The following is a 57,671-nucleotide window of genomic DNA, read 5'->3' on the forward strand; positions in this document are numbered from 1 at the left end:
GCGAACTCACCGAAGCGGCGCAGCACACGGAAAAGCGTCAACGCCTCCTTGCCCTCTTCGTCTACCTCGACCATGCGCTCTCCCGAGCGCAGGTTGCTTTTCTGCAGGGGCGCATTGACCTGTTTCTTCGAGGTTGGCCAGTGCCCGCGCACCAAAGCCATGTAGCGCTTGTCGACGCCATCGCCGCGCAGGGCTGCGTGCAGGTGACGCAGCATGCTGCGCTTCTTGGCGATCATCAGCAGCCCCGAAGTGTCGCGGTCCAGTCGGTGCACCAGTTCGAGCTCCTTGGCATCCGGACGCAACTGACGCAGCGCCTCGATCACCCCGAAACTCAGGCCACTGCCGCCGTGCACGGCGATACCGGCAGGCTTGTTCATCACGATCAGCGCCTTGTCTTCGTAGACGATCGCCGCTTCCAGCCGCTGCAACAACCCCTGCGCCACGGGAGCAGGCTCGTCGCGCTCGGGCAATCGGACAGGCGGCACGCGCACGATGTCACCAGCCTGCAGCTTGTATTCGGGCTTGATGCGCCCCTTGTTCACCCGCACCTCTCCCTTGCGCAGGATGCGATAGACCAGGGTCTTGGGCACGCCCTTGAGGGCCGTGATGAGGAAGTTGTCGATGCGTTGGCCGGCAAGTTCCGGCGCGACTTCGATCAGCTGAACGCCGGAAGTCGGGGGATTATTGGTCGTCATTGCTGGATCATAACAATTTTTTATGGAATTGAAGCACTTAATGATTACTGCTATAGTCGCGAACGCCGCCAAAAGCGGTAGGTCAGTACCGCACGGTTTCGAACCGGCCCTGACCAACGCAATTCTCGAGGACGCGAGGCCGTCCGACGGGGTTTTCGCCAGTTTACCGAAATGCCTGGAATCGCCACCAGCGCCGAGCAGAGAAGAACGAAAAAAAACGACAAGTGCGGTGTTTCACCTCCCTCCTGTTCTTTTTCGCATGCCCCTGCCCCGCCTCGTCGCTTCCGTGCAGCGCCTGGCGAATGCTTCGGAAATACCTGCCTTGGACATGAATGGCGCCAGCCCAGAATCTGCGCTGGCGAAAAATGCAACCCGTTGCGGATTCAGCGCGCGGCAGCACCCGAATTATCAGGGATACGTGCAGGGTGGAGATGTACAGCCCGGACCGTACAGCACGGCCGGCCACCGGCCCACTGTAATGGCCCGGCGAGCGGAACCGGTGTTTGCAGATGCCCCAGAGGCGTCCACGGCCCTCGGCTGATTCCTCCTCCTGACTGAGTGCGATAGGCACCGCAGCAAACAGGACGCGTCGTCGCGACAACGGCAGGCTGGGCAACCGGCTGGTGCCGAACGTCGTTTGACACGGGGGTGGCACGCCACCCTTTGCGCACCTTGGCACCGACCATGAGAAGTCGTGTGTGCCGAACGCCGTTTCCGGCAGCCCGGAAACCGACGGTACAACATGAAAAGAATGCTGATTAACGCGACTCAACCCGAAGAGTTGCGTGTAGCCCTGGTGGATGGCCAACGCCTCTACGACCTGGATATCGAATCCGGCGCGCGTGAGCAGAAAAAGGCCAACATCTACAAAGGCAAGATCACCCGCATCGAACCCAGCCTCGAAGCCGCCTTCGTCGACTTCGGTTCCGAACGTCACGGCTTCCTGCCGCTGAAGGAAATCTCCCGCGAGTATTTCAAGAAGTCGCCTGAAGGTCGGGTGAACATCAAGGAAGTGCTGAGCGAAGGCCAGGAAGTCATCGTCCAGGTCGAGAAAGAAGAACGTGGCAACAAGGGCGCGGCCCTGACCACCTTCATCAGCCTCGCCGGCCGCTACCTGGTCCTGATGCCGAACAACCCACGCGCTGGCGGCATTTCCCGCCGCATCGAAGGCGAAGAGCGCAACGAGCTGCGCGAAGCCCTCAACGGCCTGACCGTTCCCGGCGACATGGGCCTGATCGTGCGCACTGCAGGCCTGGGCCGCAGCAGCGAAGAGATGCAGTGGGACCTCGACTACCTGCTGCAGCTCTGGACCGCCATCAAGGAAGCCTCCCAGGACCGCGTCGCGCCTTTCCTGATCTACCAGGAAAGCAATGTCATCATCCGCGCCATTCGCGACTACCTGCGCCAGGACATCGGCGAAGTACTGATCGACAGCATCGACGCCCAGGAAGAAGCCCTGACCTTCATCCGCCAGGTGATGCCGCAGTACGCCAGCAAGGTCAAGCTGTACGAAGACAGCGTCCCGCTGTTCAACCGCTTCCAGATCGAAAGCCAGATCGAGACCGCCTTCCAGCGTGTGGTCGACCTGCCGTCCGGCGGTTCGATCGTCATCGATCCGACCGAAGCCCTGGTCTCCATCGACATCAACTCGGCGCGCGCCACCAAAGGCAGCGACATCGAGGAAACCGCCCTGCAGACCAACCTGGAAGCGGCTGAGGAAATCGCCCGCCAGCTGCGCCTGCGTGACATCGGCGGCCTGATCGTCATCGACTTCATCGACATGACCCCGGCCAAGAACCAGCGCGCCGTCGAGGAACGCGTACGCGAATGCCTCGAAGCCGACCGCGCCCGCGTCCAGGTCGGTCGCATATCGCGCTTCGGCCTGCTGGAGATGTCCCGCCAGCGCCTGCGTCCGTCGCTGGGCGAAAGCAGCGGCATCGTCTGCCCACGCTGCTCGGGCACCGGCATCATCCGTGACGTCGAATCCCTCTCGCTGGCGATCCTGCGCCTGATCGAGGAAGAAGCGCTGAAGGACCGTACCGCCGAGGTACGCGCACAAGTGCCGATCCCGGTAGCTGCCTTCCTGCTCAACGAGAAGCGCAACTCGATCACCAAGATCGAACTGCGCACCCGTGCGCGCATCATCATCCTGCCGAACGATCACCTGGAAACCCCGCACTTCGAAGTCCAGCGCCTGCGCGACGACAATCCGGACGTGCTGAACAACCAGTCGAGCTATGAGATCGCCACCAGCGAAGCCGAGGAAGCGCCGCAACCAACCGCTACCCGCACCCTGGTTCGCCAGGAAGCTGCAGTGAAGACCGCTCCGGCTCGTACCAACGCCCCTGAGCCGAGCGCGAGCGAAGCACAACCTGCTGCAACCGCTCCAGCGCCTGTCGCTGCGCCAGAGCCAAGCCTGTTCAAGGGTCTGGTCAAGTCGCTGGTCAGCCTGTTCGCCGGCAAGGAAGAACCTGTCGTCGCTCCGGCCGCTACTCCCGAGAAGCCAACCACCGAGCGCACCCAGCGCAACGAGGAGCGCCGCAACGGCCGTCAGCAGAGCCGCAACCGCAATGGCCGCCGCGATGAAGACCGCAAACCGCGTGAAGAGCGCGGTGAGCGCGCCCCACGCGAAGAGCGCCAGCCACGTGAAGAGCGTGCGCCACGCGAAGAGCGCGCACCTCGTGAAGAACGTGCTCCACGCGAAGAACGTGCTCCACGTCAACCGCGCGAAGACCGTCGCGGTAATCGTGAAGAACGCGTCCGCGAATTGCGCGAGCCACTGGATACCGCCCCGGCGGCCCGTGAGGAGCGTGCTCCACGCGAAGAGCGTGCACCTCGCGAGGAACGCGTAGCCCGCGAAGAGCGCACACCACGCGAAGAGCGTGCGCCACGCGAAGAGCGCGCACCTCGTGAAGAGCGTCCAGCCCGTGAGGAACGCGCATCACGCGAGGAGCGTGAAGAGCGCGCACCACGTGAAGAACGCCAACCACGCCAGCCGCGCGAAGAGCGCCAGCCACGCGCCGCCGAACAGGCTGCCGAGGCAAGCGAGGAGCAACTGCCGAACGAAGAACTGCTGCAGGACGAGCAGGAAGGTGCCGATGGCGAGCGCCCTCGTCGCCGCTCCCGTGGCCAGCGTCGTCGCAGCAACCGTCGTGAGCGCCAGCGCAATGCCAATGGCGAGCTGATCGACGGCGACGAAGAAGCCGGCGAAGAGCAACAGCCACAGCAGCACAAAGCCACTGAGCTGGGTGCCGAACTGGCCGCAGGCCTGGCGGTCACCGCCGCCGTTGCCAGCAGCAATATCAGCGCCGACGCCGAGGCCCAGGCCAACCAGCAGGCCGAGCGCGCTACCGCTACCGTCGTCGAGACCGACGACCGTGAAGTAGTTCAGAGCACCGAGCCGGCAGAGGTTGTCGCCAAGGCCGAGGAAGTCGCGATCGCGCCTGTTGTCGAGCAGCCGGTCAATGAACCTGTGGCCGTGGTCGAACCCGGTATCGAGCCTGTCGTCGAAGCACCTGCACAACCACAGGCCGAAGTGGCCACAAGCGAGCCTGCGCCTGCAGTCGAAGCACCAGCCATCGAAGCACCGGCCGTGGAAGCGGGCGAAGCAGAGAAAGCACCGGTTGCTGAAACTGTCGTAGAGCAAGCACCTGCTGCCGAAGCCGAAGTGATCGAGCCTGTCGTGGTCGAGCCAGTGGCTGTCGAGGCAGCACCGGTCGTCGCCGAAGCAGCCCCTGCCGAGGCGCCTGCGCCTGCTGCAGCCGAAGCGGCTCCTGTCGAAGAGCCGGCTGTCGCCGAAGCGACCACCATCATACTGCCGAACGGCCGTGCGCCGAACGACCCGCGTGAAGTGCGTCGCCGCAAGCGTGAGGCTGAAGCCGCCGCTGCTGCCGCAGCCCAGGCTGCCGCCGAAGCGGCCCCGGCGCTGGAAACCACCGAGGATGAGCACAAACCTCACCACGGCTGATTCCGACAGCTGAATGAAAAACCCCCGCCAGTTCGCACTGGCGGGGGTTTTTCTTTATCGCTCAAAACCCAGGGAAGCAGGGCCAGCCTGACAGGTGGCAATCAGTACAGATTCGGCTCCATCTCCAACTCGACGCCGAACCGCTCCAGAATATCTGCCTGGATTCGCTGCGCCAGGGCATGCAACTGTGCGCCACTCGCCTGGCCGTAGTTGACCAGCACCAGCGACTGCAAACGATGCACTCCAGCATCACCCTCACGGTAGCCCTTCCAGCCCGCCTGCTCGATCAGCCAGCCTGCCGCCAGCTTGACCTGCCCCTCAGCCTGGGGATAAGCCACCAGGTTCGGATAACGCGCGCGAATACCCTCGGCCAACTGCGCCGAGACCACCGGGTTCTTGAAGAAGCTGCCAGCATTGCCCAGCTCCGCCGGATCCGGAAGCTTTTCGCGACGAATACTGCAGATGGCATCGCTGATGGCCTGTGCAGTCACCTCCTGCACACCCTGCTCTTGCAGGCGCTGTCGAACCGGCCCGTAGTCCAGGTGCGCACGCAATGTACGACTCAGCACGAAACGCACCCGCAGGATCAACCAACGACCTGGGTTGCGCTTGAACACGCTGTCGCGATAGGCGAACGCACATTCGTCCAGCGTGAAGTCACGCAACTCGCCAGTCTCACGATCCAGAGCGGTCAAGCCTGCGAACACATCCTTGATCTCGACCCCGTACGCGCCGACGTTCTGCATCGGTGCCGCGCCGACCGTACCGGGAATCAGGCTTAGGTTCTCCAGCCCGCACAGGCCCTGCGCCAGGCTCCATTGCACGAAAGGATGCCAGGGTTCGCCTGACTCGGCCTCGATCACGACACACTCGCCATCATCACTGAGGATGCGTCGGCCACAACTGGCCATGTGCAGCACCAAGGCATCGACGTCGCGTGTCAGCAACAGGTTGCTGCCGCCACCGACAATCAGCACCGGCAGCTGCCGTTGCTCGGCCAGCTTCAGGGCCTGGCGAACTTCTTCGTCGTCATGGGCCTGGGTGAGGTAGCGCGCTGCGACGTCGATACCGAAGGTGTTGAACGGCTTGAGCGATACACGCTCCTGCCACTGCGCTGTCATAACCGCCCCTTGATTTCCACGACCAGCTCATGGCAGGCCGCTTCGATCAGGTCCAGAACCTGCTCGAATCCCTCGGCACCGCCATAGTAAGGGTCCGGCACCTCGTCCAGCGCCGCGCCATACCTGCGCAGAAACAGGTCGAGTTCGCCGCGAGCATCGTGTGGGCGCAGCGCCTGCAGATTACCCAGATTGCTCTTGTCCATGGCCAGGATCAGATCGTACTCACCGAAGTGAGCGGCCTTGACCTGCTGCGCGCGCTGGCGCGACAAGTCATACCCCCGCGCCAGGGCAGCCTTGCAGGTGCGACTATCGGGCGCCTTGCCCACGTGCCAGCCTCCGGTCCCTGCAGACGCCACCTGTACGCGCTCAGCGAGTCCGGCAACCTGTAACTGGTGGCGCAGCACACCCTCGGCGGTGGGTGAACGGCAGATATTGCCCAGGCAAACGAACAGTACGCGCATCAGGCCTCCAGCAAGCGCCGGACGCGCTCCAGGTCTTCAGGGGTGTCGACACCCACCGCGGGCGCTTCGATGGCGTCCTCGACGTGGATCCGCACGCCATGCCAAAGCGCCCGCAACTGCTCCAGGGCCTCGGTCTGCTCGAGCCAGCACGGGCCCCAGCCGACGAAATCCTGCAGGAAGCCGACACGGTAGGCATACATGCCGATATGACGGCGATACGGCACACCTTCCGGCAGCACGTCGCGCTGTTTGGCGAAGGCATCGCGCGCCCAGGGCAGCGGCGCACGGCTGAAGGTCAGGGCAAGGCCGTTCTTGTCGCTGACCACCTTGACCGCGTTGGGGTTGAACACGCTTTGCGGCTCGTGGATCGGCTCGGCCAGGGTTGCGATACCCGCCTCGGGGTGAGCAGCCAGGTTGGCGGCCACCTGATCGATGATCACCGGCGGGATCAACGGTTCGTCGCCCTGCACGTTGACCACGATGGCGTCTGGCGGCAAGCCCAGGTGCGCGACGACCTCGGCCAGGCGATCGGTGCCCGACTCATGGTCGGCACGGGTCATCAGCGCTTCGGCGCCAAAGGCCTGGCATGCCTCGAGGATGCTGGCATCGTCGGTAGCAATGACTACCCGTGCAGCACCGCTCTTGCGCGCCTGCTCCCAGACATGCTGGATCATCGGCTTGCCAGCGATCGGCAGCAACGGCTTGCCCGGCAGGCGCGTCGAGCGCAGCCGGGCAGGAATTACCACAGTGAAGTCCAGGCTCATTTGTCCAGACGCTCGTCGTCGCTCAGGGTGCGCGCCTCGCTCTCCAGCATGACCGGGATGCCGTCGCGGATCGGATAGGCCAGGCCGGCGCCCTTGCTGATCAGCTCAGTCTTGTCGGCGCTGAGCTTGAGCGGGCTTTTGGTGATCGGGCAGGCCAGGATATCGAGCAGTTTGGTGTCCATGGAGGTGTCCTTGAGGCCGAAGGCCGGAAAGTGGAAGTGATTCAAGGCAGCAGACGAGCGAGCTGCGCATCGAACCAGGCGACGAAGGATGGAGACGGTTCGGCATCTACGGCCAGGTACCACCAGTCGTCACCTGCAAAGTCACGGCATTTCACCGCGTCCTTTTCGGTCATGACCAATGGCAGTGGTGGTTCGAATGCCAGGCTCTGGGCATTGAACTGCGCATGGTCGGCGAAAGGATGCGGCACAGGCTGCCAGTCTAGCCCTTGCAAGGTATTGAAGAAACGTTGCGGGTTGCCAATGCCAGCTACGGCATGAAGGGCCTGACCCGCAGGAAAATGTGCGAGTGGACGGCGCTCGCCGGTGCGCAGATTGACCAATGCACTCGGGCGCAGACCGAACGCGAATCCACCCGACGGATCGACGGTGGCACCGTTGTGCAGCACTGCACCGACGCCCTCCAGGCGCTCGACCGGCTCACGCAAAGGGCCGGCAGGCAGGCATCGGCCGTTGCCAAGGCCGCGGGCCGCGTCGATCAGCACCAGCTCCAGGTCGCGCGCCAGCCGGTAATGCTGCATGCCGTCATCACAGAGAATCAGGTCCAAGGACTCGCTGGCCAACAGCGCTTGCACGGCACGGGATCGGTCAGGGTCGATCATCAGCGGCACGTCGGTACGCTGCACGATCAGCAACGGTTCATCTCCAGCCTGCACAGCGCTCTGGCTGGCCTGGACCCGCCAAGGGAAATGCGGCGGCTTGGCGCCATATCCACGGCTGACCACACCAACCTTCAGCCCCTGGCTTCGACAATGTTCAATCAGCCAGAGGATCATCGGCGTCTTGCCGGTTCCTCCGACAGTGATATTACCCACCACGACGACCGGCACCGGAGCCCGATAGCTGGGGCTTTCGCCACTGAGGAAACGCGCACGCTTACGCGTCACCACACGCCGGTAAAGGGCTTCGAGCGGACGCAACAGCGCCAGGGCGGGATGGCCTTGGTACCAGGCGGCGAGCAGACGATCGGCGAAAGCCATCAGGGCGTCCCCGGGGCCGCCTCGACGGTGGTCATGCGCAGGTGGCTGAAGCCGAGCTTGCCAGCAGCATCCATCGCAGTGATCACCGCCTGGTGCGGGGTCTTGCCATCGGCACTGATCGCCAGGGGCAAGGTGTTGTCTCCCCCGGATTCGCGCTCAAGTGCCTCGGTCAGGGTGGCCAGGTCACTCTTGGGTAGCAGGTGGTTGTTCACCGAATACACGCCATCGGCGCTGATCGTCACCTCCACCAGCTTGCCATCCAGCGGCGCCGCCGGTGCGCCGCTGGCAGCCTCGGGCAACTCGACGCGCAGCTGGGTCTCACGGGTGAAGGTGGTCGTGACCACGAAAAACAGCAAGAGCACGAACACCACGTCGATCAGCGATGCCAGGTTGATGTCGACGTTCTCGCGCTGTCGATTGCGCCGGAACTTCACGCCTTGCCTCCGGCCACCTCGACCTCGCGGTCGCCCTGCAGCACCTCGACCAGCTTGATCGCCTCCTGCTCCATGCCGACCACCAGCTCATCGATGCGGCGCAGCAGGAAACGGTGGAAGAATACCGCGGGGATACCCACCATCAGGCCCGCTGCGGTGGTGACCAGCGCCTTGGAGATACCACCAGCGAGGACCGCGGCGTTGGCCGTCATCTGCGAGCCCATGAACGCACTGAAAATGTCGATCATGCCGAGCACGGTGCCAAGCAGGCCGAGCAGCGGCGCCATTGCAGCGATGGTGCCCAGGGTGCTGATGTAGCGCTCGAGCTCGTGGATGACTCGGGAGGCGGCCTCCTCGATGCATTCTTTCATGATCTCGCGGCCATGGCGGGAGTTTGCCAGGCCCGCGGCGAGAATCTCGCCCAGGGGGGAGTCGGCACGCAGGGCCTTGAGCTTGTCACTGGTCAGTTGCTTGTCCTTGATCCACATCCATACCTGGCCCAACAGGTGCGGTGGCGTGACGCGACGGGCACGCAGGGTCCACAGGCGTTCGACGACAATCGCCATGGCTGCGACGGAGCTCAGAATGATCGGCAGCATCATCCAGCCGCCGGACTTGACCAATTCCCACACAGTAAGCATCCCCCTGAAAAAGGCCGCCACTCTACCATAGGCAGGCATGGGGCTCATCTGCCGAAGGTCAGCGGGCTGTCGGGTGATTCGCATATTTCAGGCCTGCACAACCTACGAAGGCGGCTCACGCCAAAAGCGCCGGTGCGCACGCAATCCCTCGACCTCTCCCCGACTGCCCAGTTGCAGGCGCAGCGCCCCGTGCAATGCCGTGTCATGCACCGCCAACCCATGCCGCCGATAGCGCTCGATTACCTGCGGGTGCGGGTGACCAAAGCCATTGTATCGCCCACGGGAAATCATCACGCCACGCGGCGCGATAGCGCGGATGAAGGGCTCGGTGGAGGAACTGCGGCTGCCGTGATGCGGTGACTGCAGCCAGTCGACACGCGCCGCATCGGCGGATACCAGCCAGGCGCGCTCGGCGGCTGCCTCCATGTCACCAGCCAGCAGCAAGCGCTCGCCCTGAGCCTCGACCAGCAGCACGCAGGAGCGGTCGTTACTGCTCTTGCCACCCGGCCAGTGCCAAAGCGAGAAAATCACGCCATCCCACTCCCAGCGCTCACCACTGCTGCATACCTGCGCGCCCAAGGATACGGGCAACTCCCGTGCCTCGCCAGCCAGCACCCGCGCCACCGGCAGGCCGCGCTGCACGGCCAGAGCGCCACCAGCGTGGTCGGCATGTGCATGGCTGATCAGCATCAGATCGAGCCGGTTGACGCCCAACCCGCGCAAGGTCGGCAATACCACGCTCTGCCCAAGGTCACTGGTGCCCATCGCCGGCCCGGCATCGTAGAGCAGGCTGTGATGCTGCGTGCGCAGCAACACCGCCAGGCCCTGACCGACATCCAGTTGCCACACCTCCACCTCTGCGTGCGGCACCTGCTCGCGAGGCGTCCACAGCGCCAGCAGCATCACCGCACCCAGCCCTCGCAGCGGCACGCCACGTGGCAGCAGGAGCAGCACCGCACCCGCACAGACCAACCCCCACGCCCACAGCGAAAGCGACGGGGGCGTCCAGGCTGGCCGCCATTCGGCCAGCAGGCCGAGCCCGCGAAACATCAGGTCGATCAATCCACCTGCCAGCCACAGCAATGACTCGCCCACCCCCGTCAACGGCAATGCTACCGTTCCAAGCAGGGCCAACGGCAACACCGCCAGGCTAATCCAAGGTACTGCCAGGAGATTGACCAAGGGCGCGGTCAGACTGACCGGTAGCCCCAACGCCAGCAGCGCGGGCAACAAACCGACAGCGATCGCCCATTGAGCGCGACTCCAGGCCTGCCAAGGCCGCCAGCCACCCAGGCGCGCGCTGAAGGAGTAGATCAATACCGCCACCGCAGCAAAAGACAGCCAGAAGCCCGGCATCAGGCTGGCCAAGGGCTCGAACAGCAATACGCCGACCAATGCCAGCAACAGGGGGAAAAACGCTCCTAAATGACGAAAGCGCAGACGCCAGGCCAAGACAGTGGCCAGCATCAGGCAGGCACGCTGCACCGGCACCTGAAAGCCAGCGAGCGCGCCATAAGCCAGGGCTGCCGCCATCGCCAGGCCACACGCCCAAGGCAACCAGGGTAGCCTCCCAGGCCAGGCGCCCAGCCGCGCCAACCCAGCAACCAGCCCATAGACCAACCCCGCCAGCAAGCCTATGTGCTGCCCCGAGATCACCATCAGGTGCACGGTGCCGGTCGCCTGCAGTGCCTGCCAGTCCTCCCGCGCCAGTCCAGAACCGTCACCGAGCACCAGCGCAGCCAGCACCGCCTCCCGCCCCTGGGCGTCCACCGCCAGCACGCGCTGGCGCAGCCTGTCGCGCCAGCCCCCGGTTGCCGGAGCCAGCATCTCCCCGGCCTTGACCGATCCGGTGGCACCTATTCGCCGCGCCAGCAGCATCGCTTCGCGGTCGGGACCATGAGGATTGAGCAGCCCCTGAGGGCGTCTGAGGTTGACCGCGAGTCGCCAGCGCTCGCCAGCCCTGACCATGGGACCCTCGAACCAGCTCAGTTGCATCCGGCGGGGCAATTGCGCACGTCGGGACTGCGCTTCGTCCAGATCGAAACGCACGCTGCGACCAGACTGGGTCGCCAGCCCTATTACCCTGCCCTCCAGCCACAGCGTGCGCCCATCGAGCTCGGCGACCAGACGATCATCAAGGGCCTGCTGCGCCGACCAGCAGGCCCAGCTCATCCCCAACAGGAACCACCCTATCGGCCACGCACGAGTGAACAGGCACATCAGTGCCGACAAGAACAGAAGGAACAGCCACCCGACCGACGGCAAGGTAGGCAAGAGACCCAGGCTCAACAACCCGAGCGCCAGCGCAGACATCCCTGTGCGCATGAAGTAAAGCTCCGCAGCGTAATCGCCCCGTCAGGCTAGGCCTGTTTGGCCGCCGAGCTCACTCAACAATTGTCACAAACTCTGAACGAGGCTGACGTGGAATCAAGGCATACTCGCCCTATTCGAGCCCCGGGAGCCTACATGCCGCGCCGTCTCTTCAAACGCTACATGCCGGATCCGACCAGCATTCGGGAACACAAGTCCTTACGCTTTTTCGGCCGATTGCTGCACGACCCCAACCTCTGGCACCTGAATCGCCATTCGGTGGCGCGAGCCATGGGCGTCGGGCTGTTCGCGGCGCTCATCCCCATCCCCATGCAGATGCTGCTGGCTGCCGCCCTGGCGATACCGGTACGCGGCAACCTGCCCATCGCGGTCAGCCTGGTCTGGCTGACCAACCCGCTGACCATGCCGCCGGTGTTCTTCGTCACCTACATGACCGGCGCCTGGCTGATGCAGATTCCCCCGCGAACGCTACCGGAGGAACTGACCTTCGAATGGATCACTGACCAGTTGTCCACCGTCTGGCAGCCGTTCCTGCTCGGCTCGGTGGTGTGCGGCGTGATACTGGGCCTGGCCGCCTACTTCACCACCTTGCTCTACTGGCGCTGGTGGGTCGGCCGGCAGTGGCGCCGGCGCAAATGCAGGATGTCATGCACGCATGCCGCGACCACTGACCAGCAGGCGGACGCACAGGGCATAGAGCACCACGGTAGCCACCAGCATGAAGGTGATCGCCGTACCAATGCTGATATCCGACACCCCTAGAATGCCGTAGCGGAACGAGTTGACCATGTGCAGCACCGGGTTCGCCAGCGACACGGTCTGCCAGAAAGGTGGCAGCAGGTTGATGGAGTAGAACACGCCACCCAGGTAGGTCAGCGGTGTCAGAACAAAAGTCGGGATGATCGAGATATCGTCGAAGTTGCGCGCAAACACGGCATTGACGAACCCCAGTAGCGAGAAGATCGTCGCCGTCAGCAACACCACGACGATGGTCACACCCAGGTGATGCACCTGCAGATGGGTGAAGAACATCGACAGGAGAGTCACGATCACGCCCACCGCCAGGCCACGCAACACACCACCAAGGGTGTAGCCGACAAGAATGGTGTGCGGCGAGACCGGCGAGACCATCAACTCCTCGATCGAACGCTGGAACTTGCTGCCGAAGAAGCTCGATACCACGTTGCCGTAGGAGTTGGTGATCACCGACATCATGATCAGCCCCGGCACGATGTACTCCATGTAGGTGAAGCCACCCATGTCGCCGATCTGACGGCCGATCAGGTTACCAAAGATGACAAAGTACAGAACCATGGTGATCGCCGGCGGCAGCAGGGTCTGCGGCCAGATACGCAGGAAGCGTCGAACCTCGCGATAGACAATCGTATTCAGGGCGACCCAGTTGGTGCGCAGTTCCACACTCATACCGCCACCTTCGACAGGTTCTTTTCCACCAGGGCCACGAACAACTCCTCGAGTCGGTTGGTCTTGTTGCGCAGGCTCTGCACCTCGATGTTCTGCAGCGCCAATTGGCCGAACAACGCAGTGATGCCGATATCCTTTTCTACCTGCACTTCCAGCGTATGCGGCGTGATCAGCCGGCACGGGTAGCCTTGCAGCGTCGGCGCCACGGGCAGGTCCTGCTTGAGATCGAGGACAAAGGTCTCGACATGCAGCTTGCCCAGCAACTGGCGCATGCTGGTGTTCTCGACGATGGTGCCGTGGTCGATGATGCCGATGTTGCGGCACAGCTGTTCGGCTTCCTCGAGATAGTGCGTGGTGAGGATGATGGTGATGCCTTTCTGGTTCAGCTCGGTGAGGAAACTCCACATCGAGCGACGCAGTTCGATGTCCACGCCAGCGGTCGGCTCGTCGAGGATCAACAGGCGCGGCTCATGGATCAGCGCACGGGCGATCATCAGGCGCCGCTTCATGCCGCCGGACAGCGACCGCGACTGCACGTCACGCTTGTCCCACAGCCCCAGTTGGGTGAGGTACTGCTCGGCACGCTCCTTGGCCAGCTTCGGCGGGATGCCATAGTAGCCAGCCTGGGTGACGACGATGTCGAAGGTCTTCTCGAACTGGTTGAAGTTGAACTCCTGGGGCACCACGCCGATGCTGCGCTTGAGCGCGGCAGGCTGGCGGTCCAGGTCGTGACCGAAGACATTCACCGTGCCGCTGGTCTTGTTCACCAGGGTCGAAAGAATGCCGATGGTGGTGGATTTGCCGGCGCCATTGGGGCCGAGCAAGGCGAAGAAATCACCTTCGGCGACCTCCAGGTCGATGCCCTTCAGGGCCTGAAAGCCGTTGCCGTAGGTCTTGGTCAGCTGTCTTATGGACAGGGCAGAACTCATAGCGGGTCACGTACCGAAGAAAAAGGTTCAGGACACGCCAGGTCAAGTCACTGGCGCAGTGAGTAGTGCGGCCATGGTGCAAGGCCTGACCGCACAAGTACAGTCATGTGTATCGATAGTGACTATCGAAACGGGCGGGGTATCCGCTCAAGTCAGTGCCGTCATCACCGCTTTCTGATAGGCCGGACGCGCCTTCAGGCGCTCGTACCAGGCTTGCAGGTGAGGGAGTTCGGGGCGTTCGATGGGCATCTCGAACCAGCCGTAGGCAAAGCAGCCCAGCGGAATGTCGCCCATGCCGATCTGCTCACCGGAGAGGTAGGGCTGGGTGGCCAGCGCCTTGTCGACGATCGCCAGCAACTCGCCGCACTTTTCCCGCGCAGCGTTGATCGCCGTCCAGTCACGCTCGTTCTCTGGCGTACGCAGCATGCCCCAGAACAGCGGGCGGAACGGCGCGGCGAAGGACGAGGTGGTCCAGTCCATCCATTTGTCCGCTAGGGCGCGCTGACGCGGATCGTCCAGATACCAGCCCTGCTCGGCACCATATTCGGCGCTCAGGTAGCGCACGATGGTGTTGGACTCCCAAAGGACGAAGTCGCCATCTTCGAGCAACGGCACCAGGCCATTGGGGTTGCGGTCACGGTACTCAGGCTCGTCGACCAAGCCGAACGCCCCACCGGCGTCGATCGATTCGAACTCTAGCCCCAACTCGTGGGCAATCCACAGCGCCTTGCGCACATTGCTCGAATTCTTGCGACCCCAGATCTTCAGCATGACGACGTCCTTAGTGAGTGCAGAGGGCGAACAGTCTACTCCACAGTGACGGCACCTGTACCAGCAGACAATGCGCTGAAACTCCTGTCGCCACACCCTGTCACTGTTCATAGCGAGCCATCCGGCGCATCGCGTCTAAGCTATCCGGGATGGCGCGAGCCCAAGCTTCCAAGGAGGAAGAACTATGCTGCTGTTGTGGTTGGTGGTGCTGGTGATCGGCGCCGCATATCTCACCCATCGACGTCTGGCACCGCTGCAGATCCTCGGGGTGATCGCTGCCTATGTGTTGCTGATGGGTATCTTCGCCGACGCACCCGGTTGGCTGCTGACCGTGATCTGGCTGGTGCTGGCCGCCAAGGCCGCCCTGCTGGTGCTGCCGCAGTGGCGGCGCCAGGTGTTCACCGGCCCCGTGTTCAAATGGTTCCAGCGCACCCTGCCACCCATGTCGCAGACCGAGCGCGAGGCGATCGACGCGGGTACCGTGTGGTGGGACGGCCAACTGTTCAGCGGCCAGCCTGACTGGAACACCCTGCTCGACTACCCTGCCCCCACGCTCACCGCAGAAGAACAGGCATTCATCGATGGCCCCACCGAGGAACTCTGCGCCCTGGTCAGCGACTGGCAGATCGGCCAGGACCTCGACCTGCCGCCCGCAGCCTGGGAACACATCAAGCAGCACGGCTTCTTTGCCCTGATCATTCCCAAGGAATTCGGTGGCAAGGGCTTCTCCGCCTATGCCCACTCGCAAGTGGCGATGAAACTTGCCACCCGCAGCGGCGACCTGGCCTCGACCGTGATGGTGCCCAATTCGCTCGGCCCCGCCGAACTGCTGCTGCACTATGGCACCGATGAACAGCGTAACCACTACCTGCCGCGTCTGGCCCGTGGCGACGAAATCCCCTGCTTCGCCCTCACCGGCCCACTGGCCGGCTCCGACGCAGGCGCCATGCCTGACACCGGCATCGTCTGCAAAGGAGAATGGAACGGCGAGGAAGTCATCGGCCTTCGCCTGAACTGGGAGAAGCGCTACATCACCCTCGGCCCGGTGGCCACCCTGCTGGGCCTGGCCTTCAAGGCCTACGACCCCGATCACTTGCTGGGCGAACAGGAGTCCCTGGGTATCAGCCTGGCACTCATCCCCACCGACACCCCGGGCGTGCAGATCGGCAAGCGCCATCTGCCGCTGGGTGCCGCCTTCATGAACGGCCCGAACAGCGGCAAGGACGTGTTCGTGCCCCTGGACTTCCTCATCGGCGGCAAGGACATGCTCGGCAAGGGCTGGATGATGCTGATGAACTGCCTGTCGGTCGGTCGCTCCATCTCGCTGCCCGCGGTCGGCACTGGCGCTGCCAAGTACACCAGCCTGGTCACCGGCCAGTACGCCCGCATCCGCGAGCAGTTCAACGTGCCGCTGTCCGCCTTCGAGGGCATCCAGGAATCGCTGGCACGGATAGGTGGCAACGCCTGGCTGATGGACAGCGCCCGCCTGCTCACCGCAAAGGCAGTGGACCTGGGCGAAAAACCCTCGGTGCTTTCGGCAATCCTCAAGTACCACCTGACCGAACGCGGCCGTGAATGCATCCAGCACGCCATGGACGTACACGGTGGCAAGGGCATCATCATGGGCCCGAACAACTACCTGGGTCGCAACTGGCAGGGCGCGCCGATCTTCATCACCGTCGAGGGCGCCAACATCCTGTCGCGCAACCTGATGATCTTCGGACAGGGCGCGATCCGCTGCCACCCCTTCGTCCTCAAGGAAATGGCCCTCGCCGGGCGCGAGGATCGCGAGCAGGCGCTCAACGAGTTCGACGACCTGCTGATGAAGCACATCATGTTCGCCGCCAGCAATGCTGCCAGCACCTTCGTGCTCGGGATCGGGCTGGGACGCTTCGAGAAGGCGCCGGGCGACGCCCTCAGCCAGGGCTACTTCCGTGCACTGAACCGTCAGGCGGCCGCATTCGCCTTGCTTGCCGACCTGTCGATGATGCTGCTCGGTGGCGCACTGAAGCGGCGCGAACGCCTGAGCGCGCGCCTGGGGGATGTCCTCAGCTACCTGTACCTGTCATCTGCAGCGCTCAAGCGCTATCACGACCTCGGCTCACCCGAGCACATGCAACCTCTGCTGCGCTGGGCGCTGGAAGAAAGCCTGGGGCAGGCCGAAAAGGCCCTCGATCGGCTGCTCGACAACTTCCCCAATCGCTTCATCGGCTGTGCGTTGCGGGTTCTGGTATTCCCGTTCGGTCGCCGCCATACCGGGCCAAGCGATGAACTGGATAAAGAGGTGGCTGAACTGATCGGCCGACGCAAGGGTGATCCGGCTCTGGAGGAGCTGCTGGCGGGCTGCTTCCGCCCTGACGGCGAAGGTGATCCGGTAGCCGCCCTGCAGACAGCTTGCGACCTGCTGGACGAGGTGGCGCCACTGCACAAGGCGCTGCACCAGGGGCTCAAGGAGGGCAAGGTGCATCCGGCACCGGGCCAGTCGGACATCGAAGCCGCCGTGCAGGCTGGCGTGCTGCAGGCTGATGAAGGCGAGAGACTCCATGCAGCCGAAGCTGCACGTCGGACAGTGATCGATGTGGATGCTTTCGACAAGGCACAACTGCTGCCCGTGGAGGGCAAGGTGCGCTAAGTACCGTCAGTCGCACGGATCGCCGGCACCTGACGGTCCGGCGGTCAGGGCAGAGCGAGGCTGCGCCTGCCCCGGCGGGGCAAAACCTGCGTATACTCCGGCCCCCGTTTCAATACCAGAGGATCGCCCCCATGGCCAACCCCCACCTGGAGTACCACCTGCAACTGCTCCAACACCTGCGCACCATCCTGGTGGCCCTGGGCGACGCCGAGCAAGTGCCGGAAGAAAGCCACGCCCTGTTCCTCGAACGCTTCGACGAACTGCTGACCCTGCTGCCGCAGAACCCACTGGAAAGCCAGTACCTGGGCCAGGACCTGATCTGCCAGGTGATCACGCGCTACCCGCAGATCGCTCACCTGGTCCCACGCGACCTGCTGTGGTTCTTCGGCGGCGACTGCCTGCACTACATGCCCGATGAGGAACTCGAGCTGTACCAGACCCTTGAAGAGCGTCGCTACGAAACCGAGCAGAATGACGAGCCCTTCGATTGGAACCTGGAGAAGCAGTTGCTGAGCGCGCCTGACCAGGGCGAGCGCCACTGAGCAAAAAGGCCGCGGGCATTACAAATGCCCGCGGCCCCGTGGCTGCGATGTTTTTGAAGGTAAAAAAAAAACGCCACTTCAACGAAGTGGCGTTTTCGAATGGAGCGGGAAACGAGACTCGAACTCGCGACCCCGACCTTGGCAAGGTCGTGCTCTACCAACTGAGCTATTCCCGCAATGTGAAGCAAAACCGCATGTGGCGTGAATGGCCTGAGCCTTTCACTACCGCTGCACCGTCAATGGACGCCACAGTTTTAAAACTGGAGCGGGAAACGAGACTCGAACTCGCGACCCCGACCTTGGCAAGGTCGTGCTCTACCAACTGAGCTATTCCCGCATTGGCGTCCCCTAGGGGACTCGAACCCCTGTTACCGCCGTGAAAGGGCGGTGTCCTAGGCCACTAGACGAAGGGGACACGCTACAACTTCACTGCCTGCCGCGTTTCGCTGTGTGCTTTACGCTGCAAGTGGCGCGCATTCTATGGATGCCTCGACAAGCCGTCAACCCCTTTGTGGAAATTTATTTAAATCAACGACTTCCGCCCCTGTACATAGGTCGCGCATGATGCGCCCGGGGATTGGCGTTGCTTTTCTGACGCCAGCCCGGCAAGCTCGCATCAAAGTGCCAGCACTGTAGATTTTCGACCTTGCGCCGACACCCATGGGTATGACCTGTCCGCCAGGCTGCACTGTTCGCCCCCTGGCGAACTCACTACACTCAATGATGCAAAACTTCTTCATGAGGCGTTAACGGTGACACCACTTCTGATCACCCTGCTCATCGTGGCGGGTATCGCGTTGCTGATCGTGATCGGCTACCTCAACAATGTCGTGGAAAACGCCAAGCTCGAGCGCGCGCGCCTTAAAGTCGAGCTGACCGAACGCTTGCGCCGCTGCGGTGAGATCACCGAAACCTTCCCCGGCCAACTGATGACCCCGGCACTCAAGCTGCTGCTGACCCGCCTGGAGCTCAACCTCAATCAGCGCCTGCTGGCGCTGGACAAGCACAACGGCGACTTCAAGGCGCGCATCACCGAACTCGAAGGATTGATTGCCAAGGGCGACAAGTTGCCGGTCAACAACCCGCCGAGCCCGATTCAGACCGAGGTCAAAGCCAAGGACGTGCGCTTCCTGCTTGAGTCGCTGCACAACCAGATCGTGCGCGCTACCCAGGAAAACTTCCTGCAGTCCAACGAAGGCAAGTACTGGGTCAGGGAAATTCGTCACATCCTGGTACTACTGCACATCGAGTTCTTCAATAACCTGGGCCAGCAGGCGTTGCAGCAGAATCAACCAGGCCATGCGCGGCTGGCGTTCGAACGCGGCGTGCAGTACCTGCGCAAACAACCGGAACCGAAACAATATGAAGAGCAGCTGACCTACCTGGAAAAACTGCTCGCTCGCGCCAACGCGCAAGTACTGGACCAGATGGAGCCGGCCGAAAATGACCAGAACGCGCTGACCCAGGGCCTTAAAACCGATGAAGACGAGACGTGGAAAAAGCGGGTGATCTACGACTGATCCACAACCGTTGAATACAAGAAGGGCCGCAAAAAGCGGCCCTTCTTGTTTTTCAGCAGTCGCTCAACGCCAGGAAGATCGACGCCAGGCGTTCAAGCCCGCACTGATCGGCCTCACTGAAACGCGCAAGGCTCGGACTGTCCAGGTCGAGCACGCCAATCAGCCTGCCCTCCTTTACCAGCGGGATCACCAGCTCGCTGTTGGACGCGCTGTCACAGGCGATGTGACCTGGGAATGCATGCACATCTTCCACCCGCTGGGTCTGCCGCGTGGCTGCGGCCGCGCCGCACACACCCTTGCCGAATGCGATGCGCACGCACGCCACCTGCCCCTGAAATGGCCCGAGCACCAGTTCTTCGTTGCGGTTGAGGTAGAAACCCGCCCAGTTCAGGTCTTCCACCTGGTGGTAGAGAAATGCCGAGAACTGTGCGGCGTTGGCGATGAAGTCACGTTCGTCGGCGAACAACGCCTGTACTTGCGCAGCCAGCAGGTCATAGCCATCGAGGCCTTTGCCGCTGGCGTTGAGGTCGATCATTGGTTCTGCTCCAGCAATTGCAGTCCGACCCAGTAGCGGGCGAACTGGTAGGCACAACGGCCATTACGGTTGCCGCGGCCGGTGGCCCAGCGCGCAGCGAGGATGTCGAGTTCTTCGGTGCGCTGCCAGGCCAGCCCGGCCGGTCGCGCCAGTTGGCCGATCCAGTGCTCGACCACGTTGAGGAAATGCTCCTGGGTGAACGGATAGAACGACAACCACAAGCCAAACCGGTCAGACAAGGCGATCTTGTCTTCCACCGCTTCGTTGGGGTGCAGCTCGCCGTCGATCATCTTCCAGTTTTCGTTGTCGCTCTGCTTCTCGGGCACCAGGTGACGGCGGTTCGAGGTGGCATAGAGCAGGACGTTGTCCGGCGCCTGCTCGAGCGAACCATCGAGCACACTCTTGAGCACGCGGTAGTCGCCCTCTCCCGCCTCGAACGAGAGGTCGTCGCAGAACAGGATGAAGCGTTGCTCGAGCTTTTGCAGTTGCTCGACCACCCGCGGCAAGTCGGCCAGGTGATCGCGCTCGATCTCGATCAGGCGCAGGCCCTGGCTGGCATGTTCGGCCAGCAGCGCACGCACCAGCGACGACTTGCCGGTGCCCCGCGAGCCCCACAGCAGAGCGTGGTTGGCGGGCATGCCATTGATGAACTGATGGGTGTTGCGGCCCAGTTGCTCACGTTGCTGATCGACGCCGATCAGGTCCGAGAGTCGGATGTCCAGGCTGACTTCCAACGGCATGAGGTAGCCACTGCGACCATCACGCTGCCAGCGCGCAGCGAGGGTCGACGACCAGTCGATCTGCGGTCGGGGCGCCGGCAGCAGCGGTTCGAAGCGGGTCAGTATGGATTCGGCGTGTTCCAGGAATGCAATGAGGCGGGTGTCCATGAAGGTTTCCTTAATCAAGACCGGTTCAGGAGCCGGAGCGCCGCCATCGCGCGACAAGACTGCCCCTACAGAGCCAACAGAGGTTGTGGGAGCAGGCTCGTCCCGCGATGGCCGCACACCGGCCCATTGATTGGATCGCTCGAAACAACAGACAGACCCGCCAGCAGCCGGGGCTGATCGGCTATGCTTGCGCAGCGCAAGGGGCGTTGAACCGGCTCGGGAACCATGGATATCAAGTTCACCAATCGCCTGTCATACAAGCAAGCCCGGTTGACAGTCCTGGTCGGCTTCATCCTGGGAACATTGCTCAGTCTCATCCAGATCGGCATCGATTATGCCAGCGAAGACGCGTCCATCAACCGCGAAGTGCAGGCATTGCTGCAAATAAGCCACGACCCAGCCTCGCGCATCGCCTACAACATCGACGCCGAGCTGGCTCAGGAGCTCACCGGCGGGCTGCTGCAATCGCCAGCGATCATCCGTGCGCGCCTGATCGACAACAACGATACGGTGCTGGCCGACGTCCATCGCCCGCGCCAGGAAGACAGCTACCGGCCGCTCAGCGACTTCCTGTTCGGCGAGCAACGCCAGTTCAAGGACCGCCTGTTCCTCGCCCACATGCCCGACGATTACCTCGGCACCCTGTACCTGGATGTCGACACCTACGCCTTCGGCAGCCGCTTTCTCGACCGCGCCGGCATCACCCTGCTCAACGGCTTCGCCCGCAGCCTGGTGCTGACCGGTATTCTCCTGGGGCTGTTCTACATCATGCTGACCAAACCGCTGGTCACTGTCATCGGCGCCCTGAGCGGCAGCGATCCACGCCAACCCGGACAGACGCGCCTGGACTACCCCACCGGTCATGAGCACGATGAGATCGGGGTACTGGTGAAAGTCGCCAACCAGCAGTTCGTCAGCATGGCCACCGAAATCCAGCAGCGGCGCAACGCCGAAAACCGCCTCACCCAATACCTCAACGAGCTGGAAGACATCGTCTCGGCTCGTACCAAAGAACTCAAGGCCAGCAACAACCGGCTGAGCCAGTCCAACCAGGAACTGGAAGAGGCCCGCCGCCGCGCCCTGGACATGGCCCAGGCGCGCGCCGCCTTCCTGGCCAACATGAGCCACGAGATCCGCACACCGCTCAACGGGATGCTCGGCATGATCGCCCTGGCCCTGGACAGCGGGCTGACCGCCGAGCAACGCCAGCAGCTGTCGATCGCCCACGACTCGGGCAAGGTGCTGGTCGAGCTGCTCAACGATATCCTCGATCTGTCCAAGTTCGATGCCGGGCAACTGGAGCTCGAACGCATTCCTTTCGACATGGGGGCAATGGTCGAGGACACCGCCAATCTGCTGTCGCAGAACGCCGCGCCCAGTGTCGAGCTGACCTGCCTGATCGCTCCGGACTTTCCCAGCACCGTGCTCGGCGACCCCACACGGGTGCGCCAGATCGTCAGCAACCTGCTGTCCAATGCGCTCAAGTTCACCCGTTTCGGGCGCGTCGACGTTCGCCTTTCGAGCATCGTCGGCGGCGTACGCCTTGAAGTGTGCGACACCGGTATCGGAATCCCGGAGGAAGCCCAGGTGCGCATCTTCCAGCCCTTCACCCAGGCTGGCGCAGGCATCACACGCCAGTACGGCGGCACCGGCTTGGGCCTGGCGCTCACCCACAACCTGTGCAAGGCCATGCACGGGCACCTGCATATTCACTCGCAAACCGGCTTCGGCAGCCGCTTCAGCGCCGACCTGCCCCTGCCCACCCACACCGAAGCGGTCTCGCCTGCGCCGCTGAAGGGTCAGGTGGTGGCACTGAGCAATGCCTCAAGCGGCCTGGCTGAACTACTGCACGGCCTTTTGCCAAGCTGGGGGTTGGATTATCAGCGACGCGACGATCCCAGAGGGCTCGAAGACATGGCCATCGATCTGCTCATCACCGACGATGCCGAGCACCTGTTCGAACTGCGCCCCGGCCTCAGCGCACCGATCCTGCTGGTCACGGCCTATGGCAACTTCCTGCCCGGCGAGCAAACCGCGCAATTGGCCCCTTTGCACCAGCAGGCACGCCCTCTGGCGCGCAATGCCCTGTACCAGATGCTGCGTCGCACCCTGCAAGGCGAGAATGCCACCCCCGCACCCACCGAGGCCGGCCGCCTGCTGGAGCGGCGCGCGCAGATCCTTCTGGTGGAAGACAACCCGGTAAACCAGTTGGTAGCCAAGGGCATGCTCGGCAAGCTCGGCTGCCAGGTACAGGTTGCCGCCCATGGTGCCGAAGCGCTGGAGATACTCGAGCGCGAAGGCTTCGACATGGTACTGATGGACTGCAACATGCCGGTGATGGATGGCTACGAGGCCAGCCGGCGCATCCGCCAGAGCGGGCGCTGGCCCGACCTGCCAATCGTCGCCCTGACCGCCAACGCCATGCCCGAAGAGCGCGAACGCTGTCGCGCTGCGGGCATGGACGACTACCTGGCCAAGCCGTTCCGCCGCGAAGAACTACTCGCCCTGATCGACCACTGGGTGCCGGTCAGCGGCTGAGCAGACGCTCGATATCGGCTTCCAGCGCCTGCGGCTTGGTGGTCGGTGCATAGCGCGTGACCTGGCCGCTGGACGGATCGACCAGGAACTTGGTGAAGTTCCACTTGATCGTCTGCGTCCCCAGCAGGCCAGGCGCACGCTTCTTCAGCTCGGCGAACAGCGGGTGGGCGCCAGGGCCGTTCACCTCGATCTTGCGAAACAGCGGGAAGCTCACGCCGAAGTTGAGCTCACAGAACTGCGCGATTTCCGACGCATCGCCCGGCTCCTGCTTGCCGAACTGGTTACACGGAAAGCCCAGTACGACAAGGCCCTGGGCGGCATGGTCCTGCCACAGCTTCTCAAGCCCCTTGTACTGCGGCGTGAAACCGCACTGGCTGGCGGTGTTGACCACCAGCAGCGCCTTGCCGGCGAAGTCGCCCAGGGTTTTCTGCTCGCCCTTGAGGGTGACGCAGGGAATGTCCAGCAACGCATCGGCCATGTCGAATCTCCGTTCAGTCGTGCGGTTTGAAATCCAGGCAAACCGAATTGATGCAGTAGCGCAGCCCCGTCGGTGGCGGGCCGTCCGGGAACACGTGACCCAGGTGCGCGTCGCACTGGGCGCAGGTGACTTCGGTGCGGATCATGCCGTGGGACGTGTCGCGGATCTCGATCATCGCACTCTCCTCGATCGGCGCGTAGAAGCTCGGCCAGCCGCAACCGGAGTCGAACTTGGTCTGCGAATCGAACAGCGGCAGATCACAACAGATGCAGTGATAGACACCGGCACGCTTTTCACTGTTGTATTTGCCCGTGAACGGTCGCTCGGTCCCCTTCAGGCGGCATACCTGGTATTGGGCGGGATCGAGCATCTCACGCCATTCTTCAAGTGTTTTGTCGATCTTTTGCATGGATGGACCTCGGCAGGCTGAATTTCACCCTGCGCCGTCTTTTCCCTGGCGCGGGTGGCACGTATATTAGTTGGCTTGTGCGCAGACGATGAGTCTGGCACCCGCGCCCCGTCCTTTTCAAACCTTTTGACGACAGCGCCCCGCGACTTATCCATTCGGGATCACATCATGCAGTTCAGCAAATCGAACAAGCTCGCCAATGTCTGCTACGACATTCGCGGTCCGGTGCTCAAGCACGCCAAGCGTCTGGAAGAGGAAGGCCAGCGCATCCTCAAGCTGAACATCGGCAACCCGGCGCCCTTTGGTTTCGAAGCGCCGGACGAAATCCTCCAGGACGTGATCCGCAATCTACCGACCGCCCAGGGCTACAGCGACTCCAAAGGGCTGTTCAGCGCGCGCAAGGCGGTGATGCAGTACTGCCAGCAGAAGCAGATCGAAGGCGTCGGCATCGAGGACATCTACCTGGGCAACGGCGTCTCCGAACTGATCGTGATGTCGATGCAGGCGCTGCTCAACAACGGTGACGAGGTGCTGATCCCGGCCCCCGACTACCCATTGTGGACCGCAGCAGTGAGCCTGGCTGGCGGCAAGCCCGTGCACTACCTGTGCGACGAGCAGGCCGACTGGTTCCCGGATCTTGACGACATCAAGGCCAAGATCACTCCGAACACCAAGGCCCTGGTGATCATCAACCCGAACAACCCGACCGGCGCGGTGTACTCCAGGGAGCTGCTGCTCGGCATGCTGGAGCTGGCCCGCCAGCACAACCTGGTGGTGTTCTCCGACGAGATCTACGACAAGATCCTCTACGACGAAGCCGTACACATCAGCACCGCCTCGCTCGCTCCGGATGTGCTGTGCCTGACCTTCAACGGCCTGTCCAAGTCCTACCGGGTCGCAGGTTTCCGCTCCGGCTGGCTGATCATTTCCGGGCCCAAGCACCACGCGCAGAGCTACATCGAAGGCATCGACATGCTGGCCAACATGCGCCTGTGTGCCAACGTGCCCGCACAGCACGCCATCCAGACCGCGCTGGGCGGCTACCAGAGCATCAACGACCTGGTATTGCCGCCGGGCCGCCTGCTCGAACAGCGCAACCGCACCTACGAGTTGCTCAACGCCATCCCCGGCGTGAGCTGTGTCAAGCCAATGGGTGCCCTGTACGCGTTCCCGAAAATCGACCCGAAGGTCTGCCCGATCCACAACGACGAGAAGTTCGTCCTCGACCTGCTGCTGTCGGAGAAACTGCTGATCGTCCAGGGCACGGCGTTCAACTGGCCGTGGCCGGATCACTTCCGCGTCGTCACCCTGCCGCGGGTGGATGACCTGGAGCAAGCCATCGGCCGTATCGGCAACTTCCTGCGCACCTACTCGCAGTAAGCGATCAAGGCCTTGTCGTGCCAACCGGCCATGTTGGCACGACGCCCTCCGCCCCACGGATGAATTCTTACATCCTGCAACGGTCTATCTCCCGGCGAACCGCCGCGTCTCTGTCATACTTCGCGATACACAGTTTGAAATAGTCGGCCAGTTGAATCGCCTCGGCCGCCACCTTATATACCCCGCAGTAGAGCGACATTTTCATCCGTCAGGAGAACGTAACAACCATGATGCGCATTCTGTTGTTTGTAGCCACCAACCTTGCGGTGGTGCTGGTTGCAAGCATTACCCTCAGCCTGTTCGGTTTCAACGGGTTCATGGCCGCCAACGGCGTCGACCTGGACCTGAGCCGCCTGCTGGTCTTCTGCGCCGTGTTCGGGTTTGCTGGCTCGCTGGTTTCGCTGTTCATCTCCAAGTGGATGGCGAAGATGACCACCGGCACCCAGATCATCACCCAGCCGCGCACCCACCACGAACAGTGGCTGCTGCAGACGGTCGAGGAGCTGTCCCGCGAGGCGGGTATCAAGATGCCGGAAGTGGGCGTGTTCCCCGCCTACGAGGCGAACGCCTTCGCCACTGGCTGGAACCGCAACGACGCACTGGTCGCCGTTTCGCAAGGCCTGCTCGAACGCTTCTCGCGGGACGAGGTACGCGCGGTACTGGCCCACGAGATCGGCCACGTCGCCAATGGCGACATGGTCACCCTGGCACTGGTCCAGGGCGTGGTGAACACCTTCGTGATGTTCTTCGCGCGTATCATCGGCAACTTCGTCGACAAGGTGATCTTCAAGAACGAAGAAGGCCAGGGCATCGCTTATTACGTCGCGACCATCGTCGCCGAACTGATCCTGGGCATCCTGGCCAGCATCATCGTCATGTGGTTCTCGCGTCGCCGCGAATACCGCGCCGACGAAGCCGGTGCCCGCCTGGCAGGTACTGGCGCGATGATTGCCGCACTGCAGCGCCTGCGTTCGGAACAAGGTATGCCAGTGCACATGCCCGATACGATGAAGGCCTTCGGCATCAACGGCGGCCTCAAGCAGGGCCTCGCCGGCCTGCTGATGAGCCACCCGCCGCTGGAAGACCGTATCGATGCACTGCGTCGTCGCGGCTGATTCAACGCGGTAAATGGAAAGGGCGACTCAGGTCGCCCTTTTCTTTGCACGTCTTCTGGCCAGAAGGCCGATCAACGCTGCAACCGATACACCCGTTCCACCAGGCTGCCGACTCCCGCTTTCTGGAATTTAGGGCTGTCCTCGATAATGTCCGGCGCCTGCAACTCGGCCACTTCTTGCCATCCAGCAAGCCCGCGCCGGACTTCGTCATCCGGCACCGAGAACGGCGGCCCGTCCAGACGCGACTGATCGTAATCCAAGGTGACCATCAGCCCCTGGCAAGCCGTCGGCAGGTAGTCAGACAGCAACGCAAGGTAACGGGTACGCAGCACCTGCGGCAATGCAATCACCGCAGCGCGATCATAGAGCCCCGCGCACTGTGCCAGATCCTCCGCCTGCAAGGCGAAGAAGTCACCACACCACAACTCCACCAGGCCGCTGCGCCAGACCTCGAAGGCCCCATGCCGTGACACCTCGGGCTCGAGTTTGTGCTCCAGGAAGAAATCCGCCACCGCACGTTGCGACAATTCCACCCCCAGCACGCGATACCCCTGCCCCGCCAACCAGATGACATCCAGGCTCTTGCCGCACAAAGGCACCAGCACCTGGCTGCCGGATTCCAGCTTTGGCCAGTGCGCCTGCAGGTACGGGTTCACCTGCGACTGGTGAAAGCCGATCTGATTTTCCGCCCACCGTTTGTGCCAGAACGCTGGCTCCATGATTCCTCCGAATATTTCGATAGATAACTTGCAAAACTTATATTGGATATCGATCTGTAACTGATCGAAGATGGCGGCATCTTAACCGCTCAGGACCCTGCCATGCTGCCTAGCCTGTTCATTTCCCATGGTTCCCCCATGCTTGCCCTGCAACCCGGCGCCAGCGGCCCCGCACTGGCCAGCCTGGCGGCAGGCCTGCCACGGCCGAAGGCGATCGTGGTGGTGTCCGCGCACTGGGAAAGCCAGGAACTGCAGGTGATGAGTGGCGCGCAGCCACAGACCTGGCACGACTTCGGCGGCTTCCCCGCTGCGCTGTATGCCGTGCAGTATCCAGCACCTGGCGCCCCCGAACTGGCGCGCGAGGTAGCAGGCTTGCTCAGTGACGCCGGCCTGTCCGCCCAGCTCGATGCACAACGCCCCTTCGACCACGGCACCTGGGTGCCACTGTCGCTCATGTACCCGGATGCTGGCATCCCGGTAATCCAGGTGTCGCTGCCCAGCCGCCAGGGCCCAGCCCTGCAGCTGCAGGTTGGCAAGGCACTGGCCGGATTGCGCGCCCAAGGGATACTGCTGGTCGGTTCCGGCAGCATCACCCACAACCTGGGCGAACTGGACTGGCACGCCGGGCCAGACGCCATCGAGCCCTGGGCACGGGCGTTCCGCGACTGGGTGGTCGAGCAATTGAAGGCAGAGGATACGGCCGCCCTGGAAGACTATCGACAGCAGGCTCCCTACGCGGTGCGCAACCACCCGAGTGATGAGCATCTCCTGCCATTGTTCTTTGCCATGGGTGCAGGCGACAGGTTCGGGATCGTCCACCAGGGCTTCACGATGGGAGCACTGGGAATGGATATCTACAGGTTCGACTGACTCCACAGACCTCAATCGACAGGCAAAAAAAATCCCCGGCAAGGCCGGGGATTTTTCATTGCAGCAGGACTTAGTCCTCGCGATAGCGGCGCAGCTTCAGTTGCTTGCCGGCCACGCGGGTATCCTTGAGCTTGGACAGCAGACGCTCCAGGCCTTCTTCCGGCAGCTCGACCAGGCTGAAGCTGTCGCGCACCTGGATGCGACCGATAGCATCACGGGCCAGGCCGCCTTCATTGAGGATCGCACCCAACAGGTTCTTGGCGGCGATACCATCACGGGCACCCAGGGCAGTACGGCAACGCACGCGGCCTTCGGCCAGCGGCATCGGCGCACGACGCTCGCGATCACCGCGCTCGCTGCGCTCACCACGGTCACTGCGCTCGCCGGTACGCTCACGCGGCGTGTAGGTCGGCACCAGCGGTTGCTCGCGCTCGACAGCAGCCAGGTCAAGCGACTGGCCATTGGTGGCCTTGCGCAGCAACGCAGCAGACAGCGCACGGGCCGAGCAGCCCAGGTCGGCGGTCAGGCGGTCGAACAGCTCGCCATGGGTGGCCTCAGCTTCGGCAACCAGCGGCGCGAGGCTTGCGGTCAGCTTCTTGATGCGCGCATCCAGTACGGCCTGTGGGCCAGGCAGACGAGCTTCGGCAACCTTCTGCCCGGTGACGCGCTCGATTACCTGCAGCATGCGGCGCTCACGCGGCGTCACCAGCAGCAGTGCGCGACCATCGCGACCGGCACGACCGGTACGGCCGATACGGTGCACGTAGGATTCCGGATCGTATGGCATGTCCACGTTGAACACGTGGGTGATGCGCGGTACGTCCAGGCCACGGGCGGCGACGTCGGTAGCGACGACGATGTCCAGGCGACCATCCTTGAGCGAGTCGATGACACGCTCACGCTGGTTCTGGGCAATATCGCCGTTCAGCGCGGCAGCCTTGTAGCCCTTGGCTTCCAGCGCGGCGGCCAGGTCCAGGGTGGCTTGCTTGGTGCGCACGAAGGCGATCAGCGCGTCGAACTCCTCGACCTCCAGCAGACGCAGCACGGCCGGGATCTTCTGGTCGGCGTGGACCATCAGGTGAGCCTGCTCGATCGCGGTGACGGTCTGGGTCTTGCTCTGGATCTTGACGTGCTTGGGCTCGCGCAGGTGGCGCTCGGCGATCGAACGGATCGACGACGGCAGGGTTGCGGAGAACAGCACGGTCTGGCGGGTGGCAGGGATGGCGTCGAAGATCACTTCGAGGTCGTCCATGAAGCCCAGCTTGAGCATTTCGTCGGCTTCGTCGAGCACCAGGTACTGAACGGTGGAGAGCACTTTCTCGTCACGGCGCAGGTGGTCGCACAGACGGCCCGGGGTGGCGACGACGATCTGCGCACCGTTACGGATGGCACGCAGTTGTGGGCCCATCGGGGCACCACCGTACACAGCCACCACGTTAACGCCCGGCATCTGCTTGGCATAGGTTTCGAAAGCGGTGGCTACTTGCAGCGCCAACTCACGGGTTGGCGCCAGGATCAGGGCTTGCGGTTCGCGCTTGCTCACGTCGATCTTGTTGAGGATCGGCAGGGCGAAGGCAGCGGTCTTGCCGGTGCCAGTCTGCGCCTGGCCGATCATGTCATGACCGGCGAGGATGATCGGGATCGACTGTTGCTGGATGGCCGACGGCTCTTCATAGCCGGTGGCCAGAACGGCGGCAACGATGTTCGGATGAAGATCGAGAGCGGCGAATCCGCCGGTTTCCTGGGTCATGGGTCTGCCTCTATGTGCATCCGCAAAGACCCATGCTCCAAAGCTGCACATGCCTTGAAAGACCCGAAAGTCACCCAGGCAGCTTTGGCGGCGGGGATTTGCGAAAACGATTGAAAAAGAATTACGTGGGAAAGGTCCGCCTAGCGGACGTGCAGCCGAAGCTGGACTCGGAGGGTTTGCACCACCTGATTTTGAGGTCCGCTAAAAGACCGGCGCGTACTATATACGAATTCGCCCTGTACCGTGAGATTTTTTTCTGGGGTGCTGCATGGTATCAGGCCATCATCGAGCAGCTTGCTGAATCGTTTCCTTTTTTTGCTCCGCGGCACACTTTTGTGAGAGCGGGCTTGCCCGCGAATGAAGGCATCACCAACGCCGGATCAGCTCGCCGGTCGAACTTCCTTGATCAGATACTCCAGTGAATACCCCAACTGCGCCGCCAGCGCAGCGGCGCGGGCGCGCAGCCCGTCCAGATCCAGTGCCTGCTCCAGATCCGCCGGCACCAGCAGGATCACGTTGCCCTCTTTCACCGGCAGCTCCCAGTAATGCCGGTGATACAACCCACGCAACAATGCCGCGCCCAGCGGCCGGCCATCGTCGCCGGCCCACTGGTTGATCACCAGCCAGCCCCCCGGATTGAGCTGCTGCTGGCACCGCTCCAGAAAGCCCCAGGCCAGGTGCCCGACACCCGGGCCATGATCGGTATAGAGGTCGACGAAGATCAGGTCGGCCTGCTCAGCCGTGGGCAGCAGTTCGAGAGCGTCGCCAATGCGCACGTACAAGCGCGGATCATCATCCAGCCCCATGTATTGCATGGCCAGGCGCGGCACGTCCGGGCGCAGCTCGATGGCCTCGACATCCTCCAGCGGCAGGAACTTCAAGCAGGCCTGGGTCAGGGTACCGGCCCCCAGCCCCAGGAACAGCGCGCTCTCTGGCTGCGGATGGCACAGCGCACCGACCAGCATCGCGCGGGTGTAGTCGTATTCCAGCCAACTGGGGTCGGCGGTAAAGGTACAGCTCTGCTCGATGGCGTCGCCGAACTCAAGGAAGCGATAATCCTCGACCTCGTACACACTGATGACCCCGTAGGCATCTTCCACCCGGGCCAGCAGCCGCTCTTCCCGCTCCGTCGCCATCGCTTGCCACCTGCCCACACAAAAAACCGGCATTGTCCGCCAATGCCTGCGGTGCAACAAGCACGCCGCCAACTGATACCATGACAGGTACGCCTGAACCGACCACATCGAGCCCGTGATGAACCGACCCTGGACCCCTGACAGCTGGCGCGCCCTGCCGATCCAGCAACAACCGACCTACCCCGACGCCGCTCACCTGCTCAAGGTCGAGCAGACCCTGGCCAGCTACCCGCCGCTGGTATTTGCCGGGGAAGCCCGCGAGTTGCGCCGCCAGTTCGCCGAGGTCACCCAGGGCCGCGCCTTCCTGCTCCAGGGCGGCGACTGTGCCGAAAGCTTCGCCGAATTCTCCGCCGCGAAAATCCGCGACACCTTCAAGGTGCTGCTGCAGATGGCCATCGTCATGACCTTCGCCGCTGGCTGCCCGGTGGTGAAGGTCGGGCGCATGGCCGGGCAGTTCGCCAAGCCGCGCTCGGCCAACGACGAAACCATCGGCCAGGTCACCCTGCCCGCCTACCGTGGCGACATCGTCAATGGTATCGGCTTCGACGCCGCCAGCCGCGTCCCCGACCCGGAGCGCCTGCTGCAGGCATATCACCAGGCCACCGCCAGCCTCAACCTGCTGCGTGCGTTCGCCCAAGGCGGCTTCGCCGACCTGCACCAGGTGCACAAATGGAACCTGGACTTCATCGCCAACTCGGCACTGGCCGACAAGTACCATCAGCTTGCCGATCGCATCGACGAGACCCTCGCCTTCATGCGCGCCTGCGGCCTGGACAGCGCCCCGCAACTGCGTGAAACCAGCTTCTTCACGGCCCACGAGGCGCTGCTGCTCAACTATGAGGAAGCCTTCGTACGCCGCGACAGCCTGACTGGGGACTACTACGACTGTTCGGCGCACATGCTGTGGATCGGCGACCGCACCCGTCAGCTTGATGGTGCCCACGTGGAGTTCCTGCGGGGCGTGCACAACCCGATCGGGGTCAAGGTCGGCCCGAGCATGAACACTGAGGATCTGATCCGCCTGATCGACGTGCTCAACCCGGACAACGACCCCGGCCGCCTGAACCTGATCGTGCGCATGGGAGCGAACAAGGTCGGCGATCACCTGCCGGGGCTGATCCGCGCCGTCGAGCGCGAGGGGCGCCAGGTGTTGTGGAGTTCCGACCCGATGCACGGCAACACCATCAAGGCCAGCAGCGGCTACAAGACCCGCGATTTCGCGCAGATCCTCGACGAAGTACGGCAGTTCTTCCAGGTACACCAGGCCGAAGGCAGCCACGCCGGGGGTATCCACATCGAGATGACCGGGCAGAATGTCACCGAATGCATCGGCGGCGCCCGGCCGATCACCGAAGATGGCCTGTCGGACCGCTACCACACCCACTGCGACCCACGGATGAACGCCGATCAATCACTGGAACTGGCATTCCTGATCGCCGAAACCCTCAAGCAGGTGCGTCGCTGAGGGCCTGACGCAACGGCCCTGCCGACTCGCGCGCGCAATCCAGACGCACCCGTTTCAGGCCCAGCCAGCCCGCCAGCCGCTCCAGGCTGCGGGCCAGGGCCTGGAAGCCCTCTTCATCCAGCCCCTGAACTTCCTCATGCACGGCATGCACCGCCAGCTCGCCGCGTGCCCGTTCCGCACGCAGGTCCAGGCGCGCGGCGATACGACCGTCGTGCAGGAACGGCAGCACGTAGTAGCCATACACCCGCTTGTGCGCCGGGGTGTAGATCTCCAGGCGGTAGCGAAAGTCGAACAGCCGCTCGGTACGGGCGCGCTCCCAGACCAGCGAGTCGAACGGCGAAAGCAAGGCGCTGGCCTCCACACGCCGGGGAATACGCGGCGTGCCGGCGCAGTAGGCCGGCTGCTTCCAGCCCTGCACCGTGCACTGCTGCAAGCGACCGTCAGCGAGCAACTCGCCCAGGGCGGCCCGCGCCTGCGCGGGACTGAGCCTGAAATAGTCGCGCAGGTCTTGCTCGGTTGCCACGCCCAACGCCGTGGCGGCTTGCAGCAGCAACCCCTGCCGGGCCTCGCTGTCACGGAGTTCGGGCTGATCGAGGATCGCCGCTGGCAGCACCCGCTCCGGCAGGTCGTACAGACGCTCGAACCCGCGGCGCCCGGCGACGGTGACCTGTCCGGCCGCAAACAGCCACTCCAGGGCATGCTTCTCCTCGCTCCAGTCCCACCATGGGCCGGCGCGCTCTTGTCGGGTCGACAGGCTTCCGGCGCCCAGGGCGCCCTGGTCGCGCACCGCAGCCAGCACGCGGGCAATGACATCCTGACGCTCACGCCCGAACTGCGCCAACTGCCGGTAGATACCCTCGCCCTGCTGCGCTCGCGCCATGCGCCAACGCATCAGCGGATAGAGCGACAAGGGCAGCAAGGACGCCTCATGCCCCCAATATTCGAACAACTGGCGCTGACGCCCACGGCCCCAGGCCAACTGGTCGAGCAACTCGGCCGGGTAGTCGCCCAGGCGCGAGAACAGCGGCAGGTAGTGCGAGCGCACTAGCGCATTGACCGAGTCGATCTGCACCACGCCCAAGCGCTGCAGCATGCGCTTGAGAGCAGCCGGCGTCGGTGCCTGGGGCTTGCCGAAGCCCTGCGCGGACAGGGCCAGGCGTCGGGCCTGCTTGAGGGAAAGGCTGAAGGTCACGGGACGGGCTCCACGGCAAGTCGGGTCACAGTGTAGCGCCAAGGCAGTCTTTACCCAGCCTTTACCCTGCACTGACCGCCCTTGACCTTGATCTCCCTAGACTGGGCTCATCCGGTAACCACCGGCCTCAGAAAGGAGAAACACCATGCGCAAGACCCTTATCGCCCTGATGTTCGCCGCAGCCCTGCCGACCGTAGCCATGGCCATGCCAGACGGCGGCCCACGCGGTGACGGCCCGCATCACCGCGGTGATGCGCCTTTCGCGCAGCTCGACCTGACCCGTGACCAGCGCCAGCAGATCGGCAAGTTGATGGGCGAGCAGATGCAGCAGCGCCGCGACGTCACCGAACGCTACCTGGCCAAGCTGCCGGCAGCGGACCAGAAAGCCATGCAGGACGAGATCAAGGCCGGTCACGACAAGACCCAGAGCCAGATCCGTGCCCTGCTCAAACCAGAGCAACAGAAGCAGTTCGACGAACTGCAGAGCAAACGCGCCGCAGACAAGGCTGAATGGCAGCAGTTCCAGGCCTGGAAAGCTGAAAAAGCCGCCAAGGCCCAGTAAGCTGTCCGACCGGTGCCCGGCTCGCGGTAATGCGGGCCGGGCCTTTCTCGTGTGTGGGAGGTACTCGTCTTGCGTTCATTGTTCTGGCGCATCCTGGCCAGTTTCTGGCTGGCCATCGCCCTGGTTGCGGGCCTGTCGATCCTGCTCGGCCACATGCTCAACCAGGACGCCTGGATTCTCAGCCGCCACCCAGGCCTGAACACCTTGGCCAGCCGCTGGGTAAAGCACTACGAACAGGAAGGGCTGGAGGCATCGCAGCGCTTTCTGGAACGCCGCAAGCAGCGCTACAAGATCGACGTCCAGGTGCTCGACGACAGCGGCGACGCCGTGGTGCCCGGCACCTTCCCGCGTCGCGCCGAAGACTTCGAGCGACGCCAGCACAACGACGAGCGGCGCCTGCCCTGGCGCCGCCTCACCGAGGAATACACCAGCCCGACCACGGGCGAAACCTACCTGCTGATCTACCGTATCCCGCACCCGGAGCTGATGGCCTGGCACCGTGAAAGCCTGATCTGGCCGCTCAGCGCCCTGGGAATCGCCTTGGTGGTGCTGACCCTGTTCAGCTTGCTGGTGACCCTCTCCATCACCCGCCCTCTCAGCCGCCTGCGCGGTGCGGTGCACGACCTGGGCCAGACCAGCTACCAGCAGAACAGCCTGGCGCGGCTGGCGGTGCGCCGCGACGAGTTCGGCGTACTGGCCAACGATTTCAACAAGATGGGCGCCCGCCTGCAAAGCCTGATCGGCAGCCAGCGCCAGCTACTGCGCGATGTGTCCCACGAGCTGCGCTCGCCGCTGGCACGCCTGCGCATCGCCCTGGCCCTGGCCGAACGCGCCGAGCCCGAACAGCGCCACGCCCTCTGGCCACGCCTGACCCGCGAGTGCGACCGGCTGGAAGACCTGATCAGCGAAATCCTGGTGTTGGCCCGGGTCGATGCCGAGCAGGCACATGCCGAGCCTGTCGACCTCAACGCACTGCTCGGCAGCGTGCGCAAGGATGCCCAGCTCAGCGTGCCGGAACAGGAAGTACGCCTGGAGGCCGAGCCCGGGCTGACCCTGCAGGGCTGGCCGACCCTGCTGGAGCGTGCGGTAGACAACCTCGTGCGCAATGCGCTGCGCTTCAGCCCAGCGGGGCAGCCGATCGAGATCCGCGCCACCCGCGAGCAGGAACACCTGCTGCTGAGCGTGCGCGACCATGGGCCGGGGGTGGAGCCAGAACACCTTGCACAGTTGGGCGAGCCGTTCTTCCGCGCGCCGGGACAGGAAACGCCAGGCCACGGACTTGGCCTGGCGATCGCCAGGCGCGCGGCCGAGCGACATGGCGGGACGCTGGTGCTGGAGAATCATCCGCAGGGGGGCTTTGTCGCGCGGCTGGAACTGCCGGTGGCCCAGGCAACTGCCTGAGCGTGCAAGCCCACCTGGTCACTCGCCCCAGGCGCTGACGAACTCGGCGGTCTCCAGCACCGGCGGGGTGCGTGGTTCATTGACCGGCGTGCCCAGGTACAGGTATCCGATCAGCTCTTCGTTCTCCGCCAGCCCCAGCCCCTTGTTCACATGGGCATCGAAGGCCATGTCGCCAGTGCGCCACACCGCGCCGATCCCCTGAGCATGGGCGGCGATGAGGATGCCATGGGCCGCACAACCGGCAGCCAGACGCTGCTCCGACTTCGGCACCTTGAAGTGATCCTGCAGACGGGCAATGACCACGATCAGCAAGGGCGCGCGCAGCGGCATGGCCCGGGCCTTGTCCAGTGCCGCCTGGCTGGCGTCACCCTTGGCCTGTACAGCTTCGGCGAACAGCTCGCCAAGCTTTTCGCGCCCCTGCCCTTCGATGGTCAGAAAACGCCAGGGGCGCAGCTGACCGTGGTCCGGTGCACGCAGCGCGGCCTGGAACAAACCCTCGCGCTGGGCGGCATTGGGCGCCGGGTCGGTCAGGCGTGGTACGGAAACACGGTTGAGCAATGCGTCGAGAGCCTCCATCGGCTACCCTCCTGACAGAAGAAATGTGGCGCCATTCTAAAGGACCTCGCGCACATGTGGAGCCGACTTGTCCGCGATCGCGATCAAAAGTCCGCACCCCGCACCGCCGGGCACACGTTTACATCCCGCAACCCACAGGTAGAATGGCGCCCTTTCCGTTTCGAGTCAGGGCAGATCACATGGCGTTGCCGACCTTAAGGATCATTGGTTTCATCATCGGCATCTTCCTGATCACCCTGGCGGTGAGCATGGTCGTGCCCATGGCGACCCTGCTGATCTTCGAACGCACCGGCGACATGCCGTCATTCCTCTGGTCGAGCCTGATCACCTTCATTGCAGGCCTGGCCATGGTCCTGCAAGGCCGCCCCGAGCACGTGCACCTGCGCCCACGCGACATGTACCTGCTGACCGTCAGCAGTTGGCTCGTGGTCTGTGTGTTCGCCGCCCTGCCCTTCCTGCTGACCCAGCACATCAGCTACACCGACGCCTTCTTCGAAAGCATGTCCGGTATCACCGCCACCGGCTCGACGGTGCTCAGCGGGCTGGACAACATGTCGCCCGGCATCCTCATGTGGCGCTCGATGCTGCACTGGCTCGGCGGCATCGGCTTCATCGGCATGGCGGTGGCGATCCTGCCATTGCTGCGCATCGGCGGCATGCGCCTGTTCCAGACCGAGTCCTCGGACCGTTCGGAAAAGGTCATGCCGCGCTCGCACATGGTTGCCAAGTACATCGTCGCGGTGTACGTAGGCATCACCGTACTCGGCAGCCTGGCCTTCTGGTGGGCGGGGATGAGCCCCTTCGATGCGATCAACCACGCCATGTCGGCGATTTCCACCGGCGGTTTCTCCACCTCCGACCTGTCGCTGGCCAAATGGGACATTCCTGCGGTGCACTGGGTCGCCGTGGTGGTGATGATTCTGGGCAGCGTGCCCTTCACCCTTTATGTGGCCACCCTGCGCGGCAATCGCCGGGCGCTGATCCGCGACCAGCAGGTGCAGGGGCTGCTCGGGTTGCTGGTGGCCACCTGGATCGTGCTCGGCACCTGGTACTGGGCCACCACCGATTTGCACTGGCTCGACGCCTTCCGCCACGTGGCACTGAACGTCACCTCGGTGGTCACAACCACCGGTTTCGCCCTGGGCGACTACAGCCTGTGGGGCAACTTCTCGCTGATGCTGTTCTTCTACCTGGGCTTCATCGGCGGCTGCTCCGGCTCGACCGCCGGTGGCATCAAGATTTTCCGCTTCCAGGTCGCCTACATCCTGCTCAAGGCCAGCCTCAACCAGCTGATCCACCCGCGCGCAGTGATCAAGCAGAAATACAATGGTCACCGCCTCGACGAAGAAATCGTGCGCTCGATCCTGACCTTCTCGTTCTTCTTCGCCGTGACCATCTGCGTCATCGCCCTGTTGCTGTCGCTACTGGGCGTGGACTGGATGACAGCCCTGACCGGCGCAGCCAGTACCGTTTCCGGCGTGGGGCCAGGCCTGGGCGAGGTGATCGGCCCGGCTGGCAACTTCGCCAGCCTGCCGGATGCCGCCAAGTGGATTCTCGCCGGCGGCATGCTGCTCGGCCGCCTGGAGATCATCACGGTGCTGGTGTTGTGCATGCCTGCGTTCTGGCGTCACTGACCACTGACGCCTCCAGGCGCGCGCGGTACTCGCTGGGAGTGACGTCGAACCAGCGGCGGAAGGCCCGGTAGAAATTGCTCGGATCGGCAAAACCCAGCAGATAGGCGGTTTCCAGCAGGGTCATGCCCGGCTGTGCCAGGTATTGCTCGGCCAGTTCGCGCCGCGTGTCGTCGAGCAGGGTCTGGAAGCTGGTGCCTTCCTCCTGCAGACGCCGCTGCAGCGTGCGCTGGGACAGGTGCAAGGCCTGGGCCACGGTTTCGCGCTTGGGTTCGCCCTGGGGCAGGATGCGGCACAGGGTCTGGCGCACTCGATGGGTGACCCGACTTTCCGAGAAACGCGCCAGGTATTCGCCCGCGAAACGGTCATGAAGAATGGCCATCGCTTCGTTGGCAGTGGGCAGCGGCGCCTCCATGTCGGCCCGTTCGAGCACCAGCGCATCGTGCGGAGCCCCAAACACCAGCGGTGCCCGGAAAGCGACCCGATAAGGCTCGACATTCCTCGGTTGCGGCCCCTGGATCAGCACCCGGCGCGGCTGCACCGGGCGTCCGCTGAGCCAGCTGCACAGCGACAGCGCACAGGCCAGCGAGGCTTCCGAGCTGTGCCGGGTCGGAGGCAGGTGATCACCATGAACGGTGAGAATCAGCGAATAGCCCTCAGGCCCGAGACGGAAGCTCAGGTCGGAGCTTTCGGCGATGATCCGCTGGTAACGCACCAGGCGTTCGAAACCTTCGGCCAGCGTACGGCTGGACATCAGCGCATAGCCAACCACATGAAAGGACGCGGGCCGCACCACTCGTGCCATGTTCAGGCCAATGGCCTCGTTGCCCGACAATTCCACCGCCAGCTGCCAGAGGCGGGTCATGGCGTCCTGCGGGAAGCGTGCATCCGGATCGTCTAAGGCGGCGAAATCCAGCCCAAGCTGCTTGAACATGGCACGGCAGTCGAGCCCTTCCAGCTCGAGCGCCTTGACGATCCCTGATGCCCAGCTGGCTGACGTGGTTCTTTCACTCATGACAGATTTCTTGTGCTGACCGCTCCAGCGGTGAATCAAAAGGATAGTCAATTGGCGCCAATTGTCACTGGTAGCCGCTCCCAGTGACTCTAGACTCGAAACAGGCTCCACGCCGTGTATCCTGAACAAAAACGCACCTGCGGGAACACAGCCCATGAACAGCACAGCGCAGTTTCGCAGTTTTGCCGAGTTCTACCCCTACTACCTTGGCGAACACGCCAACCCTACTTGCCGACGCCTGCACTTCGTCGGCACCAGCTTGGTCATCGCCCTGCTGGCCTACACCATTGGCAGCGGCAACTGGCTGCTATTGCTGGCCATACCGTTCGCCGGGTACGGCTTCGCCTGGGTCGGGCACTTCTTTTTCGAGAAGAACCGACCGGCAACTTTCACGTATCCGCTGTATAGCCTGATTGGTGATTTCGCGATGTTCCGCGACATCCTGAGAGGCAAGATCAGTCTTTGAGAGGCCTGCGGCCGTATCGAACTAAGCTGGCTCGCGCAACGCCGCGACGCGCTCGGTCTCCCGCGCCTGGGCATCGGCCAGACGATACAGCTCGATGTGGCCATCCCAGTGCTCGATCAACGCCGTGCACGATTCGACCCAGTCACCGCAGTTGAGGTATTCGACCTCGCCCACCTTGCGAATCTCGGCGTGGTGAATATGCCCACACACCACACCCTGGAACCCCCGGCGCGTGCATTCATGGGCGATCGCATCCTCGAAGTCGCTGATGAAGTTCACCGCCCCCTTGACCTTGTGCTTGAGGTAAGCCGACAGCGACCAGTAGCCATACCCGTAGCGGGCACGCCAATGATTGAGCCAGCGATTGAGCACCAGGGTGAACTCATAAGCCCGGTCGCCCAGAAACGCCAACCAGCGGTGGTAGCGGGTGATCACGTCGAACTGGTCGCCATGCACCACCAGCAAGCGACGACCATCGGCGGTGAGGTGCTCGGCCTCGTCGACCAGCTGGATATTGCCCAGGACCAGCTTCGAATAACGGCGCAGGAACTCGTCGTGGTTTCCGGTGACGTAGATCACCTCGGTACCGCGCTTGCTCATGGTCAACAAGCGACGGATCACGTTGGTATGGGCTTGCGGCCAATAGATGCCGCTACGCAGCTTCCAGCCGTCGATGATGTCGCCGACCAGGTAGACGCGGTCGGCCTGGTAGCCCTTGAGGAACTGCGACAGGTGTTCGGCCTGGCAATCCCGGGTGCCCAGGTGCACATCGGAGATCCACAGGGTGCGCACCCGCTGCTTGCGTGACGGACGGACAAGTTCGGCATGTGTCATGGGGCGGCCTCCGGCGCTGTTTGCAGGAGACTGGCAGGTGCGGATGACAGATTGGTGGCAGTGATGTGACGAGTGATCGTCCCGCACGGAGCGCCGGCCTTTTCGCGGGCAATTCCCACGGTGATACACTGCACCTCTGTTCCAAGGATGCTCCCATGGTCGGTCCGATCCTTTCCCTGCGCCACTACCGCGACGAGTTGCTCGCCCACAGCCACGAACACCCGCAACTGGTGTTCGGCCTGCGTGGGCAACTGGATTTCGAAGTACAGGGCCGGGGCGCGCGCATCGACCGCCAGGGGCTCATCGTGGTCCCCGCCGGCTTTCACCACACCTGTGCCAGCGACGCGGGCAGCCACTGCCTGGTGCTGGATATTCCAGGCGAACACTGGCTGCGCGAACAGATGGGCGGCCACGCCGAGGCCAGCCACCGCCTGCTCGAACGCTCGGCGGCGCTACTGCTCGACGGCCGCCAGCAGCAACTGGTGGACTGGCTCGCGGCGAGCCCGGTGGATGACCCGCTGATCAGCCGCCAAGGCGCACTCCTGCTGCTGGCCAGCCTGAACACCGCTGCCGCCCCCACCACCGCCAGCAAACGCCTGCCCTACGCCGCCTTCGATGCACATATCGAGCGTCATGCCGCACACCCGCTGCAGGTCGCCGACCTGGCACGACTGGCCGGTTTGTCAGGTGCCCGCCTGCACGCACGCTTCGTCGAGGAATGCGGCATGACGCCGATGGACTACATCCGCCAGCGGCGTTTGCTCAAGGCACGGCAACTGATCCTTCGCACTTCGCTGCCGATGGGCGAAATCGCCGCACAGGTGGGTTACAGCTCGCAGAGTGCATTTTCGGCGGCGATACTGCGGGCATTCGGCCTTACGCCGCTGGCGCTGCGGCGAGAGTCTGGCGACAACTGACGCCAGGATCGCGACAGAATCTGTTCTCCCCGAGCTCTACACTGTGCCTGTATCGGCCTGTGGCTGCGGGTTTACCCGCGCAAGTGCCAGCAACGATCTCGAGCAAGGACTCAGCATGAACCACCGTACTGCCCTCGGCGCCCTGCACATCGGCGCGCTGTTCTTCGGCCTTACCGGCGTCTTCGGCAAACTGGCCGCCAGTGCCACGCCCTCGATCATCGTCTTTGGCCGCGCACTCTTCGCGGTGCTGGCCCTGGCCTTGTTCGCCGGCCTCGCCCGCAAGGGATGGCAGCGACTCAGGGCTCAGGACCTGGGGCGTTTGCTACTTGGCGGCATATTGCTGGCCGGGCACTGGGTGAGCTTCTTCATCGCCGTGCGGGTCGGTGGCGTTGCCATCGCCACCCTCGGTTTTGCCAGCTTTCCAGCGTTCACCGTAATCCTTGAGGGCGTGCTGTTCCGCGAGCGCATCCGGCGCAACGAAGCCGTGCTGGTACTGCTGGTAAGCATCGGCCTGGTGCTGGTCACCCCGGCGTTCAACCTGGCCAGCGAGGCCACGGGCGGCCTGCTTTGGGCCTTGCTGTCGGGCCTGTTGTTCTCGCTGCTGTCGCTGACCAATCGTGCCGGCTCCGGTAGTGTGCCTGCGGTGCAGGCTGCGCTGTGCCAGAACCTGGTGGTCGGCCTGTGCCTCCTGCCCTTCGCGTTGCCGGGCCTGAGTGCCGTGAAACCGATGGACTGGCTGTGGATCGCCCTGCTCGGCATCTTCTGCACCGGGGTGGCGCACAGCCTGTTCGTCGCCAGCCTGGCAGTGATCAAGGCCCGTACCGCCTCGGTGGTGTTCGGCATGGAGCCGGTCTACGGTATTGCCGTGGCCTGGATGGTGTTCGCCGAGACCCCCACCCTGCGCATGCTCGCTGGCGGGGTGCTGATCATCTTCGCCATCGTGCTGTCCAGCCGCCTGTCTGCCGAGCCACCACCACAGCGTGAACGCCTGGCCGAAGGTGCATGATCAACGGTCGTTGTGGCCCAGGTCACGCTGCGGGTCGATCTGGTCGCGCACCCGCTGCTTGAGCACCTTGGCCTCGGGGAAGCCACCATCGAGCTTGCGCTCCCAGATCTGCGCGCCGTCGCAAGTGATGCGGAACACTCCACCAGTGCCCGGTTCCAGGGCGACTCGCGCGAGATCGTCGGAAAAAGTGCTGAGCAGTTCCTGCGCCAGCCAGGCAGCGCGCAGCAACCATTGGCACTGCGTGCAATACGTGATGACGATTTCGGGTTTGGTATCGGCCATATGAGGACATTTCCTGGTGGGTGAGCCGCTTATACTAGCGGTCTTTGCCCACCGCTTTGAGACTCACGATGCATCATCTGCTGCTATGCCTGTTGCTGGCGCTCACCTCGTTCACCGCCCTGGCCGTGGAGCCACCCCGGCCCAAGGTCGGCCTGGTACTTTCCGGCGGCGCCGCCCGCGGCCTGGCGCATATCGGCGTGCTCAAGGCCCTGGAAGAACAGGGCGTGCGCATCGACGCCATCGCCGGAACCAGCATGGGTGCGGTGGTCGGCGGCCTGTATGCCTCCGGCTACAGCATCGAGGAGCTCGAGCACCTGGCGCGCACCCTCGACTGGCAGCAGGCACTCTCCGACGCCCCGCCGCGCAAGGACGTGCCGTTTCGCCGCAAGCAGGATGACCGTGATTTCCTGGTCAAGCAGAAGCTGAGCTTTCGCGATGACGGCAGCCTTGGCCTGCCGCTGGGTGTGATCCAGGGCCAGAACCTGTCATTGCTGCTGGAAAGCAAGCTGGCGCACACTGCTGACATTCGCGACTTCGACAAACTGCCGATCCCGTTCCGCGCCGTCGCCACCGACATCGCCAGCGGCGAGAAAGTGGTGTTCCGCCGTGGCCACCTGCCTCAGGTGGTGCGCGCCAGCATGTCGATTCCGGCAGTGTTCGCCCCGGTCGAACTCGACGGGCGCCTGCTGGTGGATGGTGGCATGGTCGACAACATCCCACTGGATGTGGTGCGCGAAATGGGCGTGGACATGGCCATCGTCGTCGATATCGGCACCCCGCTGCGCAGCCGCAAGCAACTGGCCACGGTCGTGGACGTGCTCAACCAGTCGATCACCCTGATGACCCGGCGCAACTCCGAGGAGCAACTGGCCAGCCTGCACCGCGACGACATCCTGGTACAACCAGCACTGGCAGCCTTTGGCGTCACCGACTTCGGTCGTGCCCAGGACATGATCGACGCCGGCTACCGCGCCACCCGCGCCCTCGACGCACGCCTGGCGGTGCTGCGCCAGGCAGGCGGCGACAGCCAGTTGGCCGCGGCCCGCTCTGCGCAACAGCGCACGCCCATCATCACGGCGATCAAGGTGGAGAACGATTCAAAGGTCAGCGATGACGTGATCCGCTACTACATCCGCCAACCCATCGGCGAGCCGCTGGAGCTGGAGCGCCTGGAGACCGACATGGGTACCCTCTACGGCCTGGACTACTTCGACCGGGTGCAGTACCGCGTGGTGCACAAGGGCGACGACAACACACTGGTGATCAACGCCCGAGGCAAGCGCGGCGGCACCGACTACCTGCGCCTGGGCCTGAACCTGTCCGACGACATGCGCGGCGACAGTGCCTTCAATCTGGGTGCCAGTTATCGGGTGAATGGCATCAACCGCCTGGGCGCCGAATGGTTGACCCGGGCACAGATCGGCGATCAGCAGGAACTGTACAGCGAGTTCTACCAGCCGCTGGACGTGGGTTCGCGCTACTTTGTCGCGCCGTACCTGTCCCTTGGCTCGCAGAACATCGAAGCGACCCTGGACAACGATCCGGTTGCCGAGTACCGCCTGGAACGCTACGGCTTCGGGCTGAACCTGGGTCGACAGATCGGCACCTACGGGGAAGTGCGCCTGGGCGTGGGCAAGGCCTGGGGTGAGGCCGAAGTGCGCATCGGCGACCAGGACCTGCCCAAGGTCAGCTTCAATGAAGGCTTCTACGAACTGAAATACTCCTTCGACACCCTCGACAACGTGTACTTCCCCCACAGCGGCGAGGACATCGGCCTGACCCTGCGCAAGTACGACCGCTCGCTGGATTCAGACACCGACTACCGCCAGTGGCAGTTCAACATCGACAAGGCGTTGAGCTACGGGCCGAACACCTGGGTATTCGGCGGCCGCTACGGCCGTACCCTGGACGATACCGACGTGGTGACCTCCAGCTTCGTGCTTGGCGGCGCTCGTCAGCTATCGGGCTTTCGCCAGGATTCGGTGTCGGGGCAGAACATCAGCCTGATGCGCATGGTCTACTACCGGCGCCTGACACCACGCGCCTACCTGCCGCTGGACTTCCCGCTGTACCTGGGCGGGTCGCTGGAGCGTGGCCGCGCCTGGAACAACGACAACGAGTTCGACAGTGGCTATATCAACGCAGCGAGCATCTTCCTCGGGCTGGACACACCGCTTGGGCCGCTGAACATCAGTTATGGCGCCAACACCGAGCACCAGAAGGCGGTGTACCTGAACCTGGGCCACACCTTCTAGTACGCGCGAAGGCGCGACATAAAAAAACGGATAGGGCGTGAGCCTCTATCCGTTTTCTCGTGCCGCTGAAGCGTAGTGCTGTTCTGAAGCGTAGTGCTGTGGTCAGGACTTCTCGAGGTTGCCAAGAATCTTCGCGTGCACGCGCATGCACACCTCCAGATCCGCCTCATCGACGCCAGTGAAGAGTTCGGCGCGCAGGGCATTGGCAATGGTTTCGATCTGATCGATGAGCGGTTTTGCAGGCGGGCACAGCAGGATTTTCTTGGCGCGCCGATCTTCCATGACCGCTTGACGACGCACCAGCCCCTGACTTTCCAGGCTGTCGAGCAGGCGCGCCAGCGTCGGGCCCTCGACACCGACACTCTGCGCCAGCTCGCGCTGGGTCGGCGCTTCGTCGAAACGGGCCAGGTGCAACAGCACCAGCCAGCGGGCCTGGGACAGGTTCAGCCCGGCCAGGCGGCGGTCGAGTTCGGCGCGCCAGCCCCGGGACATCTGGGCCAGCTGCATGCCGAAGCGGTGTTGGTTGTCGGTCAGGGGCATAAGCAACTCGATCGATAGAACTAATTATTAGTCAGCTAATCATGCCCCGGAGTATCAGGCAAGGCTCGGCGAGTGGGAAACGTCCGATAATCAACAAAAAGAATGACAAAGGTCAGGAATGACCGGGAAACCCGGCGTTACCGGCGGCACTCTACGCTCACGGCAGCAGGCACTATTGCCTCAGAGCTCGAACTCCGCCGCCAGCGCCGCACGCACGCAATACAGCACACCTTCCGGCACGCGCTGGCCAAACTGCGGGGCAATGGCCGAAACCGGCGGCAGTTCACCCTCCCCGTCGAGGAATGCGTCCTGTACCTCCATCATCAACTCTTCTGGCAGGTCCAGCGCCTGCTCCAGGCTCAGTTCCTGGCGCCCGATGGCCTCGGCCAACAGGCTGTAGACGTTCTTCTCGCTGCAGTTCAACTGCCCGGCGATCTGCGCCGGGGTCATGCCGGCGCGGGCCAGGCTGACCAGTTCGTGCCGCAGGTCGAGCACCACCTTCGGTGCCTCCTCGGTGCCGCCGGCGCCGTTGAGCACCTCCAGGAACGCCTGGCCATAACGCTCCAGCTTGCGCGCACCCACGCCACTGACCTGGGCCATGTCGCTGAGACTGGTGGGCTGGCTGCGCAGCATCTCAAGCAACGTCGAATCGGGGAAGATGACATAAGGCGGCACGCTGTGCTCCTCCGCCAGCTTGCGCCGCAGTGTACGCAGCGCCTCCCACAGCTCGCGCTCCTCGGCACGCACCAATTGGCTGGCCGGGCTGCCGCCGCCGCTGCCCGAGGACTTGGCCACGGTCTGCGGCTTGAGATCACGGCGCAGTTGCAGGTTCACCTCGCCTCGCAGCAGTGGCCGGCAGGTGTCGGACAGACGCAGGCCGCCATAGCCTTCGAGGTCGATGTCCACCAGGCCACGGGCAACCAGCTGACGGAACAGCGACCGCCACTCGTGCTCGCCCAGCGCCTTGCCGACCCCGAATACCGACAGCTTCTCGTGACCGAAATTGCGTACCTTCTCGTTATCCTTGCCCATCAGCACATCGACCAGATGGCCAACCCCATAGCGCTGGCCAGTGCGAAACACGGCCGACAGCGCCTGGCGGGCAGGCTCGGTGGCATCCCAGGTCTGTACCTTGTCGACGCAGTTGTCGCAATGGCCGCAGGGCTGCTCGAGCACCTCATCGAAGTAGGCCAGCAAAGACTGGCGCCGGCAGCGCGTCTCTTCGCACAGCGCCAGCATCGCGTCGAGCTTGTGCTGTTCGATACGCTTGTGACGCTCGTCGCCTTCGGAGTTCTGCAGCATCTGCTTGAGCATCACCATGTCCTGCAGGCCGTAGGCCATCCAGGCATCGGACGGCAGGCCGTCACGCCCGGCCCGACCTGTTTCCTGGTAATAGGCCTCAAGCGACTTGGGCAGGTCGAGGTGGGCGACGAACCGCACGTTGGGCTTGTCGATGCCCATGCCGAACGCGATGGTGGCGACCATGATCAGCCCTTCCTCGTTGAGGAAGCGGTGCTGGTTGGCCGCGCGGGTCTCGGCAGCCAGGCCGGCGTGATACGGCAATGCCGGGAATCCCTGCTCGCAGAGGTAGGCGGCGGTTTCGTCGACCTTCTTGCGCGACAGGCAGTAGACGATGCCGGCGTTGCCGCGCCGCTCGCCGAGAAACGCCATCAACTGCTTGCGCGGCGATTCCTTGGGCACGATGCGATAGAAAATGTTGGGCCGGTCGAAGCTCGACAGGAAACGCTCCGCGCCCTGCAGGTGCAGGCGCTGGACGATCTCCTCACGGGTGCGCATGTCGGCGGTGGCGGTCAGGGCGATACGCGGCACATGCGGGAACAGCTCGGCAAGCTGACCCAGTTGCAGGTATTCGGGGCGGAAGTCATGCCCCCATTGCGACACGCAATGCGCTTCGTCGATGGCGAACAGCGAGATATCCAGGTCGCGCAGGAACTCCAGCATGCGTGGCTGCACCAGGCGCTCAGGCGCCAGGTAGAGCATCTTTACCTCGCCGCGGCGCAGGCGCCCAGCCAGGTCGCGCTGCTGCTCGGGGCTGAGCGTCGAGTTCAGCGCGGCCGCAGCCACCCCCAGCTCATCGAGGGTGGCGACCTGGTCGTCCATCAACGCGATCAGCGGCGAGACCACGACGGTAAGGCCAGGGCGCAGCAGGCCTGGCACCTGGAAGCACAGCGACTTGCCACCCCCGGTGGGCATCAGGACCAGTGCATCGCCCCCGTTGGCCACGCATTCGATGATCGCCGCCTGGCGACCTCGGAAACTGTCGTAGCCGAAGATGTCCTTGAGGACGCGCTGAGCCTGTTCGAGCATTTGCCACTCCAAATCGCCGTACCATCCTGGACACAGGCTGGACGATAAATCCGCCGCGCACACGTCGAATGCGTAAGCGGTTTTTGCCGGGCGGCGCAGAAACGCCAGCTGGCTTGAAAAACTGCGGAGTATACCCGAGTGCCCTGCTCTGCGGCAGGCTCCGGTGACAGACGTTCCCTTTGCCCCGCCGAGGCTGCAAGGTGCTAGAATTCACTATCGTTTATTCCCCAAGGTAGCCCTGTAATGTCCTTCGCCGAGCAACTGACCCGCCTGCAAGCCTTCCTCGACGCCGATGAGCTGCACGAAGAAGCGCTGGACTACGTCGCCGCACACGGCTACCTGACCGCGCTGTCGATCTGTGCCGAGGACGTTCCCGAGCGCGAATGGATCGACGCGCTTTTCGCCGAAGAACCTCACTACGCCAGCGAAGCCCAGCGCACCGAGATCGAAGCGACGCTGGTGGCCCTCAAGGGCCACATCGCTCGCCAACTGGCCAGCGACGAGGAATTCGACCTGCCTTGCGAGCTGGACCTGACCGACGAGCCGGACGATTCCGACCTGCGCGGCTGGTGCATCGGCTTCATGGAGGGCGTGTTCCTGCGTGAAGAGGCCTGGTTCGAGAACGCCGAAGAGGAAGTCAGCGAAATGCTGCTGCCGATCATGGTTGGCTCGGGCCTGTTCGACGAACAGCCTGAGTTCGCCGACATCGCCAGCAACGCCAACCTGCAGGACGACATGGTCGTGCAGATTCCCGAGGCACTGAGCGCGCTGTTCCTGCTGCTGCACGCGCCGGAAGAAAAGCCGGCCCTGCTCAAACCGCGCCACCACTGATTCGCAGTGGTGCGCTACCTGCTGCTGGCCGTCGGCTGGCTCAGTGTCGCGCTAGGGGTGCTGGGGATCTTCCTGCCGGTGTTGCCCACCACCCCTTTCCTGCTGCTGGCGGCGGCCTGTTTCGCCCGCAGCTCGCCGCGCTTCCACGACTGGCTGGTGAACCACCCCAGGCTCGGACCGTGGATTCGCGACTACCTCAACGGCGAAGGTATCCCGCTCAAGGGCAAGGTCTACGCCATCGGCCTGATGTGGGCGAGCATCGGGCTTTCGAGCTACCTGGTGCCGCTGTTCTGGGCCAGGGCCTTCATGCTCACCAGCGCCGTGCTGGTCACCCTCTACATCCTCAAGCAGAAGACCCTGCGCCATCCGTAACCGGTTACACCGTATCCACCTTCAACGAATGATCGTTGAGCATACCGCTGATGACGGTCGCGGTATCGTGCCCTGCCGCGATCATGCCCCCCGCTCCCGCCGTCACCCCGTAATGCTGGGCCAGGTCGACGCCGGCAAGATCGATGGTCTGGGTCGCCGCAGCACCCGCCACACTACTGACCTCAATGGTCGAGACCACATTGACCCCACTGCCACTGACCTTGAAGTGCAGGTAGTCATCCAGCGAGGCTGCCGTAGCATTCTCGCCTTGCAGCAATTGCGACAGGTCGAGGCGGTCGCTGCCCGGCGTGAAGTCGGTCACCCGGTCGTGCCCGGTATCGCCTTTCTGCCAGACGAAGGTATCGTTGCCGCTGCCGCCGGTGAGGGTGTCGTTGCCTGGCCCGCCAATGAGGATGTCGTTACCGCCACCGCCGATGAGAATGTCGTCCCCCAGGCCACCACTGAGCACATTGTCCCCCTCGTTGCCGATCAGCGTGTCGTTGTAGTCCGAGCCGATCAGGTTCTCGATGCTGACCAGGGTGTCGAGGCCCGCCCCGCCGGTGTTCTGCGCACCGACATGGCCGAGATCGACCGTGACCCCGGCCGTCGCCGACGCGTAGCTGGCGGTGTCATTGCCGGGCCCGCCGTCCAGCAGGTCGTTGCCGGGGCCACCGATCAGCAGATCATCTCCCTCCCCGCCGTACAGGGCATCGTTCCCAGCCCCTCCCACCAGCACATCGTGGCCGGCACCACCGTTCAAGGTGTCGTCGCCATTGCCCGCCAGCAGTACATCGTCGCCTGCCGTGCCCTGCAAGGTGCTACCAACCTGATAGGTGATGTCCACCGCCCCGGAGGCGCTGCCGCCATGGTTGTCGCTGAGCGTGTAGCTGCCCTGGTAGACCTCGTTCTCGGCATGGCTGTAGTCGATCACCAGGCTCAGCTTGTAGTTCTCCGCCGCCTTGCTGTTGCCCAGGGCATTCTCGCTGTTGATCACGTGAATGCTGTACACACCGTCGTGGCTGGCGGTGAAGCTGCCACCGTCGGCGATCGGCTGATAGCTGCCGTTGGCATCCTTCCACTCCAGCATCAGGTTGCCTGCCGGGCGGTCATGGTCGAGGCTGAGGCTCTCACCCTTGCGCAGGGTCACGGTCAGGGTGTCCTCATCGTTGGCATTGCCGGTGCTGATCGAACCCAGGTACCCAGCAATCACCAAGGCCGCCGTCATGGAGCCCGAGATCGCCGTGAAGTCACTGCGCGCCAGGTCCTTGAGCTGATTCTCGAGCTTGTTGGCGGTGCCATCGAACTTGAGCGTCTGTGCCTGGCTGCCTGCCGTGAAGCCCGCGCCCTTGTCGGCAAAGCCCGTGTTGAAGGTGATGGGCGCAGCGCTCAGGTGGTCGTGATCCGCATCGCTGTCATTGGCCAGCAGCGCCTCGGCCGGTACGGTGACACTGGCACCGGTGATATTGGTGATGATGTGGTCGGCACCCGCCACTGGCGCGCTGTTGCTATTGATCTTCACCATCAGGCTGGCGCTGCTGGTGTCGCCGTCGTTGTCGCTGACAGTGAAGCCGAACTTCTCGACCTGGCTGCTGCCGGTATCCTTCGGCGGCGTGTAGGTAAATTCACCAGTGTCCATGTCCACCAGCAGCGTGCCACCGAGCGCAGTCTTGATCGACAGCGTGTTGCCGCTGGTATCGAAGCTGGCCTTGTCCGGCCCTCCGGCAACGCTGTAGCCCCCCTGCCCGGCATTGGCCTTGGGATCGAAGGTGTAGGTGGTGCCATCGACCAGCAGCGCCTTGATGAAGCCGCCATCGGCACCAAAGTGCCCGCCACTCATCAGGCTGCCGGTGATCGGTGCCCCCTGCACAGTGCCCGACAGCACGGCGCTGAGCTGGCTGAGGTCGGTAACCACCACGGAGCCCGTATCCACATGGCTGCTGCCGTCGTAGGCCAAGGGGTCGAGGTTGGCCTGGTTGACGCCGGTGCCCAAGCCAATGGCGTAGGACTTGATCCCGTTGTTGTCAAGGAAGCTTTCCCAGGCCGCTTCGCGCACCGCTGTCATCGAATGATTGTCAGTGGGCACGCCATCGGAGAAGAAGTAGCTGATGTTCTGCGCCCCCGCGATCTTGCCACTGCTGGCAAAGGCCTCCTGGGCCTTGATGGCCGCCGAATCGTAGTAGGTCGAACCGTCGGCGGTCAGCCCGGCGACGATGCTCTTGGCCTCGGCGATCGACACCCAGACCGGCGTCTTGACCCAGGCCCCGGTGGCGAAGGTGACGATTTGCACCTTGATATCGCCCATGTCGTCGTACTTGTCGAGCAAGGCGTTGATCGCCTGCTTTGCCAGGGCCAGACGGCTCAGCCCCTGCACACCAGAGGCAAAGTTCATGCTGCCGGAGACATCGATCACCAGCAGGATATTGGAGTCCACCTGGCCGGGCGTGATGCTGCGTTCGGCGCACACGGCCTTGGGCACATCATCGACGATGGAAATGGCAATGGTGCTGGTGACACTGTTGCCCAGCGAATCGGTGGCCTTGTAGGTGAAGTACTCGACAACCCGATTGGCGCCATCGTCCGCACCGCCCGGGGTTTTCGGTGCCGAGATCAGGGTGTAGGTGTAGGAACCATCGGCGTTGATCTGGATTTGCCCGAACTGGCCGACAGCATTGCCTACCAGGCTATAGGTCAATGCCCCGACACCGCCGCCGACCGAACCCACCAGACTGCCGGAGGCGGTTTCCGCCGTTGAATGCGGGTCACTGCCAGTGACCGTGCCCACCGCCAGGTCGTTGCCGTCCTTGACCAGGTCCAGCGCCTTCTCGTACACGGTGACGTCACGATCCTCACAAGCCACCAGCTTGCTGTCCTGCACATTGATGGTGATGGTCGTGGTGCTCTCGTCACCATCGGCATCGCGAATGGTGTAGACGAACACGTCGCTAGCGCCGGCCTTGGACACACTGTCAGGGTTGGCGTGATAAGTCGCATTGCCTTGGGCATCGAGGGTCAGGTAGCCGTACTGGCCCATGACCTGACTGCCAAGCTGGCCAATCGCCGAGGTCGAGGTGTCGCTGCCGGCGCGCACGCCGACCACATACTGACCGTCTGCCCGCACATCGGCACCGACAATGTCGTTGTCCAGCACATTGCCGCTGACCACGCCGCCTTCAGTCACACTGGCCACATCGCAATGGGCCTTGAGTACATCGTCGACGATGGTGATGACGATGGTGCTGGTAGTCGAGTTACCTACGGAGTCCGTCACTTGATAGGTGAAGGACTCGGTCAGACTGTTCGCACCGTCATTGACGTTGCCCGGCGTTTTCGGCGCTGAGGTCAGGGTGTAGGTGTAGGAACCATCGGCATTGAGCTGGAGCTGGCCATATTGCCCCGTGGCATTGCCCACCAGGCTGAAGGTCAGCGCGCCAACACCACCACCCACCGAGCCCGCGAGGCTGCCGGAAGCGGTTTCCGCTGTCGAGTGCGGGTCACTGCCGGTGACATTGCCTGCGGCCAGGTCGTTGCCATCCTTGTTCAGGTCCAGTGCTTTTTCATACACCTTCACTTCACTGTCTTCGCAGGCCACCAGCTTGCTGTCGTGCACATTGATGGTGATGGTCGTGGTGCTCTCGTCGCCATCGGCATCACGGATGGTGTAGACGAACACATCGGTAGCGCCGGCCTGGGACACGCTGTTGGGGTTGGCATGGTAGGTCGCGTTGCCCTGGGCATCGAGGGTCAGGTAACCGTACTGGCCCATGATCTGGCTGCCGACCTGGCCAATCGCCGAGGTCGAGGTGTCGGAGCCGGCACGCACGCCGACCACGTACTGGCCGTCCCCGCGCACATCGGCACCGACAATGTCGTTGTCCAGCACATTGCCGCTGACCACGCCGCCTTCAGTCACGCTGGCGACATCGCAGTGCGCCTTGGGCACATCGTCGACGATGGTGATGACGATGGTGCCGGTGGTCGAGTTGCCGAGCGAATCTTTCACCTGGTAGGTGAAGGACTCCGTCAGCGTGTTCGCGCCGTCATTGACGTTGCCCGGCGTTTTCGGCGCCGAGGTCAGTGTATAGGTGTAGGAGCCATCGGCATTGAGCTGGATCTGCCCGTACTGACCTGCGGCGTTGCCTACCAGGGTGAAGGTCATCGCCCCGATACCACCACTCACCGACCCGGCCAGCGAGCCCGAGGCCGTCTCGCCCGGGGAGTGTGGATCGCTGCCGGTAACAGTGCCTGGCGCCAGGTCATTGCCGTCCTTCACCAGATCCAGCGCCTTCTCGTACACCGTCACGCCGCCATCAGGCGTTGCGACCAACGAGCAGTCGTGGATATCAATGGTGATGGTGGTGGTGCTCTCGTCACCGTCGGCATCGCGGATGGTGTAGACGAACACATCCGTAGCACCAGGCGGCGCGACACTGTCGGGGTTGGAGTGATAGGTCGCGTTACCCTGGGCATCGAGGGTCAGGTAACCATACTGGCCGACCACCTGGACGCCCAGTTGGCCAATGGCCGAGGTGGAGGTATCACCGCCTGCGCGAACCCCGACCACGTATTTGCCATCGGCCACCACATCGGCGCCGAATACATCATTGACCAGCACGTTGCCACTGACCGTGCCGCCCTCGAAGACATTGGCAAAATCGCTGTGCGCCTTGGGCACGTCGTCAACGATGGTGATGACGATGGTGCTGGTGGTCGAATTGCCCAGCGAATCCTTCACCTCGTAGGTGAAGCTCTCGGTCAGACTGTTCGCCCCATCATTGACGTTATCCGGCGATTTCGGCGCCGAGGTCAGCGTGTAGGTGTAGGAACCATCGGCATTGAGCTGAATCTGGCCATACTGGCCCACCGCATTGCCCACCAGCGTAAAGGTCAGCGCACCGACGCCACCGCTCACGGAGCCCGCCAGGCTACCGGAGGCGGTTTCGCCAGTGGAACTCGGTGTGCTGCCGGTGACAGTGCCCGGCGCCAGGTCATTGCCGTCCTTCACCAGGTCCAACGCCTTCTCGTACACCGTCACGCCGTCGTTGGGCCCGGCGATCAGCGAGCAATCCTTGACGTTGATGGTGATGGTCGTGGTGCTCTCGTCACCGTCGGTGTCGCGGATGGTGTAGACGAACACATCGGTGGCACCGGCCGGCGCCACGGCATTCGGGTTGGCATGGTAGGTAGCATTGCCAGCGGCATCGATGGTCAGGGTGCCATACAGGCCCCCGATCGCGGTATTGAGATTGCCGATGGCCGAGATCGAGGTGTCGGACCCCGCCCGCGCGCCCACCACCACATTGCTGGTCCCAGCCTGGTCGGCGCCCAACTGATCGTTAAGCAGCACGTTGCCGCTGACCGTGCCACCTTCCACCACGCTGGCCGAATCGGGCTGCGCCTGGGGTACGTCGTCGACGATGTTCACATCCAGCGTGGCCGTGGCGCTGCTGCCATCGGTGTCCTGGGCGATCACGCTGAAATGCTCGCTCAGGCTGTTGATGCCCTCGCCCGCAGGATGGCCTTCGTTACCGAGCAAGGTGTAGCTGTAGCTGACCACGCCGGTGGCCGGGTTGTAGCCGGTGATGGTCAGGGTGTTGCCCAGCGCGGTCGTGATCGACTGCGGGAAACCCGCCACGATGCCGCCGCTGACCACGCTGATGCCACCGACACTCAGGGTCTGCAGGCCGTCCGGTGCATTGACGGTAAAGCTGCCACTCTGGGTCAGGGCGGTGCTGTCCGGCGCACTGCCGTTGCTCAAGTGTTTCTCGAAGACCGTCAGCTCACCGCCCTTCACATCCAGGCCACCGAGGGTTACCGGATCGTCGAGGTTGGTGATGTTCAGGGTCAGGGTCGCACTGCTGGTGTCACCGTCCGCATCCGTCAGGGTGTAGGTGAAGGTCTCGACGCCATGTCCGCCACCGTTGAGGTTCTTGAAGTCCGGATCGTTGACGTTGAGCGTGTAGGTGTAGGAGCCGTCCGCAGCAAGCACCAGGGTGCCGTAGGTTCCGACGTAGGTACCGGCCACCACGGGGCCGCCGACCACCCGATCGGCGCCCTGGACGTCGTTGTCCAGCACATTGCCGGTGAGCTGGGTGTGCTGCTCGGTGGCAGTGACCGCGTTGGTATCGTTGACCGCCGTGGGCACATCGTCGCGAATGATCACGTCCAGCGAGCCACTGGCGACGTCGCCATCCGTGTCGCTGACCAGCACCGGGAAATGCTCGCCGAGTTCATTGCTGCCTGCCCCGTCCGGATGGTGCTCGGCGCCGGTGAGGGTATAGCTGTAGCTGACGACACCCGTGGACGGGTTGTAACCGGTGATGGTGAGGACGTTGCCAAGGCCCGTGGTAATGGACTGGCCCACACCGGTCACCACACCGGCAGTCACCACGTTGATACCGCCGACGCTGAGGTTGAACACACCATCCGGCGCGACCACGGTGAAACTGCCCGATTGGGTCAGGGCTGCCGGGTTGCTGGCCGATCCCAATGGCAGGTTTGCCTCGTTGAGGGTCAGTTCGGCGGGGCTCAGGTCCAGCCCGCGCAGGGTTACAGGATTGTCCGGCGGTGTAACGGGAGGATTCACAGGTGGATTGATCGGCGGGTTTACAGGGGGATTGACCGGCGGATTGAGCGGCGGTCCGAAGGGCCCTGCGTTGTTGTCGGCGTCCAGGGTGCCGATGTAACGGTTGGCCAGTTCCGGAATACCGTTGAAGCCGGCGGTGGGGAAGCCGATGGTCGGATCGACCCGTCCGGCCACTTCGGTCAACAACACGAAACTGTGCCCGCCCCCCAAGGCCCCGGGCGCTCCGTTGGCGCCAGGCCCGGCGGCGGGTGCTTCGCCCTCCTGCGTCGGGTCGGCACCTGCGGCAATGGCTTGTTGCAGACGCTCGACATCGCTGAGCTGCGCCTGGCTGGGAAGCGGATCAGGAGCCTGTACGTGGGGAGCACGGTTGGCCAACAGGTCCGGGGTCATTTCCAGGCTGCTGCCTCGTCCCAACGTCAGCTCGGCGCCGTTGTGCAAACGTACGGCCACAGCACCGGCGGCTCCGGTTTCCAGTTGCTCGCCAGCGAACAGGCGGTCGCCCTCCACCAGCATGCGCTTGGCACCGTCGCTGCCCACCGCGAATACCTGGCCGATGACCTTGCTGACCACGCCAATTGATTTAGCCATGAACGCACGCCTCCCCTGCCGATTGGCTTTCTGCAGCGGCGGACGGGCCAGGTAATGCGGGAAGCGATCCTTTGCGGGGTCTCGCGTCTGTCACAAGGGTGAGAAATCGCCTTCACCAAGACAGCTCAACGCGTGCGGTAGTGGGAATTGGCCATCATTCTAATGCCAATTTTTTGTCGCCAAATTCCGCCGTCGTTGTCCTCTCCAGGGTCCTTAGCTGCAAAAAATCTGGAACTTTCTCCGAAGCCCGGAAATCAGGTACTGCAGCCGATTTACCCGGGCGCTTGAATAGAACAATGTCTCGGTTTGCTTAGACCGCATAAGTTTTTTTTCGCATAGACCTTATGAAAAAATCTTCTTAGCTCGCCCGTTAAATGTTCTTAGCTCTGTTGTTACAAACCTGAAACGGTTTCAACTCAATTTTTCGTCATTTTTTTGGCGAAACGCAGGACCTTTTTAAAGACCAGGGAGATGTACCCCATGCGCGTGTTAACCCCCATCACCAGTGCGATCCTGTTGGCCATGGCCTGTGCCAACGCCCAGGCGATGTCGATCACCGAGGCTGTCCAGAGCGCCGTGGACTACCACCCTCAGATCAGTTCCAATCGCAACAGCAAGCTGTCGGCCGATGAGGATGTGAAGTTCGCGCGCGGAGGCTACTACCCCAGCGTCGACCTGGTGGCCGGTTATGGCCGCCAGCGCTCGGACAACCTCAATACGCGCGGCATCAACCCCGACGGCACGCGCAACCACAACAAGGAAACCCTCAACTACACACAGTCCGAGCTGCGCCTGCGGCAGATGATCTTCGACGGCTTCAACACCGCCAACGAAGTCGGGCGCACCGAATCGGTGGCCACCTCGCGCGCGTACTACACCCAGGCCATCGCCCAGGATGTCGCCCTGCGCGCCATCGAGGTGTACCTGGAAGTGCTCAAGCGCCGTGAGCTGGTGACCCTGGCCAAGAACAACCTGCAGGCACACCTGCGCGTCAACGACCAGATCGGCCTGCGCAGCGAGCGCGGCGTGGGCAGCACCGCCGACCTCGACCAGTCCCGCGCCCGTCGCGCCCTGGCGGAAAACAACCTGGACACCGCCGAGGTCGACCTGGCCGACGCCGAGGCCAACTTCTACAGCGTCATCGGCCGCCAGCCGGACGAACTGGAAACGCCGACCTCGATCAAGATCCAGATGCCCGGCACCCTCGATGAAGCCCGCCAGGGCATGCGCGAGAACAACCCGTACCTCAAGTCCGCCCAGGCCGATGTCAACGCTGCAGAGAAACAGTACGAAGTGGCCAAGTCGCCGTTCTATCCACGCCTGGACGCAGTGCTGGCCACCGGTGCCAACAACAACCTGGGCGGCGAGCGCGGCCACAGCAACAACGACTGGCAGGCCGGCGTCGAGCTCAGCTACAACCTGTTCCGCGGCGGCAGCGACAAGGCGCGCCTGCAGTCCGATGCGCACAAGATCAACCAGGCCATGGACATCCGCAACAACGCCCTGCGCGAGCTCACCGAGAACCTGAGCCTGGCCTGGAACGCCATGAACAACGCGC

The 57,671-nt window shown here is 63.5% G+C and carries 46 protein-coding genes, 3 tRNA genes and 1 pseudogene (2 of these 50 cut by a window edge); 20 read left to right on the top strand and 30 right to left on the bottom strand.

The window, feature by feature from the left end; translation table 11 throughout:
- Positions 1-695: the 5' portion of a 23S rRNA pseudouridine(955/2504/2580) synthase RluC gene (gene rluC / locus HU748_RS16945; protein WP_186666811.1), read on the bottom strand. It extends 262 nt beyond the left edge of the window; only the first 695 of its 957 coding nucleotides appear in the window; it begins with the start codon at positions 693-695; the stop codon falls past the left edge of the window.
- 742 nt (positions 696-1,437) lie between these two features.
- Between rluC and rne the strand changes: the two genes are divergently transcribed.
- Positions 1,438-4,662: a ribonuclease E gene (gene rne / locus HU748_RS16950; protein ID WP_186721192.1), complete on the top strand. Its 3,225-nt coding sequence runs from the start codon at positions 1,438-1,440 to the stop codon at positions 4,660-4,662.
- 101 nt (positions 4,663-4,763) lie between these two features.
- Here the strand turns inward: rne and murB are convergent, their stop codons facing one another.
- The 8 genes from murB to HU748_RS16990 all read right to left on the bottom strand — a co-directional run bounded on the left by murB (position 4,764) and on the right by HU748_RS16990 (position 11,627).
- Positions 4,764-5,783, bottom strand: coding sequence for a UDP-N-acetylmuramate dehydrogenase (gene murB / locus HU748_RS16955; RefSeq protein ID WP_186721193.1), 1,020 nt, complete (start codon positions 5,781-5,783; stop codon positions 4,764-4,766).
- A complete protein-coding gene (locus tag HU748_RS16960; protein ID WP_186666814.1) occupies positions 5,780-6,244 on the bottom strand; it encodes a low molecular weight protein-tyrosine-phosphatase in 465 nt (154 codons plus the stop codon). The genes murB and HU748_RS16960 overlap by 4 nt, the downstream gene beginning before the upstream one ends.
- The gene (kdsB, locus tag HU748_RS16965) at positions 6,244-7,008 is read right to left on the bottom strand and encodes a 3-deoxy-manno-octulosonate cytidylyltransferase (protein ID WP_186666815.1); all 765 of its coding nucleotides are present in this window, start codon (positions 7,006-7,008) and stop codon (positions 6,244-6,246) included. Before kdsB ends, HU748_RS16960 begins: the two co-directional genes overlap by 1 nt.
- Positions 7,005-7,190 (bottom strand): Trm112 family protein, encoded by a 186-nt coding sequence (locus HU748_RS16970; RefSeq protein ID WP_054893060.1) that lies wholly within the window; start codon positions 7,188-7,190, stop codon positions 7,005-7,007. Before HU748_RS16970 ends, kdsB begins: the two co-directional genes overlap by 4 nt.
- Positions 7,191-7,231: 41 nt before the next feature.
- Positions 7,232-8,227 (bottom strand): tetraacyldisaccharide 4'-kinase, encoded by a 996-nt coding sequence (gene lpxK, locus HU748_RS16975; protein ID WP_186666816.1) that lies wholly within the window; start codon positions 8,225-8,227, stop codon positions 7,232-7,234.
- On the bottom strand, positions 8,227-8,661 hold the full coding sequence (locus tag HU748_RS16980; protein WP_186666817.1) for a biopolymer transporter ExbD: 435 nt from the start codon (positions 8,659-8,661) through the stop codon (positions 8,227-8,229). Before HU748_RS16980 ends, lpxK begins: the two co-directional genes overlap by 1 nt.
- Positions 8,658-9,293 carry a MotA/TolQ/ExbB proton channel family protein gene (locus HU748_RS16985; RefSeq protein ID WP_186721194.1) on the bottom strand — a complete coding sequence of 212 codons (636 nt, stop codon included), beginning with the start codon at positions 9,291-9,293 and terminating at the stop codon, positions 8,658-8,660. Before HU748_RS16985 ends, HU748_RS16980 begins: the two co-directional genes overlap by 4 nt.
- Positions 9,294-9,404: 111 nt before the next feature.
- Positions 9,405-11,627 (bottom strand): DNA internalization-related competence protein ComEC/Rec2, encoded by a 2,223-nt coding sequence (locus HU748_RS16990; protein ID WP_186721195.1) that lies wholly within the window; start codon positions 11,625-11,627, stop codon positions 9,405-9,407.
- 141 nt (positions 11,628-11,768) lie between these two features.
- Between HU748_RS16990 and HU748_RS16995 the strand changes: the two genes are divergently transcribed.
- A complete protein-coding gene (locus HU748_RS16995; RefSeq protein ID WP_186666819.1) occupies positions 11,769-12,395 on the top strand; it encodes a DUF2062 domain-containing protein in 627 nt (208 codons plus the stop codon).
- Here HU748_RS16995 and HU748_RS17000 read toward each other — a convergent pair.
- The 3 genes from HU748_RS17000 to HU748_RS17010 form a co-directional block, all read right to left on the bottom strand.
- Positions 12,279-13,058: an ABC transporter permease gene (locus HU748_RS17000; protein ID WP_186666820.1), complete on the bottom strand. Its 780-nt coding sequence runs from the start codon at positions 13,056-13,058 to the stop codon at positions 12,279-12,281. The two genes, HU748_RS16995 and HU748_RS17000, sit on opposite strands and share 117 nt — an antisense overlap.
- Positions 13,055-13,987, bottom strand: a complete 933-nt coding sequence (locus HU748_RS17005) for an ABC transporter ATP-binding protein (RefSeq protein ID WP_186666821.1) — start codon at positions 13,985-13,987, stop codon at positions 13,055-13,057. The genes HU748_RS17000 and HU748_RS17005 overlap by 4 nt, the downstream gene beginning before the upstream one ends.
- Before the next feature lie 147 nt (positions 13,988-14,134).
- Positions 14,135-14,758, bottom strand: coding sequence for a glutathione S-transferase (locus HU748_RS17010; RefSeq protein ID WP_186666822.1), 624 nt, complete (start codon positions 14,756-14,758; stop codon positions 14,135-14,137).
- 184 nt (positions 14,759-14,942) lie between these two features.
- Between HU748_RS17010 and HU748_RS17015 the strand changes: the two genes are divergently transcribed.
- Positions 14,943-17,390 carry an acyl-CoA dehydrogenase gene (locus HU748_RS17015; RefSeq protein ID WP_186707971.1) on the top strand — a complete coding sequence of 816 codons (2,448 nt, stop codon included), beginning with the start codon at positions 14,943-14,945 and terminating at the stop codon, positions 17,388-17,390.
- 131 nt (positions 17,391-17,521) lie between these two features.
- Complete coding sequence (locus tag HU748_RS17020; RefSeq protein WP_186721196.1) at positions 17,522-17,932, top strand: PA2817 family protein; 411 nt, start codon at positions 17,522-17,524, stop codon at positions 17,930-17,932.
- Between the two features lie 100 nt (positions 17,933-18,032).
- On the opposite strand, the gene HU748_RS17025 is transcribed toward HU748_RS17020, so the two are convergent.
- The 3 genes from HU748_RS17025 to HU748_RS17035 all read right to left on the bottom strand — a co-directional run bounded on the left by HU748_RS17025 (position 18,033) and on the right by HU748_RS17035 (position 18,347).
- Positions 18,033-18,108 (bottom strand) — tRNA-Gly (locus HU748_RS17025).
- A gap of 85 nt (positions 18,109-18,193) precedes the next feature.
- A tRNA-Gly gene (locus HU748_RS17030) sits at positions 18,194-18,269 on the bottom strand.
- 2 nt (positions 18,270-18,271) lie between these two features.
- Positions 18,272-18,347 (bottom strand) — tRNA-Glu (locus tag HU748_RS17035).
- A gap of 337 nt (positions 18,348-18,684) precedes the next feature.
- On the opposite strand from HU748_RS17035, the gene HU748_RS17040 reads away from it, so the two are divergent.
- Positions 18,685-19,452, top strand: coding sequence for a hypothetical protein (locus HU748_RS17040; RefSeq protein ID WP_186666825.1), 768 nt, complete (start codon positions 18,685-18,687; stop codon positions 19,450-19,452).
- A 52-nt stretch (positions 19,453-19,504) separates the two neighbouring features.
- Here HU748_RS17040 and HU748_RS17045 read toward each other — a convergent pair whose 3' ends face one another.
- Positions 19,505-19,987: a GAF domain-containing protein gene (locus HU748_RS17045; RefSeq protein WP_186666826.1), complete on the bottom strand. Its 483-nt coding sequence runs from the start codon at positions 19,985-19,987 to the stop codon at positions 19,505-19,507.
- Positions 19,984-20,874, bottom strand: coding sequence for an ATP-binding protein (locus HU748_RS17050; RefSeq protein WP_186721197.1), 891 nt, complete (start codon positions 20,872-20,874; stop codon positions 19,984-19,986). Before HU748_RS17050 ends, HU748_RS17045 begins: the two co-directional genes overlap by 4 nt.
- A gap of 225 nt (positions 20,875-21,099) precedes the next feature.
- On the opposite strand from HU748_RS17050, the gene HU748_RS17055 reads away from it, so the two are divergent.
- A complete protein-coding gene (locus HU748_RS17055) occupies positions 21,100-23,412 on the top strand; it encodes a response regulator (protein WP_186721198.1) in 2,313 nt (770 codons plus the stop codon).
- Here HU748_RS17055 and HU748_RS17060 read toward each other — a convergent pair.
- Together HU748_RS17060 and msrB are read right to left on the bottom strand one after the other, a co-directional pair.
- A complete protein-coding gene (locus tag HU748_RS17060; protein ID WP_186721199.1) occupies positions 23,402-23,890 on the bottom strand; it encodes a glutathione peroxidase in 489 nt (162 codons plus the stop codon). The genes HU748_RS17055 and HU748_RS17060 overlap by 11 nt on opposite strands.
- Before the next feature lie 13 nt (positions 23,891-23,903).
- Positions 23,904-24,299, bottom strand: a complete 396-nt coding sequence (msrB, locus tag HU748_RS17065) for a peptide-methionine (R)-S-oxide reductase MsrB (RefSeq protein WP_186666830.1) — start codon at positions 24,297-24,299, stop codon at positions 23,904-23,906.
- Positions 24,300-24,467: 168 nt separating this feature from the next.
- Here msrB and HU748_RS17070 point away from each other — a divergent pair, with 168 nt between their 5' ends.
- Positions 24,468-25,679 carry a pyridoxal phosphate-dependent aminotransferase gene (locus HU748_RS17070; RefSeq protein WP_186666831.1) on the top strand — a complete coding sequence of 404 codons (1,212 nt, stop codon included), beginning with the start codon at positions 24,468-24,470 and terminating at the stop codon, positions 25,677-25,679.
- Between the two features lie 227 nt (positions 25,680-25,906).
- Positions 25,907-26,794: a protease HtpX gene (gene htpX / locus HU748_RS17075; RefSeq protein WP_063543804.1), complete on the top strand. Its 888-nt coding sequence runs from the start codon at positions 25,907-25,909 to the stop codon at positions 26,792-26,794.
- 71 nt (positions 26,795-26,865) lie between these two features.
- On the opposite strand, the gene HU748_RS17080 is transcribed toward htpX, so the two are convergent.
- Positions 26,866-27,513 carry a thiopurine S-methyltransferase gene (locus HU748_RS17080; RefSeq protein WP_186721201.1) on the bottom strand — a complete coding sequence of 216 codons (648 nt, stop codon included), beginning with the start codon at positions 27,511-27,513 and terminating at the stop codon, positions 26,866-26,868.
- Positions 27,514-27,615: 102 nt separating this feature from the next.
- Here HU748_RS17080 and HU748_RS17085 point away from each other — a divergent pair, with 102 nt between their 5' ends.
- Positions 27,616-28,383: a class III extradiol ring-cleavage dioxygenase gene (locus HU748_RS17085; protein WP_186666833.1), complete on the top strand. Its 768-nt coding sequence runs from the start codon at positions 27,616-27,618 to the stop codon at positions 28,381-28,383.
- Positions 28,384-28,453: 70 nt separating this feature from the next.
- On the opposite strand, the pseudogene HU748_RS17090 reads toward HU748_RS17085, so the two are convergent.
- A pseudogene (locus HU748_RS17090) lies at positions 28,454-30,167 on the bottom strand (DEAD/DEAH box helicase).
- Positions 30,168-30,513: 346 nt separating this feature from the next.
- Positions 30,514-31,269: a spermidine synthase gene (locus tag HU748_RS17095; protein WP_186721203.1), complete on the bottom strand. Its 756-nt coding sequence runs from the start codon at positions 31,267-31,269 to the stop codon at positions 30,514-30,516.
- A gap of 118 nt (positions 31,270-31,387) precedes the next feature.
- Between HU748_RS17095 and HU748_RS17100 the strand changes: the two genes are divergently transcribed.
- A complete protein-coding gene (locus HU748_RS17100) occupies positions 31,388-32,734 on the top strand; it encodes a 3-deoxy-7-phosphoheptulonate synthase class II (protein WP_054893253.1) in 1,347 nt (448 codons plus the stop codon).
- Here the strand turns inward: HU748_RS17100 and HU748_RS17105 are convergent.
- The gene (locus HU748_RS17105; protein WP_186721205.1) at positions 32,715-33,926 is read right to left on the bottom strand and encodes a crosslink repair DNA glycosylase YcaQ family protein; all 1,212 of its coding nucleotides are present in this window, start codon (positions 33,924-33,926) and stop codon (positions 32,715-32,717) included. The two genes, HU748_RS17100 and HU748_RS17105, sit on opposite strands and share 20 nt — an antisense overlap.
- A gap of 145 nt (positions 33,927-34,071) precedes the next feature.
- On the opposite strand from HU748_RS17105, the gene HU748_RS17110 reads away from it, so the two are divergent.
- Positions 34,072-34,488, top strand: a complete 417-nt coding sequence (locus tag HU748_RS17110) for a Spy/CpxP family protein refolding chaperone (protein WP_186721206.1) — start codon at positions 34,072-34,074, stop codon at positions 34,486-34,488.
- Positions 34,489-34,557: 69 nt separating this feature from the next.
- A complete protein-coding gene (locus tag HU748_RS17115) occupies positions 34,558-35,889 on the top strand; it encodes a HAMP domain-containing sensor histidine kinase (RefSeq protein WP_186666838.1) in 1,332 nt (443 codons plus the stop codon).
- Between the two features lie 18 nt (positions 35,890-35,907).
- On the opposite strand, the gene HU748_RS17120 is transcribed toward HU748_RS17115, so the two are convergent.
- On the bottom strand, positions 35,908-36,465 hold the full coding sequence (locus HU748_RS17120; RefSeq protein ID WP_186666839.1) for an NAD(P)H nitroreductase: 558 nt from the start codon (positions 36,463-36,465) through the stop codon (positions 35,908-35,910).
- 179 nt (positions 36,466-36,644) lie between these two features.
- Here HU748_RS17120 and HU748_RS17125 point away from each other — a divergent pair, with 179 nt between their 5' ends.
- Positions 36,645-38,099: a TrkH family potassium uptake protein gene (locus HU748_RS17125; protein WP_186666840.1), complete on the top strand. Its 1,455-nt coding sequence runs from the start codon at positions 36,645-36,647 to the stop codon at positions 38,097-38,099.
- Here the strand turns inward: HU748_RS17125 and HU748_RS17130 are convergent.
- A complete protein-coding gene (locus tag HU748_RS17130) occupies positions 38,056-39,111 on the bottom strand; it encodes an AraC family transcriptional regulator (protein WP_054893258.1) in 1,056 nt (351 codons plus the stop codon). The genes HU748_RS17125 and HU748_RS17130 overlap by 44 nt on opposite strands.
- Before the next feature lie 154 nt (positions 39,112-39,265).
- Between HU748_RS17130 and HU748_RS17135 the strand changes: the two genes are divergently transcribed.
- Positions 39,266-39,577, top strand: coding sequence for a DUF962 domain-containing protein (locus HU748_RS17135; protein ID WP_054893259.1), 312 nt, complete (start codon positions 39,266-39,268; stop codon positions 39,575-39,577).
- A gap of 21 nt (positions 39,578-39,598) precedes the next feature.
- On the opposite strand, the gene HU748_RS17140 is transcribed toward HU748_RS17135, so the two are convergent.
- Positions 39,599-40,411 carry a UDP-2,3-diacylglucosamine diphosphatase gene (locus tag HU748_RS17140; protein ID WP_186666841.1) on the bottom strand — a complete coding sequence of 271 codons (813 nt, stop codon included), beginning with the start codon at positions 40,409-40,411 and terminating at the stop codon, positions 39,599-39,601.
- Positions 40,412-40,566: 155 nt separating this feature from the next.
- Between HU748_RS17140 and HU748_RS17145 the strand changes: the two genes are divergently transcribed.
- Together HU748_RS17145 and HU748_RS17150 are read left to right on the top strand one after the other, a co-directional pair.
- Positions 40,567-41,328 carry an AraC family transcriptional regulator gene (locus HU748_RS17145; RefSeq protein ID WP_186666842.1) on the top strand — a complete coding sequence of 254 codons (762 nt, stop codon included), beginning with the start codon at positions 40,567-40,569 and terminating at the stop codon, positions 41,326-41,328.
- 115 nt (positions 41,329-41,443) lie between these two features.
- Positions 41,444-42,334: a DMT family transporter gene (locus HU748_RS17150; protein ID WP_186666843.1), complete on the top strand. Its 891-nt coding sequence runs from the start codon at positions 41,444-41,446 to the stop codon at positions 42,332-42,334.
- Here HU748_RS17150 and HU748_RS17155 read toward each other — a convergent pair whose 3' ends face one another.
- The gene (locus HU748_RS17155; protein ID WP_186666844.1) at positions 42,335-42,616 is read right to left on the bottom strand and encodes a SelT/SelW/SelH family protein; all 282 of its coding nucleotides are present in this window, start codon (positions 42,614-42,616) and stop codon (positions 42,335-42,337) included.
- Between the two features lie 68 nt (positions 42,617-42,684).
- On the opposite strand from HU748_RS17155, the gene HU748_RS17160 reads away from it, so the two are divergent.
- Positions 42,685-44,871, top strand: a complete 2,187-nt coding sequence (locus HU748_RS17160) for a patatin-like phospholipase family protein (RefSeq protein ID WP_186666845.1) — start codon at positions 42,685-42,687, stop codon at positions 44,869-44,871.
- Positions 44,872-44,973: 102 nt separating this feature from the next.
- Here the strand turns inward: HU748_RS17160 and HU748_RS17165 are convergent, their stop codons facing one another.
- Both HU748_RS17165 and recQ read right to left on the bottom strand, forming a co-directional pair.
- A complete protein-coding gene (locus HU748_RS17165; RefSeq protein WP_186666846.1) occupies positions 44,974-45,411 on the bottom strand; it encodes a MarR family transcriptional regulator in 438 nt (145 codons plus the stop codon).
- A gap of 180 nt (positions 45,412-45,591) precedes the next feature.
- Entirely contained in the window at positions 45,592-47,739 is a 2,148-nt protein-coding gene (recQ, locus tag HU748_RS17170) for a DNA helicase RecQ (RefSeq protein ID WP_186666847.1), read from the bottom strand.
- 243 nt (positions 47,740-47,982) lie between these two features.
- On the opposite strand from recQ, the gene HU748_RS17175 reads away from it, so the two are divergent.
- On the top strand, positions 47,983-48,570 hold the full coding sequence (locus HU748_RS17175) for a YecA family protein (RefSeq protein WP_186666848.1): 588 nt from the start codon (positions 47,983-47,985) through the stop codon (positions 48,568-48,570).
- Between the two features lie 9 nt (positions 48,571-48,579).
- Positions 48,580-48,942 (top strand): YbaN family protein, encoded by a 363-nt coding sequence (locus tag HU748_RS17180; protein ID WP_186666849.1) that lies wholly within the window; start codon positions 48,580-48,582, stop codon positions 48,940-48,942.
- Between the two features lie 4 nt (positions 48,943-48,946).
- Here HU748_RS17180 and HU748_RS17185 read toward each other — a convergent pair whose 3' ends face one another.
- Positions 48,947-56,113 carry a retention module-containing protein gene (locus tag HU748_RS17185; protein ID WP_186721208.1) on the bottom strand — a complete coding sequence of 2,389 codons (7,167 nt, stop codon included), beginning with the start codon at positions 56,111-56,113 and terminating at the stop codon, positions 48,947-48,949.
- A 480-nt stretch (positions 56,114-56,593) separates the two neighbouring features.
- Here HU748_RS17185 and HU748_RS17190 point away from each other — a divergent pair, with 480 nt between their 5' ends.
- Positions 56,594-57,671, top strand: the 5' portion of a protein-coding gene (locus HU748_RS17190; RefSeq protein WP_186710091.1) for a TolC family outer membrane protein. It continues 296 nt past the right edge of the window; the window shows 1,078 of its 1,374 coding nt (coding positions 1-1,078); the start codon lies at positions 56,594-56,596; the stop codon falls past the right edge of the window.

It is taken from the genome of Pseudomonas sp. RW3S2 (assembly GCF_014268955.1).
Classification (GTDB): domain Bacteria; phylum Pseudomonadota; class Gammaproteobacteria; order Pseudomonadales; family Pseudomonadaceae; genus Aquipseudomonas; species Aquipseudomonas wayambapalatensis.

Coding starts and splice junctions, on each gene's coding strand:
- kdsB (WP_186666815.1), bottom strand. CDS start 7,008: ATGAGCCTGGACTTCACTGTGGTAATTCCTGCCCGGCTGCGCTCGACG.
- HU748_RS17150 (WP_186666843.1), top strand. CDS start 41,444: ATGAACCACCGTACTGCCCTCGGCGCCCTGCACATCGGCGCGCTGTTC.
- HU748_RS17120 (WP_186666839.1), bottom strand. CDS start 36,465: ATGGAGGCTCTCGACGCATTGCTCAACCGTGTTTCCGTACCACGCCTG.
- HU748_RS17175 (WP_186666848.1), top strand. CDS start 47,983: ATGTCCTTCGCCGAGCAACTGACCCGCCTGCAAGCCTTCCTCGACGCC.
- HU748_RS17085 (WP_186666833.1), top strand. CDS start 27,616: ATGCTGCCTAGCCTGTTCATTTCCCATGGTTCCCCCATGCTTGCCCTG.
- HU748_RS16995 (WP_186666819.1), top strand. CDS start 11,769: ATGCCGCGCCGTCTCTTCAAACGCTACATGCCGGATCCGACCAGCATT.
- HU748_RS17135 (WP_054893259.1), top strand. CDS start 39,266: ATGAACAGCACAGCGCAGTTTCGCAGTTTTGCCGAGTTCTACCCCTAC.
- HU748_RS17020 (WP_186721196.1), top strand. CDS start 17,522: ATGGCCAACCCCCACCTGGAGTACCACCTGCAACTGCTCCAACACCTG.
- recQ (WP_186666847.1), bottom strand. CDS start 47,739: ATGCTCGAACAGGCTCAGCGCGTCCTCAAGGACATCTTCGGCTACGAC.
- murB (WP_186721193.1), bottom strand. CDS start 5,783: ATGACAGCGCAGTGGCAGGAGCGTGTATCGCTCAAGCCGTTCAACACC.
- HU748_RS17160 (WP_186666845.1), top strand. CDS start 42,685: ATGCATCATCTGCTGCTATGCCTGTTGCTGGCGCTCACCTCGTTCACC.
- HU748_RS16960 (WP_186666814.1), bottom strand. CDS start 6,244: ATGCGCGTACTGTTCGTTTGCCTGGGCAATATCTGCCGTTCACCCACC.
- HU748_RS17100 (WP_054893253.1), top strand. CDS start 31,388: ATGAACCGACCCTGGACCCCTGACAGCTGGCGCGCCCTGCCGATCCAG.
- HU748_RS17145 (WP_186666842.1), top strand. CDS start 40,567: ATGGTCGGTCCGATCCTTTCCCTGCGCCACTACCGCGACGAGTTGCTC.
- HU748_RS17050 (WP_186721197.1), bottom strand. CDS start 20,874: ATGGACACCCGCCTCATTGCATTCCTGGAACACGCCGAATCCATACTG.
- htpX (WP_063543804.1), top strand. CDS start 25,907: ATGATGCGCATTCTGTTGTTTGTAGCCACCAACCTTGCGGTGGTGCTG.
- HU748_RS17110 (WP_186721206.1), top strand. CDS start 34,072: ATGCGCAAGACCCTTATCGCCCTGATGTTCGCCGCAGCCCTGCCGACC.
- HU748_RS17155 (WP_186666844.1), bottom strand. CDS start 42,616: ATGGCCGATACCAAACCCGAAATCGTCATCACGTATTGCACGCAGTGC.
- HU748_RS16990 (WP_186721195.1), bottom strand. CDS start 11,627: ATGCGCACAGGGATGTCTGCGCTGGCGCTCGGGTTGTTGAGCCTGGGT.
- HU748_RS17010 (WP_186666822.1), bottom strand. CDS start 14,758: ATGCTGAAGATCTGGGGTCGCAAGAATTCGAGCAATGTGCGCAAGGCG.
- HU748_RS17185 (WP_186721208.1), bottom strand. CDS start 56,113: ATGGCTAAATCAATTGGCGTGGTCAGCAAGGTCATCGGCCAGGTATTC.
- HU748_RS16970 (WP_054893060.1), bottom strand. CDS start 7,190: ATGGACACCAAACTGCTCGATATCCTGGCCTGCCCGATCACCAAAAGC.
- HU748_RS17165 (WP_186666846.1), bottom strand. CDS start 45,411: ATGCCCCTGACCGACAACCAACACCGCTTCGGCATGCAGCTGGCCCAG.
- HU748_RS17080 (WP_186721201.1), bottom strand. CDS start 27,513: ATGGAGCCAGCGTTCTGGCACAAACGGTGGGCGGAAAATCAGATCGGC.
- msrB (WP_186666830.1), bottom strand. CDS start 24,299: ATGCAAAAGATCGACAAAACACTTGAAGAATGGCGTGAGATGCTCGAT.
- HU748_RS17060 (WP_186721199.1), bottom strand. CDS start 23,890: ATGGCCGATGCGTTGCTGGACATTCCCTGCGTCACCCTCAAGGGCGAG.
- HU748_RS17070 (WP_186666831.1), top strand. CDS start 24,468: ATGCAGTTCAGCAAATCGAACAAGCTCGCCAATGTCTGCTACGACATT.
- HU748_RS17005 (WP_186666821.1), bottom strand. CDS start 13,987: ATGAGTTCTGCCCTGTCCATAAGACAGCTGACCAAGACCTACGGCAAC.
- lpxK (WP_186666816.1), bottom strand. CDS start 8,227: ATGGCTTTCGCCGATCGTCTGCTCGCCGCCTGGTACCAAGGCCATCCC.
- HU748_RS17130 (WP_054893258.1), bottom strand. CDS start 39,111: ATGAGTGAAAGAACCACGTCAGCCAGCTGGGCATCAGGGATCGTCAAG.
- HU748_RS17055 (WP_186721198.1), top strand. CDS start 21,100: ATGGATATCAAGTTCACCAATCGCCTGTCATACAAGCAAGCCCGGTTG.
- HU748_RS17125 (WP_186666840.1), top strand. CDS start 36,645: ATGGCGTTGCCGACCTTAAGGATCATTGGTTTCATCATCGGCATCTTC.
- HU748_RS17140 (WP_186666841.1), bottom strand. CDS start 40,411: ATGACACATGCCGAACTTGTCCGTCCGTCACGCAAGCAGCGGGTGCGC.
- HU748_RS17095 (WP_186721203.1), bottom strand. CDS start 31,269: ATGGCGACGGAGCGGGAAGAGCGGCTGCTGGCCCGGGTGGAAGATGCC.
- HU748_RS17045 (WP_186666826.1), bottom strand. CDS start 19,987: ATGATCGACCTCAACGCCAGCGGCAAAGGCCTCGATGGCTATGACCTG.
- HU748_RS17015 (WP_186707971.1), top strand. CDS start 14,943: ATGCTGCTGTTGTGGTTGGTGGTGCTGGTGATCGGCGCCGCATATCTC.
- rne (WP_186721192.1), top strand. CDS start 1,438: ATGAAAAGAATGCTGATTAACGCGACTCAACCCGAAGAGTTGCGTGTA.
- HU748_RS17000 (WP_186666820.1), bottom strand. CDS start 13,058: ATGAGTGTGGAACTGCGCACCAACTGGGTCGCCCTGAATACGATTGTC.